This is a genomic window from Hyphomonas sp. ske169 (genome assembly GCF_056850855.1).
The window spans coordinates 1-56,070 of the sequence record NZ_CP096146.1 but is presented as its reverse complement, the minus strand read 5'-3'; the positions used below and the strand labels follow the sequence as shown (position 1 = coordinate 56,070).

The window sequence follows — 56,070 nt, the reverse complement described above, 5'->3', positions numbered from 1 at the left end:
AATGACAGGCCCGATGTGCTGAGTAAGAGCGTGCCGATCGTGCAGGCGACAATATAACCAACCAAATAAACCCAAACGCCCATAATTGTGCGGTCAGACTGCCTTCGGCCTCGGAATGAGAAGTGTTTGATACTGCCGCGATATCCTAATTGCGCAAACTCAAGCGCCGCCCGTTTGCTCAACACAATCAGGCGCGCCAGTTTAAACCCGCCAGCCGCTGACAAGGCCGAACCGCCTATTAGGACAGGAAACAAAACCAATACGATTGGAAGTCTTGCAAACTGTTGCGGGTCGCTCAGCGCGATGCCACTCGTTGCAATTGAGGAGGTCGCCCACCCCAGGCTCTCGAACAGAGGAAGCCCTGCGAACACTGCAAGCACAGTGACCAATAGGAGTGATCCAATCCAAGCCAACACTTCAGCATCAAACGGCAAGGAAAGAAGTCGCCCTCTGCCGGCTCCGTCCACGGCGATCAGGCCAAGCGTGCCAAAGACCAGACCTACCCATAGGATTAGCGAATGAAAGAAACCGGCCTGCGGAGCGGTATTATAAGACAATGGATCGACCATGCCTGTCGTGACCGCACTGACCGCGCCAGCAAGCGCATCCCGTGGTGTGAGACCTAGCGCCAAAAGAAGGGCAGCCAAAATAGCGGTGCTGCTTAAGATCAGCACGCTGCTCACGCGCACCACGCGCATAACGGGGTCGAAAAAGCTTCCCTCCGGCTCACTGAAGAAGCGATTGCGATGAACGCCTGGCCCGCCAAGATTCAGGCCCGAGAAGACCGTTGCCGCAATCGTAATCGTTGCCACGGCGCCGATCAGGTGAAGCATCGCTCGCCAAACAAATATGCTTGTCGGCATCGGGTTCGCGATCGGGTCTAGCCGCGTATGCCCCGTCGTGGCGAGATTGGATACGCTTTCATACAGCGCTGCCAGAAAGTCGGGGCTGCCCAAATAATCTATAAATGGGATCGCAGAGACAATGCCGCCCAACGTCCAGAATAAGACGGCGACGGCGAGACCATCTTTCGCATGCGCCCTGCGGACCGGCTTATCGGTGAGGAGAATAACGGTCGCACCTAAGCCGCCGATCGCGAAGGCAGTGCCCGCAAACACCATCAATTGTTCGCGCTCGCCCGTCGCCAAAGCCACGGCGAAGCAAATAGCAAACAAGCCCGCAAAGCCTAAAGCGATGGCGGAGACGATGCGAACGATTGCGAGATGATTCACTGCTTCATCCTCGCCTAGAAGAAATCGGCGCTAACCCTAAAGAATTGCTCGACTTTTCGCGTCGCGCTGGTCTCATAGAATAAGAACAGACGGTCATCTGTATGGATCATCGTCTCTGCATTCGGAAAGATCACCTCATCATTGCGAATAATCGCCGCTGCAGTCACTCCATCTGGCAAATGGGAATAATCGACCGGTTTGCCGATGAGAGGGGATGAATCCAGCGTCACACCCTCGGCGATCTCTGCAGCACCATCTTCAAGCGATTGTACGGAAACGATTCTCCCGCGCCGCAGCTTGGTCAGGATTTTAGAGACACTTAACGCCCGCGGATCGAGCACGGCATCAATATCAAGATCTTGAGAAATGGCGACCAACTCATAGGCGTTGACCAGGGCGTGCGTCCGCTTGGCGCCGAGCTGCTTAGCGAGTTTCCCAATCAACATATTGGTTTTGTCATCATTGGTGATCGCAATCACGATGTCCGCCTGATCAGCGCCGGCTTCTTCAAGCATGTCGCGCGACAAGCCATCTCCATGGATCACAATGGTCTGTTTTAAAGCTGACACGGCTTTATCGGCTTGCGCTGCGTCCGCCTCGATGATCCGCACGCGAACTCGGCCATCTTTTTCAAGCTCGCTCGCTACATACGTCCCGACATTGCCGCCGCCGACAATCACAACGCGCTTATGCTCTTCAACATCGCGATTGAATAATTTGTTGAGCCGCGGGGTCGAGCGGCGCGTTACCGCAACATAAGCCATATCGCCAGGCTGGAGCTGATCATTGCCGCGCGGCGCAAACACGGAGGCGCTGCGCTTAATCCCGATCACCCGCGCGCCGAGATCTGGAAACAGACCTGAAATCTGATCCAAGGCAGTTTCTAAGAGCGGACTATTGTCTTGAACCTTCATGCCCAAGATCTGCAACTCACCTTCTTCGAATGAGATGCTTGATACCGCACTCGGCGCCCGTATGCGGCGCAGAATGGCATCTCCGACCTCGATCTCTGGCGAAATGATCAAGTCAATCGGAAGCGCGGTCTTGGAGAAAATCTCTGCATTGACCGGATCCAAATAGGCTTGCGCGCGCACACGCGCAATTTTCGTTGGAACCGAAAACAATGTATCGGCGATCTGGCAGATCACCATATTGATCTCATCGAAATGTGTCACTGCGATCAGCATATCGGCAGCATCGACACCAGCTGCGCGCAAGACATCTGGATGCGCGGCATGTCCTACGACACCGCGGACGTCAAAATCGATCTGAACCTGCTCAATCAGAGCATGGTTTTCGTCGATCATAATAATGTCATGATGCTCTTGTGAGAGGTGGCGAGCAATGCCCTGGCCCACCCGTCCGGCACCACAGATGATGACACGCATTTAGCGGGTTTCCGTACGACTCGCCGATGCGTTTACACCAAGCGCCTTTAATTTTCGGTGTAGAGCTGACCGTTCCATGCCGATGAACTCCGCTGTACGGGAAATATTTCCGTCAAACCGAGTGATTTGCAGGGTCAGATAGTCCCGCTCGAACTGTTCACGCGCATCACGAAGCGAGAGCCCAACAAAGTCTGCTGACACGCCCATACCATCGCCGCTTTCACCGACATCACGATCTAGCGGCAGCTCCTCAACCGTCACCACACTATTGCTGCTGTCGCGCGATAGAATCAGAACCCGCTCAACCACATTCCGCAACTGCCGAACATTGCCTGGCCAATTCATCGATTGCAGCACCGCCAGCGCCTCCTTGCTGAACAAACGCGGCGTGAGGCCAGAAGAGTCGGCGATCCGAGAGCTAAAATACTCGACCAAAGCCGGGATATCGTCCCGCCGCTCTGCCAAAGACGGGACGCCAAGCGGCACAACGTTCAACCGGTAATAAAGATCTTTGCGGAAGGCCGACGCCTCAATTGCTTTTTCAAGGTCACGGGTCGAAGAGGACATTACGCGCACATCCACCCGCACATCGGAGCCGCCACCAACACGTTGGAAGCGTTGCTCGGTCAAGACCCGTAGGATTTTACTCTGCGTGCCGAGCGGCATGTCGCCCACTTCATCGAGCAAGAGCGTGCCGCCATGGGCTTGCTCGAACACGCCAATCTTGACCGGCATGCCAGAAGAATCTTCTTCCCCGAAGAGCTCTCGTTCCATTTGCTCTGGTGCAATGTTCGCAGCGTTCACAGCCACAAACGGCCCACCCGCGCGGCGCGAATAATCGTGGATCAGTTTGGCGCATAGTTCTTTGCCGACACCGGCCTCGCCTGAGACCAGAACCCGAGAATTCGTCGGCGCCACTTTCTCAATTTGAGCGCGCAGGGCTTGCGCTGCGCCGCTGGCGCCAATCCATTCTGAGACCGAGAAATTGTGCGTACGAAGCGCCTCATTCTCACGTTTCAATTTAGCCGACTCAATCGCGCGGGAGACGAGATGCAGCAGGCGATCGGCCTTGAACGGCTTCTCTATAAAGTCATAAGCACCCCGGCGGATTGCGGCGACAGCAGTTTCGACATTGCCGTGTCCGCTGATCACAATCACTGGTAGGAGCGGATCAATCGCCTTGAGATATTTCAAGACCGATAGGCCGTCCATATCGCTGCCTTGCAGCCAGACATCCAGGACAACCAGGCTCGGCGTGCGCGATCGAACTTCTTGAATAGCCGATTCAGCCGTGGCGGCGGTCCGCACCCCATGACCATCATCTTCCAATACGCCCGCGATTAGCTCGCGGATATCGGGTTCGTCATCGACGACGAGGATATCAGTACTCATTCGCATACTCCAAAGTCTGCTGCTCCGCTCCCGAAGAGTCAGTGATGCTCAAAGGCAGAACAATTCTCACGATTGCCCCGTCCGCCCCAAATTCTGGTTCTAATAATTGCACGCTACCGCCATGATCCATGATGACCCGGTTCACGATGGCAAGACCCAGGCCAGTTCCGCCTTCGCGCGCGGTCACATAGGGCTCTAAGAGCTGTTCGCGCGCTTCTTCCGGGAAGCCAGGACCATTGTCCTGTATTTCGATCAGGATGAAGCCTTCATCATCTGCTGGACGAACGGCGATCCGAATCTGCCCTTGCGTTTCGTCATTTTCCGGCCGCCGCGACAGCGCTTCAGCAGCGTTTTTGACAATATTGGTGAAGGCTTGCCCCAGCAGACGCTCATCGCCGCGAATGGCGAGCCCTTCTGGCGGCATATCGAGCTGGAATTGATAGTCCGGATTGACCACACGCTGTGCGAACACGACATCTGTAATCAATGCCGCGAGATCGAACCGGCTCGGGGTTGGCTTCGGCATCCTCGCGAAGTCTGAGAATTCTTGCACCATCCGACCAATGTCTGAGACCTGGCGGAGGATCGTATTGATGCAGCGCTCGAATACGCCGTCCTTATCATCGATCTGCTCACCATAGCGGCGCCGTATGCGTTCGGTTGAGAGTTGAATCGGCGTCAACGGGTTGCGGATCTCGTGCGCGATCCGGCGGGCCACATCGCGCCAGGCCAGTTGGCGTTGCGCGGAGATCAAGCGGGTCGCATCATCAAGTGTTACGACGTGTCCGCCAACTGTGTCTGAGGTCACTTTGACCCGGACATGTTTCAACCCGTCGCTGGTCATCAAATTAATAAAAGCGTCATCGCGGGCGCTAAGCGCTTTTTTGGGGTCGACGCAGTCCCAGATTTCGGGGCTGATTTCAGCCAGAATACTGCCCTCAAGCGCGCCCATACCGAGCAAGTTTTCCGCCGAACGGTTGGCAATCGTAATGATCCCAGCTTGATCAGTCCGAATGACCCCGGCGCTCAACTCCACCAGGAGCGTTTCTAAGAATTGGCGCCGTTCTTCCGCCTCTTCCCGCGCAGAGATGAGATCGTCCCGCCGCTCATCCAATTGCTGGGTCATGATGTTGAACGAGTTGGATAAAAGCCTGACCTCATCTTCTGGGTCCGGCAGAGGCACAGATACTCCTCGCCGTCCCTCACTAACTTCAAGGGCAGCGGTGGCGAGGCTGGAAATGGGTCGCGATATTCGGTCGGCAATCTCTTGCGCCAATCGCACTGAGAGCAATAGCGCCAGCGCCACGATCTGCAAATATGAGATCACAAACAGCGTCTCAATCATGTTGCTTTGATCTTGCGCGAGCCGATACTCAGCCCCGGCTGCGCGCGCGCGCTCCAAACGGGCGAATAATTCGGGATTAATCGGCCGCGCCAAATAGAGGTAATTTTCCTCAAAGCTCTGCAGCTTGATCAGCGCGAATGTGTAGCCTTGCTGTTGCCGGAGTACCGCGACCGTCTCACCCTGATCAGCCGCTTGATAGAAGCTCTCTGCCGGTCGGCCATAATGTTGGGGCGCACTCATATTCTCAGCGCGGGCAATCGGCACGCCGTCACGATCGATAATATAGGCCGCCGAGAAATCGCGATACGTCGCGAGAAGACTGAAGATTCGCTCAAAGGTTTCAGGATCGGCTTCAAATTCGGAGACAGCGGAGTCAACGTCATCTGCCACGGCCTGCGCGTCGGTTTCGAACCTGACAGCGAACTCTTCTCCGCTTTCAGCTGAGATCGTGGCAATCTCGTCGACGAGCGTAAGGACGGTCTCGCCCAGCCAAGTATCGATGCCTCTTGTGGTGGTGAACCAAAGAAAGAGCGAGACAATGATCGCTGGGATCATTGCAACCGTTCCAAAGAGCAGCATGAACCGGCGGGTCAGTCGTCCACCGCCCGCGCCTTTATCAGCGTGGGATTTGCGGATCGCGAGATAGCGCGTGATCACCATCCAGGCCAAAACCACGATGATCAAAGAGTTGATGACCAGGAATGTCATCAATGTGTCTGGAATTTCTTCAGTTGGTCCGCTTCGGTCGAGCAGGATCACCGTCGCTGTGGCACAGAGAATAGCCGCGAGCACAAACAGGCCTTGAAACCAAAGCCCTCCATTGCGACGAAGAGTAGCCAGTACGCGGGAAGCCAAATTTGGGACCTCAAATACACACTGTCGCCATTCAGCAACACTGGTGATTTAGAGCAACACTTGCCCCTAAGGTCAATCAGTCTTCTGTCATTCCCAAAACCGTCATTCGGGCACGTAAAGTGTTGCGATTAACCCCGAGGAGAGCTGCGGTCCGTAATTTATTGCCGGATGTGACGCTTAGAGCCAGCTTGATGAGCGGGCGTTCGACTTGCTCAAGCACGGACTGATAGATCTTCTCGCCCTGTTCCTCACCCTTGAGCAAGTCTGCCATCACGTATCGATGTAGCAGGGTTTCAATCTCGCCCTCTAGCGAAGCTTCTGGGCTTAACTCTTTCAAGCTTTCCGCGCGCAGTTCTCGCTCGATGTCCCGCTGAGAGATTGTGGCATCCGGTGACAGTGCGGCGAGGCGGAATATCAAATTCTCCAATTCGCGAACATTGCCCGGCCAGTCATAGGCCATCATCAGATCCATTGCGGGTTGTGCGATTTGCTTTTGCGCTAACCCGCGCGCCTCTGCTCGGATTAAGAAGGCTTTGACGAGTTCCGAAATGTCTTCTTTGCGGCGCCGGAGCGGCGGCATTTCAATCCGCACGACATTCATGCGGTAGTAAAGATCCTCGCGAAAATCGCCGGCTTCGACGAGCGCAGACAAGGGTTGCCGCGTTGAGGCAATAATCCGAGCCCCGCCCTCTTCTCGCATCAGTTTGACCAATTGAGTTTGAGCCTCCTGGCTAAGATCGCCGACCTCATCCAAATAGATCGTCGCTTCGGCATCAAACGCGATACCAGGCTTAGCGTCGGACCCAAAAAGCTCAGAACTCACATCTTGTGCCGGTCGCGTTGCCAAATCGAGCGAATGGAAAGACCCATTACGGGTATGACCGAGATCATGGATCGCGCGCGCCGCCAGCTCTTTCCCAGTCCCAGACTCGCCTTCGACTAAGACGGTCAGGTCTGTATTCATCACTCGCGAAATGATGCGATATACATCCTGCATCACCGCCGAGCGACCAACCAACGGCAAGCCAGTCCCGCTAGCATCACTGTCGGTCTTCTTCGCAGCAAACCCTGCGGCTGGTTTTGCGTCATTCAACGCCCGACCGACTAAATCGGTGAGCTGATCGATATCAAACGGCTTCGGCAAATAATCATAAGCGCCGTGTTGAGCGGCTGAGGCCGCGGTTAGAATCGTATTCTGCCCGCTCATCACAATGATTGGCAGCTCTGGCCGGACGAGTTTGAACGATGGGAGCAATTCAAAGATCGGTGTGTCGGTCAGGTATACGTCGGTGACGACGATATCGCCTTCCCCGTTGCGGACCCAACGATCCAGCGCTTCCGGAGAGCTCGTGGCACGTACGGCATAGCCCGCTGTGACGAGTGTTTGATTGACGATCAGACGGATGCTTGCATCGTCTTCAGCGAGAAGAACGGTTTTTTGACTCATGACTTGCTGGTTCGCGGCAATGGGAGGAAGAGAGAAAAGCGCGTGAGACCGGGCTTGCTGTCGACTTTTATGCGGCCATTATGCGCGGAGATGATTTCGTTGACGACGCTCAATCCGAGTCCCCGCCCTCCGGATTTCGACGACATGAACATATCGAACATGCGAGCTTTCTTTTCAGGCGGCACGCCAGGGCCATTGTCTTCAATCGTCACCCGGATCGCACGACCCAGGCGCTCTGACCCGCCTTTGCCAGCGATCGCAAAACTGGTTTCAAACGCCGTTTCAACTTGAATCTGTAGACTTTGCGTATGCGCCAGCGTGGCTTCGACAGCATTCCGGAGAATGTTTTGGATGGCCTCGTGCAAATGATCTTGGTCGGCCTCGATATCTGGTAGAGAGGGGTCGTAGAACCTGACAATAGAAACTTTTCCGCGATGCGCGGCTTCTTCCGCAGCGATCACTCGGTCGAGCAGCTCGTGAATATTGAGCACTTCTTTCGCGGGAGATGAAAACAACTCAAAGGCTGATAGGCGCGAGACCAAACGCTCAATCCGTCGCGTCTCGCTCAAAATGATATCGATCATCGCCGACTGATCATCCCGAGAATTGCGCGACAGCAATTGAGCGGCCCCTGAAATCCCTGCGAGCGGGTTCTTTACTTCATGACCGAGAATCCGACCGAACGCGGCAACGCCCGCCGGATTATTGTTCACAACCGTCGCGTCATTTGCCTCGGTCATGCCAATAATGATGCTGCCATCCGCGAGCGGGCGCAGGCGCAGGTCCAAGACGCGGGGTTTGCGAAGCGACGGACCACTTAGCGGAATGCCGTGAGCCGAAACATCCCCATTCAAAGCCTGAGCTTTATCGATCAATCCGAAAATCGGTGAATCATGAAACAAGATCTCGCTGAGCGGCTTGCGATACATGGCCCGCTCAGAATGGCCCAAGAAAGATTGCGCTTCCGGGTTGGCGGCATTCACGCGCCGGCGCTCATCTAGCCCCAAGAGCGCGAACGGCGCCAGTCCAACAAGATCCAAAGCTGTCATCATGCTGCCACCTTAAAAATTTGCGCCTCATAGACTTGTCGCAGCGCCGCCTTCAGTGCGTCGGCGTCTTCCATGCGACAGAGATCGGCTCGCAAAGCGCGACGCTCCGCGTCCGCCATCGGTAAATCGACTTTATCGATATGCGCCGAGACGTGTTTCCGGACGATCCTCAGCCCAAGCGCTGCGCCATAAAGCGATTGACTATCATCGATCTGCTCGCACAATCCTTCGACTTGTGCGGTTAGAGATGGCGACTCAAAAGTCTCCCCAGAAAGAGAGGCGGCGATTTCGCCGACCAACCAAGGCCGCCCCATTGCGGACCGACCGATCATGACGCCAAAAGCGCCAGACGCCTCAAGTGCAGTTTGGGCAGCTTCTACGGATTCGATATCGCCATTTGCGATCACTGGCACCGGCACCGCATCTACTGTGGTCTTGATCGCTGCCCAATCTGCCTGTCCTTTATAGAACTGGCAGCGAGTCCGGCCGTGTATGGTGACAAGCTCGACACCGAGATTAACAGCGGCGCGGGCAATCTCAGGCGCATTTAGGAGATCGTGATCCCAGCCAAGACGCGTTTTAAGGGTCACAGGCGTGCCGCGCGCACCCTCGATCGTCGCTTTAATGATCTCAATCGCCAATTCTGGTTCCCGCATCAGCGCGGACCCAGAATTTCCGCCCGTTACTTGGCGAGACGGGCACCCCATATTGATATCGATAACATCGACGCCAGCATCGATCAGAATTTCAGCACCTACCCGCATATCTTCAGGGCGTCGGCCAGCCAACTGCACCACCCAAAGGCCCTTACCTTCATGACGGCAAGTCTTTCGAACCACGTCCGGGCGCGCTGCAGCGAGCGCTTCTCCAGCGACCATTTCAGACACGACAGTCGGCGCACCATAGCGCACGGCTTGGCGCCGGAAGGCAGCATCCGTAGAACCCGACATCGGCGCGAGCCAGACGCGCTCTGCCTGAAAAGAAGGCATTTTCTTCATGCCGGATTTAAAACCACATTTTTGCACTGCACAAAAGTGCGGCACTGAAATACGCCACACCTTCCTGCAAGGCCTGTGGCTTTTTTATCGCAAGCGGTTATTCAGCCTGCATGAGAATTGCTGCGATCATAGTGGCCGCGGGCCAAGGTCAACGTGCAGGCGGCGAGCGCCCCAAACAGCTTCGCCTACTCGGCGGACGACCTGTATTCCAATGGTCATTGAAGGCACTTCAAAACCATGATGCGATCGGTCAATGTGTGCTCGTGGTCCCAGCGGGTGAGGCCGAAGCTTATCGACCTTTTGCGAGCACCAATGTCTCGATCGTGGAAGGCGGCGCCACACGCTCTGCCTCGGTGCGGGCTGGGCTCGACGCTTGTGAGCTCGGCGCGGATGATCTGGTCCTAATCCATGATGCCGCCCGCCCTGGCCTCTCCTCAGACGTTATCTCTTCACTCATCGAAGCATTGGAGACCGCGGACGGCGCCGCCCCTGCGCTTCCGGTCGCAGACGCTTTGAAACGCAAAACTGGCGAAGCGCTCTCGACCGTGGACCGTTCAGAACTTTATCGCGTGCAAACCCCGCAAGCCTTCCGGTTCGAAGCGATAAGGTCAGCACTCAGCGGCGAGCACGACTTGGTCGATGATCTTGCCGCGATTGAAGCGGCCAATGGCAAAGTGACGCTGGTCCCGGGTGATGAAACGCTGGCTAAGATAACCTATCCAGGAGACCATGCCCGTATGGAACGCCTCTTAATGCCCCCTTCCCCTACGCCGCGTTTTGGCACCGGATATGATGTGCACGCTTTAGAGCCAGGAGACGGCGTGACGCTGTGCGGCGTGTTTATTCCGCACACCCGTAGCCTTGTCGGGCATTCGGATGCTGACGTCGCCTGGCATGCCCTCACCGACGCGATCCTCGGCGCGGCGGCGCTCGGCGATATTGGCGATCATTTCCCGCCCAGTGACCCGCAATGGAAAGGCGCTCCGTCTGACGTGTTCTTAAAACATGCCGTCACCATCGTGCACGATGCGGGTTGGGCGCTCACAAGCTGTGATTTGACCCTGATCTGCGAAGCGCCAAAAATCAAACCGCATCGCGAGGCCATGCGCCTGCGCACCGCTGAGGTGACCGGGCTGCCGGTTGAGGCGATCAGCGTCAAAGCCACGACAACCGAGGGTCTGGGTTTCACAGGCCGCCGCGAAGGCATCGCTGCCCAAGCCAGCGCAGTATTGGCTCCCCTCGCGTCATAAGACTAAGGTCATTTTTATGTTCCCAGATCGTATTCGAAACCTCGCGCTTTTGATCATGGATGAAGCTATGGAGCGGCGAGTCAAAATCGTCACCGCTGAAAGCTGCACAGGCGGGCTGATCGCTGGCCTGTTCACCGAGTTTGCGGGCTCTTCTAAAGTGTTAGAACGCGGCTTTGTAACCTATTCCAATCAGTCCAAAGCCGAAATTTTAGGCGTGGCGGGTGACGTGCTCGCTGATTATGGCGCGGTCTCCGAACCCGTTGCACGGCTGATGGCGGAAGGCGCTATGGAACAAAGCCGCGCCAATCTCGCCATTGCAGTGACCGGCATAGCAGGGCCTGGCGGCGGCACGCCAATGAAACCCGTCGGTACGGTGCACATCGCCTGCGCGCGCGAAAACAAAGCGATGATGCACGAGATGCTGGCACTCGGTGATATTGGTCGCTCAGAGATTCGCATGGCGACGGTTGAAGCCGCCCTGAATATGATCCGCGCGCAAATTTAAAATCGCGCTAGGGCCTGCTGCTCTGCTGTGTTACTCTGAAAGAAAATATCGGAGGAAACATGGCCTACGACGCCAACACAGAATTCACGCGCTTTGAGCCGCATTTGCTCTCCCCCGCGATTGGAGCGGAACTAATTGGCGCTGATCTGGCGAATTTCGACGATACGCTCGTCGACGAAGTCCGGGCGGCCTTGCTCAAATATCAAGTCGTCTTCTTCCGCGACCAACATGAGCTGACCCGCGAGAAGCATATCGAGTTTGCCAGCCAATTTGGCGGTCTTGAAATCCACCCGGCAACTCCGAAGGATCAACCTGATCCCGAAGTCCTCCGCATCGCCCATGGTCCAAACTCGAAGGGCCAAGAGAATAATTGGCATTCAGATGTGACCTGGCGCGCCGAGCCGTCTCTGGGCTCCATCCTCCGCGCGATTGAATTACCCGAGATTGGTGGCGATACACTCTTCTCAAACATGGTCATGGCCTACAATGATCTCGACGAAGATCTGAAAACTCGGCTGTGCGAGATGACAGCCGTCCACGACATAGCACGGGTGTTCTCGAGACGCCTCAACAAAGAGGCGACCAAGCTACACGAAAAGTTCCCGCCGCAAGAACACCCCGTGATCCGAACCCATCCTGAGACCGGCGAGCGCAGCCTTTACGTGAATATCGCCTTCACCGACCATATTGTCGGCATGGACCGCGCGGAGAGTGACGAGCTTCTCAACTATCTCTATCGCCGTGCCTGGTTGCCAGAATATCAGTGCCGCTTTCGCTGGGCCCCAGGCTCCCTTGCCTTCTGGGACAATCGCGCCTGTCAGCATTACGCTGCCAGCGACTACTTCCCAAATATCCGCATCATGGAACGGGTCACCATCGCAGGGGACAAGCCTTTCTTTGCGGCGTGACCTGGCAGCCTGATCTGAGGGCATAGCTTTTCAAACCTATTCGCCTATATAGGCGGCAAACTCATCTGCTGCGGGCCTTGAACCCGTTTGGAGACATTTATGTTAGACCTATCAGCGCTCGCCGCACGCGAGCCCGGTCCTGCGCCTGGTGCGCTCAATTCCCTTGGCTTTCCGAAGCCGCCTTCAGAAACGCGCGTGGTTGCGGCGATGTCGGGCGGCGTCGACTCCTCTGTCGTGGCCGCTCTGCTCGCGGCGCGCGGTTATGATGTCATCGGGATCACGCTGCAGCTTTATGACCATGGCGCCGCGATTGAGAAGAAAGGCGCCTGTTGCGCCGGGCAAGACATTCACGACGCGCGCAATGTCTCCGATCAGATCGGCATTCCGCATTATGTGCTCGATTATGAAAGCCGGTTCAAAGAGCAGGTGATGGAAGATTTCGCCGACACCTATTTGTCGGGCGCAACGCCGATTCCGTGCATTCGCTGCAATCAAACCGTGAAATTCTCTGACTTGCTGCGAACCGCGAAAGACCTCGGCGCGGATTGCCTGGCGACGGGTCATTATATCCGCCGAACAGATGGCGCACATGGGCCAGAGCTGCACCGCGCCGCGGATGCAAGCCGCGACCAATCTTACTTTCTGTTTGCTACCACAGCGGAACAGCTCGACTATGTGCGCTTCCCGCTAGGCGACCTTCCAAAGACGGAAGTGCGCGCGCTGGCCGATCATTTCGCGCTGCCGGTGGCGGCGAAGCCCGACAGCCAAGACATCTGTTTTGTGCCCGAGGGCTCCTACGCAAAAGTCGTTGAAAAACTGCGCCCTGGCTCAGGACGCGGCGGCGAGATTGTGCACCTTGATGGCCGCGTCCTGGGCGAGCATCAAGGCGTCATTCATTACACGATCGGCCAACGCCGCGGCCTCGGCGTCGCGACGGGTGAGCCACTTTTTGTGGTCAAGATCAATGCCCCCGCACGCCAAGTCATTGTCGGACCCCGTGAAGCCTTGCTGACAGCAGGGCTCACGATGGAAGAGCTGAATTGGCTCGGCGATGGCACGCTTGAAGATGCATGCATCCGCGGCGAACCCGTTTTGGTCCGCGTGCGTTCAACTCGCGAACCCGCACCCGGACGTCTCGGCTTTGATAATGGCCAACCCGCCGTCTGGTTTGATCGTCCGGAAGAAGGCGTCGCGCGCGGACAGGCGAGCGTGCTTTATGACGCTTCTGGTTCAACCCGAATTCTAGGCGGCGGCTTTATCGCAACCACGATTGCGGCAGACGAGCGCCTACGCACTTAAGACGCAGACTTCACAAATCGGCGATCGGCTTCGACGCGAAAGGCGTCAATTATGCGATCGACCGCAATCCGCGAGTTTGCGCGTGCGAGGAGCCTCAAGACGGGGTTTTTAAACTCGTAGTCGATGAAACAGTGCACTCGTGTCTTACCATCTTCGCGCGGGTCGAACTGCCATCGATTGCGCAAATGCCGGAATGGGCCCCGCTCGAGTTTTACGTCAATTTTGCGGGCGACGGGATCGCCTTTGACATGGCTTGAGAATTTCTCGTCAAACCCGCTAAAATGAACAGAAGCCGTTCCCAGACATGTGTACGAATGGTCGCGATCGCCGTGTTCGTGGGTAACAGTGACACTCGTGATCCATTTTATGAACTCTGGATATCTCCGGATATCGAGCACCAATCCGTATAAGTCATCAGCATCATGCGCGATGAGAACTTGTTCGGAAACTCTAGGCATCGCCGCTAAGCTGGGCCTCTCGCGCCGCCCGCAGCCGCGCAAAGTCCTCGCCTGCATGATGGCTCGACCGGGTTAGCGGCGAGGAAGACACCATCAGGAATCCCTTCGAGCGCGCAATCTCTTCATAAGCGGCAAACTCATCTGGACTGACATAGCGATCTACCGCGGCATGTTTGCGGGTTGGCTGCAAATACTGACCAATGGTCAGGAAATCGATGCCCGCCGAGCGCATATCATCCATCACTTGCATGACTTCTTCTTTGCTCTCTCCCAGCCCGACCATCAGACCCGACTTGGTAAACTGGTTGGGATCGCGGTCTTTGACCTTTTCGAGCAGACGCAACGAATGAAAATAGCGAGCGCCTGGACGGATTGAGAGATAAAGCCGAGGTACAGTTTCTAGATTGTGGTTGAAGACATCCGGCTTGGCGTCGATGACTTTCGCTTCCCAGCCATCTTTGCGTAGAAAATCTGGCGTCAAAATCTCAATCGTCGTCTCCGGAGAGGCCTCACGGATCGCATGGATTGTACGCACGAAATGCATCGCGCCACCATCTTCCAGATCATCCCGATCAACCGATGTGATGACCACATGCTGCAGCCCCATCTCTGCGACGGCTTGGGCGACCCGCTCAGGCTCATCTTCTTCTAATGGCGCAGGCTTACCGGTGATGACATTGCAGAACGAACAGGCGCGGGTGCACGTGTCGCCCATAATCATCATGGTCGCGTGTTTCTTGTCCCAACACTCGCCAATATTTGGGCAGCCCGCTTCTTCACAGACCGTCACGAGGCCTTTCGATTTCACGATCTCGCGCGTTTCAGCATAGCCTTTAGAGGTCGGCGCTTTCACACGGATCCAATCCGGCTTGCGCAAAAGCGGTGTGTCCGGGCGGTTCCGTTTTTCTGGATGCCGAAATTGCGGCTTGTTATCGATGAGCGTTGCCATGGCGTATAAATGGAGCGGATCGCCAAAAACTGCAAGCTGCAGAGCGGCATAGCTCCCCTGCTCGCGGATGGGAATGTGAGCAAAAAGCCTTGCGCTGTTCAACGACTGTGACACTTTGTTGCAAACCGTTAAGCGTTAAGGCCAGAGCAAACCAATGACCGCATCAACAATTCCTGCTCCGCTCGAGTGGAAAGCCAACCGTGCTAAAACTGATATTTTCTCTGCGATCATAAGGGCCGCGAAACAGTTTGGCGGCAAGACTATTGCGATTGTCGATGGCGATGGCACCGAGGTTGACTATAAGACGATCCTCCGCGGCTCATTTGCGCTCGGATCAGCCCTCGGCAAGAAATTCAAAAAAGACGAAACTGTCGGCGTCATGCTGCCTACTGGCGCGGGTGCTGTGATCGCCTTTTGCGCGGTACTCGCCTCAGGTCGATTGCCGGCTATGCTGAATTTCACCGCTGGGTCTGCGAACATCAAATCCGCAATGAAGGCGGCAAAGATCACGAAAATCGTCACGGCTCATAAGTTTGTGGAACTTGGCGGGCTTGAAGCTCTGATTAAAGAGCTGAGCGACGTTGCGGAGTTCATCTATCTCGAAGATGTCCGCGAAGAGCTTGGCTTGATGGACAAAGTTGCTGGCGGCCTCGGTCCCGTCATGCCAAGCCTATTCCATCGTAAGAAAAGCCATACCAAACCCGGCGTGGTCCTTTTCACGTCAGGCACAGAAGGCGAGCCCAAGGGCGTTGTGCTGTCCCACCACAATATTGTCGCCAATGTCGAACAGGTGCGTGCGCATATCGGGCTCGATCCGAAAACCGATAGCGTGTTTAATCCGTTGCCGACATTTCACTGTTTTGGCCTAACCGTCGGCGCCATCTTGCCACTGATAGCTGGCGTACGCGCCGTGTTCCACCCTAGCCCGCTACAGCCGCGTGAAATTGCCGGGCGGATTCACGAGACCGGTGCCACCATCCTGCTGGCGACAGACACTTTCATCGGCCAGTACGCCCGCGTCGCCAAAGACGGCGCGATGGATTCCGTACGGCTCGCCGTCTGCGGGGCAGAACGCGTTCGCGATGAGACCCGCGCCTTTGTCCGCAAGAAGTTCAATATCGAAATCCTGGAAGGCTATGGTGCGACAGAGGCCTCTCCGGTCGTCGCGGCCAATCAGATGGAGTTTAACAAGCCTGGCACGGTGGGCCGGTTGATGTCCGACATGGAACATGAATTAGTCCCGGTCGAAGGCATTGAAGAAGGCGGGAAACTCCGCATTCGTGGTCCAAATATCATGCTCGGCTATATGCGCTCATCGGCCCCCGGCGTCATCGAGCCGCTTCCGGATGGTTGGCACGATACGGGCGACATTTGCGTGGTCGATGAGGATGACTGCATTCGCATCATGGGCCGGGTCAAACGGTTCGCCAAAATTGGCGGGGAGATGGTCTCCCTCGCGGTGGTCGAAAATTGCGCCAGCGCGATTTGGCCAGACGAAATGCATGCCGCCGCTGCGATCCCTGATCCGCGCAAAGGCGAACAAGTCGTGCTGCTCACGACCGCGAAAGACGCTGACCGCAGCGCCCTGCTCGCCTGGTGTCAGTCGCATGGTGTGTCGGAACTTTCAGTGCCGCGCAAAGTCTTCCACATCGAAGAAGTGCCTGTGCTGGGAACCGGGAAAACTGACTATGGTGCCGTCGGCAAAATGGTCCGCTCTCTGACGGAAACGGCTTAAAGCGGCGCCTCATAGGCCCAGCCGTCAAAACCCGGAATCACACGGTCGGGCAGCTCTGCCTTCAAAGTTTTATAGTCAAAATCAATGTGCAAATTGGTTAACACAGTCTGCCGTGGACGGAGCAAATCAACCCACTCCAAGGTTTGCTCTAGATGGGCGTGAGACGGGTGCGGCGTGTAGCGTAAGGCGTCGATCACAAGCAGGTCGAGCCCTTCTAGCGCTTCAAGACTCTGATCCGGAAAACCGTTCAAATCGTTGCAATAAGCGATATTGCCAATGCGGAAGCCCAAAGAGCGAATATAGCCGTGCTCCTGGTCAATAGGCAGGACCTCGATCTTCCCGCCAGGACCAGTTAGTTCAAACGGTTTTTGGGCTGTCAGCAGTGGCTGAACATCATAGATGGGCGGATAGCCATTCTCACCATGAAAAACGTATTTGAATTTCGGCAGTAAGGTCCGCGATGTCGGTTCATCCATAAAGGCTTTAACCTGCGCACGATTGCGAATGGCGAGCGCGCGCACATCATCGATGCCATGAGTTTGATCGGCATGATCATGGGTAAAGACGACGGCATCGAGGCGCGTCACTTGCGCCGCTAAAAGCTGCTCGCGCATATCCGGTGAGGTATCGATGAGAACAGTCGTGGCGTCATCTGGCGCGGCTGCATCCCACACTTCAACTAAAGCCGAACAGCGTGTCCGCCGGTTTTTTGGCTCGGACGGATCGCAAGCGCCCCAATCGCCGCCGACACGCGGCACACCGCCGGATGAACCCGTGCCTAGGAGCGTGAGCTTGATTCGCCGCTGGCTCATGACACCTGCGCAAAGAGCCGAAGCGCGTTGGCTTCACACAAGGCTCCCACCTCGTCACGGCTTAGCCCATGCAACTCAGCGAGCGCATCGGCGACATAAGGCAAATAGGCGGGCTCATTCCGCCGGCCTCGATAAGGCATTGGCGTCAGATAGGGGCAGTCGGTTTCTAGGATGACCCGATCAAGCGGCACGTCTTTGATCACCGCTCGAACCTCTTTCGCACTTTTGAACGAAAGGATCCCTGAGACCGAAACATAGGCGCCCAAAGCCAGACCGCGCTGACACAGATCCGGCCCTCCCGTATAGCAATGCAATAGGATCGGAAACGCCCCTCGTGCCGTTTCGTCTTCAAGAATGTTTGCCGTTAAATCATCTGCTTCGCGCGTATGAACGATTAGCGGCAGACCCGTCTCACGTGCCGCCGCAATATGCGTCCGGAAGCTCGCTTCTTGCTGATCTTGGGGGCTGTATCCATAATGTAGATCCATGCCGGTCTCGCCAATCGCAACGACGTTCTCGTCTGCCGCTAAATCGATCAAGTCTTCAGGCTGAGTTTCGATAAAATCCTTGGCGTGGTGCGGATGCGTGCCGACACTGCACCAAATATCGTCATTATCGCGCGCAATCTCGCTGACCCGCGGAAAGCTGTCTAAGCGCTCACAAATCGCAAGCATCCGTGTCACACCGGCCTCGCGCGCGCGGGCAAGTACCTCGCCTAAATCATCCTCATAAGCCTCAGCGTGCAAGTTTACATGGGTATCAAACATGGGCTCAGGCGCTTACAGCCTTCACACCATCTTGCAAGACGGAAAACAGCTTTGTCGCGGTTTGTAGCGGTGTCAGATTGAGCTCATCTGCTGTCGACCGCACCTGATGCATCTTGAGCCAGGTTTCGCTCAGCTCGGCATCAGTATCGGCTTTCTCCGCCACCCAGAAGAGTAAGGTGTCTGTGAACGCGTTGAGGGAGCCCTCATCCACGAGCACAGACGTCAACGCGGACGACACCACGCCGCCTGTAGGCTTCCGCACATTCCTGAGCAGCGCCCGTGCGGCCTGCACCGCCTTGGCTCCAGCGGTTTGAGAAAGCTCCAATCCATAGCCCGGCCGCCCTGGCGCGAGATCACAGGCGAGATCTGCGTTGCAATCATGCTGGCTCAGCACCGTTTTGGTCTCGTCTTCGGTCAGAGGATAAAGTCGTAAGACCTGGCAGCGCGATCGGATGGTCGGCAGGATCGGCTGGCGCGCATGTGAGATCAGGATGAGCAAGGCATTATTTGGCGGCTCCTCAAGCGTTTTCAAGAGCGCATTCATGCCGGAGACGTTCATCTCGTCCAGCGCATCGATCACGCCCACGCGCCATCCCGCCATGGCTGGGCGCAGCGTGAAAAACTGATTAAGCTCGCGGATCTGTTCGACCGTAATATCTTGTCTGAGTTTGCCCTTATCGTTCAGCCCCCGCGTAACCCATTTCAGATCAGGATGACCGCCGGAGAGCACAAGCTGCATGGTCTTGTCGTCCGGCGTCGAATCCGGCGCGCTTGCACCCAGCATTAGGCCGGCAATCCGTCGCGCGAAAATTGATTTGCCAATCCCAGAGGGCCCTTGAAAGATCCAGCCATGATGCAATCGGCCCGAAGCCCGCGCCGCTAGGAATCGATCCTCTTGCGCGCGATGCCCTTCTAGCGGAAATGCCGCAGTCATATCGCGCCCAACCGGGTCTCGATCTGCGTCAGAGCAGACGCCAAGACCAGCTCAGGAGTCTGGAGTGCATCAATCAAAACACAACGGTCTGGATCTTGTTCAGCAATCTCAAGAAAAGCCGCGCGAATTTTAGCGTGAAACGCCAAATCCTTTTGCTCGAACACGTCCTGAGTGCCGCGCACACGGCGTCGCTCCGCAAGATCTTCTGGCGCAGCATCTAAGATCAAAGTCAGATCCGGCTTCGTCTCGCCGACCACGGCCTGCTCAATCATCAACAGCGTTTCAGGGCGCTCACCATCAATGCTCTGATAGGCGCGCGTCGAATCCGCGAACCGGTCACATAAGACCCAGTCGCCGCGGGCCAGCGCCGGACGGATCCGCTTATTCAAATGGTCATCGCGCGAGGTGTTCATCAGCAAAGCGTGCGAAAGCGGCGACCAGGCCTCCCCGGCGGGCGGGTTCAAGGCTAAAGCGCGGACCGCTTCGGCTAATGTCGTGCCCCCAGGCTCGCGGGTGACGACAACGGTGTGGTCCCGCTCGCGTAACGCGTCTGCGAGACCCGCAATCAGAGTGGATTTACCGGTTCCCTCGCCGCCTTCCAGCGTGATGAAGCGCCCGCCCTCGGTCAAATGTCTATGCTCCGCCTTCCAGCATCCGGCTAAGGCCCTCAATTGAGCGCCCGAGGAACCCGAGCCGCGCAACATCTTCAGTCGCGACCAAAGGCAGTTCGATCGGGTCCTTGCCTTCAATCGTCACAACCAGAGTCGCAATTTCGTCTCCCGCCGTCACAGGGGCTTGGATCAAGCGATCATAGACGATTTCAGACGTCCCTTTTGCGAAGGCGCGTCGGTGGGCGGTGACGCTCATTGGCTCGGCAAGCTTCACGCCCACAGAGCGAGACTCCCCCATCCAGACATCGAGCTCGGCCAAACGCTTATCGCCTGCCTCTATCGTGCGCGTCTCAAACGCGCTAAACGCCATCCGCATTAGTCGCTCTGCTTCCTGCGCGCGCGCTTGTTTGCTCGGCAGGCCATTGATTACGATTGTGCGCCGCGCCCCATCGCGAACAGCCGATGCGGTGAGGCCATATCCAGACTCATCCAAATGGCCGGTCTTGAGCCCATCCGCGCCTTCCATCGTGCCCAGCAATGGGTTTCGGTTCGCTTGGGTGTATTCGCCCCATGTGTATTCTGGCTGGCTGTACCAGTCATAGTATTCTGGATAATCGTCGATGATCAGCTTTGCGAGCCGCGCAAGATCAGCGGCCGAAACCACATGCCCTTCGCCTTCCAAGCCCGTCGTATTGACGAAATTTGCGGTGGTCAGTCCAAGCTCTTGCGCACGTTCTGTCATTTGCCGCGCAAACGCCTGTTCAGAGCCAGCAATCCCTTCGGCGAGCACGATACAGGCATCATTGCCTGACATCACAATCATACCCTGTAACAGTTCGCGCACGGTCGGGCGCTCTTTTGGACGGAGGCCCATGGTCGAGGTCCCCGATGGAAAACCGCCGCGCCGCCAGGCATCATCGCTGACAGTCATCTGTGTATCGAGCGTGATCTCGCCATCATTTATCAGATCGAACACAAAGTAAGCCGTCATCATCTTGGTCATTGAGGCGGGCACCATCGGCACATCCCCATCTTTGGACCACAGGATTTCGCCCGACTCATGATCGAGGATCACGGCATATTCAGCATCTGTTTCAAGGATCTGCGCCTGCGCGAGGCCCGGCCAAACGGCCAATAAAATGATCAGAGCTGCCCTGCGCAAAACCTTCATATCCAGAATCCTTTCGACCAAGAAATTAGCCCTTTTTCCTGCCAAGGAAAAAGGGCCAGTTCGTGACGAAGGTCAATCTTTGTTGCAGGGCGCCTCTAACGCCGTGTGAGGAACCCTTCCGCGATCCCAGCACGTGCCAATGCGGCACGCTGTACCTCTGCCGCGTCCATGCTGGCAAATGGTCCGATCAAAACACGGAAATAGTCGCCGCCATTGACCCGCGCTTCTTCGATTTTCACGTCCATCGTGCGATCGAAGGCAAAGGTAAGCTGCTGTGCATTGGCAATATCAGCGAATGCTCCGGCTTGGATATAAAAACCCCCGGTCGGCGCAACACTTGGCGCGGATTGGTGCACAGCAGGCGTCGCTGGAAGGTAAGTTGGGCTCTCGAGTGAGGCGGTCGGATAAGTAGGCTCCACCGGCGGCATCACATCATCTTCAATCGCATTCGATGCGTAGGAATTCGTCTGCACCGGCGCTGGCCCAAGATAATTGAGCTTAACCCGCGCAGAGTTGCCTTTACTGAGGCCGAGCACCGAGCCCGCCCGCGGCGACAATTCCATGATCCGTTTGCCGTCAAATGGGCCGCGATCATTCACGCGCACCACGATCTCGCGACCATTATCCTCGTTCACAACTTGCACGAGGCTTGGTAGCGGCAAGCTTGGATGCGCCGCTGTCATTGCAGTCTCATCAAAGATCTCACCATTGGCGGTTGGCTTACCATTGAAACCATCTGAATAGACACTGGCGAGGCCGGTCTCTTGAGTGATCGCGGCATCGCGGTTCGCGCGAACCCGACTCAATGTGAGAGGCTTACCCGTGCTCACCGCAGATTGGGTTTGCAGAGACGCGATCCGGATCGGTTTAACGGGCGCTTTTGCAATATCAGCTGCTGCGCCTGCAGCGGAGACGCCGCCGGCGAGCAGTGACACAGGACTTGGCGACGGCACCGCAGACGAAACCGTTGAAGCCGCGGACACGGCCGACTCAACCGGAGAGAACGTGATTGGCGAATCAAATGCTGGCTTTGGAGCGCTCAATGCTGGGGCGTTTGAAGGCACCTCGAAGGCAGGGGCTTGGGCTTGCGCTGGTTGCATCGCAGGGCCCTGGGCCGAAAAGAAATTATCCGGTTGATCCGGATAGCGGAACTCAATCCGCTGTTGACTGTTTACAGATACACGGCTCGGCGCTGCCTGTGTGGGTAAAGCTTGCGACTGAACAGAAGAGGCGTCGCCAGGTTGCGCATATCGAATCGGCGCGCCGCGATCGGCATTCGCGTTTCCAGCTGTCACAATGGTCAAGATACTGGCCCCTAAAAGGGCGTAACAAACAGAATTGGAGACTGACGTCTTCATCTCTTACCTCTTTCTGCGGTCCCTGCTCCATTCTTGGAGCGCGGGCAGAGCATTCAGCTCTTTCTCGATGATGCCACGTTTACCATAGCAAGCTGCATGTACGGTGAATGGGAACAAAAACTTAGGCGCATCCTCGGAAAGACCTGATTAACCATAAACCGACCAAAAGCAGGCAATTTCATGACAGGGCTTGCAATCTTTCGCGGACTGTAGAAAAGGAAGCGTCCTGCTGCGGAGGAGTGGCAGAGTGGTTGAATGCGGCGGTCTTGAAAACCGTTGAGCGTGCGAGCGTTCCGGGGGTTCGAATCCCTCCTCCTCCGCCATCTGGCTTCTGAACATTGGTGTATAAAAAAGGCGCCTAAGCCTGAGCGGCGATGCCGCGCAATCTATGGGATTGACGGCTGCTGTTTGGGCGATGATTAAGGGTCATCTTGTCGACGGAGGACGAAGCGGGGTCTCCGGAAAACTCCAAGAAAGCCTAACCTCATTATTATTCAACTGCGCTCAGAATGAGGGACTCACAATATTGGGGTTGCGAGTGGCCCATTCCTAATGACCGCTTCAGGCGTCAAAGCGATCCCTTGGGTCATGCTCCTGATCAATCATCAGTGACCGTCAGATCCAATGCGAGCAGCATCAATAGCGATGCTGCCTGTACGATGGAAAAGACAAGCGTGGTGGCGTATAGAGGAAATGATTGGGCCTTGAAAATGGGTAGCAAGACCAGAAACAGAGGAACTTCCACCGCCATTTCCATGCCAAAGATCAGCATGATTTCCCACAGGTTGCGGCGTCTGAGCGCGTTAAGGAAAGGCGCGCGCTGAGGCCAAATTGTCGCCCAGTTAATCGCAAGAATCACTACGGCTGAAACCGGCCACACGGTGTTGGGTGACACGCCATAAGCAAACAATAAAACCGGTAGCAGCGCCGCCACAATTACAAGAAGTCCTGCCATGACGGTGGCAGTTAAAGCTTGTTGTTGTGCGGTAGTGACGTGTTTGGGTTTGGTGAAAGCGATAAGCGTACCAAAGCCAACAAAAACGCCCGCAATCTGAGCCACGGTATAGAATAGCGTGATATGATTTATCATAGCAGCAACCCTTATCACGACAAGGCGACTATGTCCGCTTATTGGCAGTGGATTCACCCGGTCATTGCAACACAGGCATTTAATCGCTCAGCTGGGGTGTCATAGTCCAGCGTTTTTCTTGGACGCTCATTCATCTGTCTTGCGACAGCGTTGAGTTTAGCCTGCGAGTGGACCGACAGGTCCGTGCCTTTCGGGAAATATTGGCGCAGCAGCCGGTTGGTGTTCTCGTTCGATCCGCGCTGCCAGGGACTTTTCGGATCACAGAAATAGACCTGGATGTCAGTCGCCAGCGTGAAGCGCTTATGATCCGAGAGTTCCTTGCCGCGGTCCCAGGTCAGCGACTTGTAGAGTTCTTTTGGCAGCTTCTTTGATTGTTTGATCAGCGCTGCGATGACCGTCTCGGTGTCGCGACTATCAACCTTGGCCAGCATCAGATAGCGCGTGGCGTTCGACCAGCGTGACGATGTGACTGCCCTTTGAGCCAGCGATGAGATCCCCTTCCCAGTGACCTGGCACGGCGCGATCTTCCACAGCGGCCGGACGCTCACGGATTGAGATCATGTCCTTGATCTGCCCGAGGCCCGACTGGCGCAGGCTGGAGGCACGCGGCCGTCGCATCGAGCGGGGAGACCGTAAATATGCAATCAGCTCTTTCTTCAACGCGCCGCGGGCCTGCACAAACAGGCTTCGATAGATGGTCTCATGTGACACGCGTTTCGCCTCGTCTTCCGGATGCTGCTTTTTCAGCCAGCCTGCGATCTGCTGCGGTGACCATTGCTGGCGAAGCTTGGCAGAGACTGTCCGGCAAAGCACTTTGTTGCAAGCCAGTTTGTTGAGCTTGGGGCGCTGCGCGCGTGTCCAGGCGGCTGTATCTGCTTTGGTCGCGCGATAGGCCCTGCGGCCGCCATTGCGCATCACCTCCCGGCTGATCGTTGATGGCGCTCGCCCCAGATGTTTGGCAATGCACCGATACGATTGATCCGCCCCAAGACCGCGGGAGATTTCTTCCCGCTCTGAAAGACTCAAGGCCAGGGGTCCCCGCTTGCGTGGCTCTGGTCGAAATCCGCCGGTGCGAGAAATCAGCGGATGGATCGAAGAGGAGTCCCGCTCAAAGCCGCGCCCGATCGAGGACATCGACTCCCCGCGTTGCCAGCGATCCCAAATTTCTGCCTTTTGAGCCTCAGTAAAATATATTCGACGACGTCGTTTCATCGCTCCACTCCAGTTTTGAAATCAAACTAAAGTGTTGCAACGACCTGTTGAGCGCGCCGGCCCAAACAAGACATTGCGAGCGCCTGGAGAAGAACGACTTTTGCCTCCCTACCCCATCTCAGGCGCGTCAAACCGCTCCTGCAGCGTAAACACCTCTTTCGAAGGCCCTTCCGCACGCAGTTGTTGAAGTTTCTCCCAGCCCATGCGGATCGTGATACGTTCAGTCTTCGGTGCCCACCACATGGCGAGGGTGGCGCCAACCGAACGGTCGCCCCAATTTCGTAACTCTTTCATCCCGTCGCGGTGCCGGTCATAACGATAGGCGAATTGATGCAGCGCGGCGACGTCTTTCCACCCCGCCATTGTGATCACGTCGGGGTTCACAAAGCCTTGGTCAGCGGTCGCAAACGCGTCTTCGAAGGTGAAGAACTCGCCGTCCTGCGATCGGATCGCGTGATTGTGCCACGACAAACCCTCATACGCATCGGCCTTCGCAAATATTTCTGGCAGCTGACTAAAGAAAAACTGCGCGTTGGCGTCTTCCGACGATATCAAACCGAGCGGACGAAAAACGTTGATATGAATAAGTGAATATTGAGCCAAAACATCCCCACCCGCCAAAATTCAGATCGGGCAAGGCTTTATTGTGACTCTTTGGTTTGAACATCCCTAAAATTTAAAAAGTTCAAGTCTTTTTGTGCTCACTTCAAACCGACCAAAAATCAGAGATGGAAATTTCACCGCACTTCGCCTCGATCAAGAACAAAAGCGACTCGCAGGCAGGCTGCGAGCCGCTGCCAGGTTTAGCTGGCTTCTTTTTTGGGATCCTGTTCGAGCCCGTATTCACGGACTTTGCGGTACAGGGTCGAACGGCCAATGCCGAGCCGGCGGCTAACTTCGCTCATATGTCCAGCATAGTGTTCGATCGCAAAAGCGATCAGATCGCGCTCAACATCTGCAAGGCTGCGGACTTCACCCTCTTCCATCACGCTCACCGGCACGGAGCCTGGTACGCCAATCGGAGCAGGTGCGACATCGTTAGCTGGGGCTGCTTTGGCAGGGACTTCTGGCAAACTAGCAATTTCTGGCATCACGCCGCTGATTTGCGGGAAATCGTGCGGCTGTAAGTATTCGCCTTCACACAACACGACGGCACGGAAAACTGAGTTCTCGAGCTGACGCACATTGCCTGGCCAGTCAAAAGCGCAGAGCATTTTCAGTGTTTCTTCCGAGGCACCGAGAATCCGCGTGCCTTCTGAGGCATTGAACCGGGCGATGAAGTGATCAACCAAGGCCGGCACGTCTTCTGTCCGCTCACGCAGGGCTGGCATCTCAACTGGGAAGACATTCAAGCGATAGAACAAATCTTCGCGGAAACCGCCTTCTTTTACGCGTTGAGCCAGATCACGATTGGTCGCGGAAATGATCCGTACATCCACTTTGACTGGACGGCGCGCGCCGACAGGGTCCACTTCCCCTTCCTGCAGCGCGCGGAGTAGTTTGACCTGCATATCGAGCGGCAATTCACCCACTTCATCTAGGAAGAGCGTGCCGCCATCAGCCTCAACAAACTTACCAGCAGAGCGCGCGACAGCGCCGGTAAACGCCCCCTTCTCATGCCCAAACAGGATGCTTTCGACGAGATTTTCTGGGATCGCGCCACAATTGACAGAGATAAACGGTTTGCCAGAGCGATCAGACGCACCCTGAATACAGCGAGCGATCACTTCTTTACCGACACCACTTTCCCCCAGGATCAGCACAGGAATATCCGACGCCGCAGCGCGTTGGCCGAGACGAAGCACTTGCTGCATGATCGGCGCACTGGCGATCATATCCTCAAAACCCATCCCACCTTCGGCTTTTCGGGTGAGACGCTTCACTTCACCGGTCAGTGACGACAGTTTCAACGCGTTGCGGATAGAGACAACCACACGCTCGGGATTGGCAGGCTTAACAACAAAGTCGACAGCGCCCGTCCGCATGGCCGCGACAATCGTATCGATCCCGCTGGTTGCGGTAAGCATAATGACAGGGAGATCCGGCCGACGCTCGGTCAGCATTTCAAGTGTCTCCATGCCTGAAAGACCAGGCATTGTGAGATCCAGCAGAACGACATCTGCGCCAGCATTCGCATCGGTCGCAATCGACACACCGGTTTCGCCATCAGGTGCTGTGCGGCAGGCAAACCCAGCCTTCTCAACGGCTGCAGAAAGCAAGCGGCGTTGGGTTGGGTCGTCATCAATTACCAATACGGTCTTGGCCATAATCTATCCCTCAATTAGGCACGCGCAGCAAACGCATGGTTCATTTCGCTACGCCCCGATATGGCACATAGAGATGAGGTTATGGTTCAGATGATCGTTTGAATTTTATCGAGTTTTATTCGATTTCTGGTGCGTCTTTGAAGACCAGCTCTCGCCACCCAGAACGGTCGAATGGTGCCCATTCCCCTTCGGGTTGGGCCAAACGATCGGCAACAGCCACCATGACAAGGGGGTTCACACCCAGACCCACATGGCTTGCTGGCACGACGATATTTTCTGTGTCCGCGCCTTTTTCTGGCGCCTGGACAGACCCGCGCCATGACACAACACCGTCCGTCTTGGTCAAAATAGAAGTCGTTGGTACCGGTGGCGCAGATTCCAGGTCTCGATAGCGCCCTTCGGCTTCAGGCTGGGTCTGTTTGCCATTAATCGCTTCAAACAAACGGCTAGGCGCGGAATGACGTCGATTGTTACTGATCGGACTGCCCAGAGAAACAACAATACGGATGATGTCCGGGTGCATTTTAGCCAGTTCGCGGGCAAAGACACCGCCAAGACTCCAACCGACAATCGACAGCTTCTGACCGTTCTCTTCATAAATCCGCTCAACCAGCTCGGACATTTCCTGCTCGCGCTTTTCGTTGAACTTGACGTTTCGACCAAGGCCCCAGCCATAAGACTTGTAGCCAAGGTCATTAAACAGCTTACGCATCGGACGGGTCGAATGATCGCTGGCCATAAAGCCCGGGAGAACCAAAACGGGATGACCATCCCCTTTGGGCAGATTTTTCATTTGTTTCCGAAACAGGCCAAAAGCCCCAAGCTCAAAAATTGCTCGGCCTTCTGTCAGAGTCCAAAACGGATGTGGCGGTCTCGCCATGGTCGCAGCAGCCAAATTTACCTCCCGTTTGCCGTGTTTGCACGGCTGTTTTCACAACCATGCTCTGTAACGGTATACGTGACAAGGCTAGAAATGGATGCCTAATTCTTAGCTGGCTTTTGCTTTGGCCTTGTTAGTACTGGCTTTCTTAGCCGTTGAAGCTCGAGGTTTGCGTTTCGTTGTCGCCCGACTCTTGCTTGCCACAGCCGCCTTCTTGCGCGCTGGTTTTGCTTTTGGTTGCGCTTGCGGTGGCGTCAAATCTAGCCCAGCGAGCGCTGCGAGTTCTTCGAAACTCTCTTGCAAACATTGACTGTAGAATTCGGGGTCCGGCATCACATCGCGGTCCGCAGTAAACGTAATGGTCGCTTCGTTCACATAGCTTTGCACGACGTGCCCAAGAGCCATTCCGTCCAACAGACAAAGCAAACCCTGCATGCTGACCAGTTTTGCGCCCGCAGAATAGATTGGCACTGGCGGCCCAGGAACGTTTGTCACCACTGTATTGATGACGGGTCGGGCCATAAAATTCGCGACGCCGAGGCGAGAATAAAGCTGTGCGCCAAGCGCCATGAACAGCGCTGGAGACACTTTACTGGCTTCCGTCATCTGACGGGCGCCAAGTGCATTGGTCATCTCTTTCGAGCGGCTCGTTTGATCAAATACATAAGCCATCCGCTCGGCGGCGTCAGAGATGTGGGTTCCAAGCGGCGCGATCATCGCGGAGACTTGATTGCCCATCGTATTCTTTTCGCCCTCAGATCGGACGGAAATCGGTGCCATGGCCGTCATCGTTGTCTTGGGCAAATCATTGTGATGGCGTAGATATTTATTCAAACCGCCGCCGATAATGGTCAGCATCACATCATTGACTTTGGCACCTTCGACGATGCTGCGCAGCGCCTTGATATGTGACAATTCAAATATGCGCCCCTCAACAACCCGGTGCGGAGAGATCTTTGTATTGAAGCGAGTCTTCGGCGCTTCAATCGCAGCTTTCAAACCAAACTCGCCTTTGATCATACCTTTTGCGGCGCGGTAGATTCCAGGCACGGCTTGCGCTGAAACACCCATTTGGCGGATTGGGTTTAGCCATGCCCGCACATAGCCTTTTGCGAACATACCCGCTCGATTTGGGAACTTATCCGGCTTCCAAGTATCAGGCTTGTTCGGCGGGGCAACGCTTGGCGTTGGCGTATGCAAGGCCTGCATCATATCGATCCCGGACATGCCATCGATTGCGGCATGGTGAACTTTTGTCACGACTGCATAGGATCCTTTTGGAACACCCGGAACATTGTCCAAGCCTTCCACAACGGTGAATTCCCAAGGTGGCCGGTTCAAATCCAGAGGGCGGGCAAAGATCCGCGCCGCCTGGATGCAGAGCTGGCGCCAATCACCAGGCTTAGGAAGCGCGACGTGACGGACATGATATTCGAGGTCAAAATCCGCATCTTCCACCCAATAAGGATAGTCGACATTGAACGGCACTTTTACCAGCTTCTGACGCATCGTCTTGGAGAGCTGCATGCGATCCTCATAGAACCGCAAAATGTCTTTATACCGTACGAACCCGCCCGGTGCTGTTGAAGGATCATAGATCAGGATCGATCCAATATGCATTGGTGAGCTTGGTGTTTCCAATGCTACAAACGAGGCATCCATACCCTGCAGCTGTTCCATCATTTCCTCCCAGACCGCGCGCTTTCGAGACAATCCTGCCTCGTATCGTAAACCGGTTCAGAAAAGTATGACGCGTTGTATTCAATTTGACCAGTCTGACTCGCCTGTTTGGAGAAGAATACGATCACGCTCTTGGTTCGGTTGTTACGACGGACGCCGACACAACCAGACTGTTTCACTAAAACCACAAAGACAGCATTACGATTAATACAGTGGAACAAGCTGCTTGATTTTGTATTTCTCAAGAGAAAGATACACCCACCATAAAATAAGATGTGAGCAACACATCGGTGGGGGAGAGAATAATGCGAGACAACCCGTCCAAGGGCCGTGTCTTATTTTTCGTTTGCAGCGTGGTCTTCTTAGACGCCGTCGGCTTCGGTCTGATCATGCCGATTATGCCGGCCCTTTTGGAAGACATCGCAGATCTGTCTATCAGCGATGGGGCGACCGTTGCAGGGCTGCTGCTGACGACCTTTGCGATTATGCAATTTGTGTTCGCGCCGATACTGGGTGGGCTCAGTGATCGCTTTGGGCGTCGACCCATCTTACTTCTCGCATTGTTTGGGTTCGCGATTGATAGCTTCATCATGGCCTGGGCTCCCACGCTGACCTGGTTGTTTATTGCAAGACTGATCTCGGGCGTGTTCGGCGCCACTTATGCGGCTGGGTATGCTTGCATCGTCGATGTGTCCGAACCTGAAGAGCGGGCAAAGCTTTTTGGTTATGCTGGCGCCGCATTGGGCCTTGGCTTCATCTTTGGACCCGCATTTGGCGGGCTTCTCGGTGAATATTGGGTCCGGCTTCCATTCATTGTTGCCGGTGGATTGATCTTTCTGGTCTTTCTGGTCGGGTATTTAACCTTCCCAGAAACACTCAAGCCAGAGAACCGGCGGGCCTTCTCATTTGCCCGCGCCAATCCTCTGGGCAGCTTGATTTCGATCGGTCGTTATCCAGCGGTCTTGATCGTGCTCGCCGCGTTGTTCCTCATTCAGCTCGGCAACCACTCCTATTCCAGCATCTGGTCTTTTTACGTGACAGCCGTCGCCGGTTGGACGCCGTTCCTCATCGGAATATCCATAAGCGTATACGGGTTCGGCGTTGCGGGCGTCCAAGGCGGCCTGACCGGACCCGTGGTTGCAAAGTTTGGAGAAGTGCGCGCGGTCACATTCGCGATGATCGTTGGCTTGGTCTCATTCCTAATCCTGGCTTTTGCTCAAGACGGCGCGCAGATATATATGGCGATCGCTATTGGCGTGTTCGCCGGCTTTCTAAGCCCGGCCCTGCAATCATTGATGACAGAGCGGATTCCAGCCGACTCGCAAGGCGAACTGCAAGGCGCGATCACCAGCCTCTATAGCCTGGCGTCCATCATCAGCCCTGCAGTGATGGCGATTATTTTTACCGCCAATACAGATGACACCGGGCCTTACTTGCCCGGTGCCCCATTTTTATTAGCCGCTGCGCTCGGCCTGCTGGCAGTGATTATATTTGCGTATGGAGCAAAAAGGCTCGGTAACCGAATGCCTGCTGACGGAGCAGTAGTGCCCTCAATCATCAATCCTTCAGATTAAATCCGCTCGATCACCACCGCAGGCGCCATGCCTCCAGCAGCGCACATTGTGATCAAGCCGTATTTGCCGCCAGAGCGTTCGAGCTCATCGAGCGCCGTGCCGATCAAGATCGATCCCGTGGCGCCAATCGGATGGCCGAGCGCCATGGCGCCGCCATTAATGTTCACCTTCTCACGGTCGAGATCGAGATGACGGATAAAGCGCTCAGCGACGACAGAGAAGGCTTCATTGATTTCCCAGACATCAATGTCGTCCTTTGACAGACCGGCCTTGTCCAAGACCTTTTCCGCCGCTTTGACGGGCGCATTGAGCATCAATGTTGGGCAGTCGCCCATATTCGCCGTCGCAACGATACGAGCGCGGGGTTTCCAACCATTCTTATCGACCGCACCTTGCGAAGCGATCAGCAGCGCGGCCGCCCCATCAACGACGCCGGACGAGTTCCCCGCATGGTGGACGTGATTGATTTTGCCTTCGAGCTCCGGATATTTCTTGGTCACCATCGTGCCATATGTGTTGCCCTGATCATCGACGGGAATATCCATGAACATGTTGAAGACGGTTTTTAGACCGCCCAGGCTTTCCATTGTCGTGCCGGGGCGCGGAAACTCTTCTTTATCGAGCGCCAAAGAGCCATCGGGATTGTGCACAGGAACAACTGACTTATCGAAACGTCCCTCGGCGATCGCACGCGCGGCGCGCTCCTGGCTAACGACCGCAAGCTGATCCACAGCCTCACGATCAATGCCTTCCAACGTTGCAATCGCATCCGCGCAAACGCCTTGCTGAGATTGCGGGTGTTTCTCACGCAAACTCATATTACCCGCGTCCAGCATTGGCGGGACTTTCGGATCTGCCGTGGCGGACGTGTAGCTCATCATTTCTGTGCCGCCAGCAATCACGACATCTTCCATGCCTGACATGACTTGCGCTGCAGCAAGGTTCACAGTGGTGATGCCTGAGCCGCAAAAGCGGTCTAGGGTCACGCCAGAGGCTTTGACATCATAGCCTGCGTCCAACGCTGCCATGCGGCCAAGGTCCGCGCCTTGGGCGCCGCGCTGAGAGCTCGTGCCCCAAATAATGTCATCGACTTCCGCCGTATTGATGTCGTTACGGTCTCGCAGAGCTCCGAGCACCGTCGCGGCGAGGTGTTGCGGGTGAAGGTGGGCAAGCGCGCCCTTCCCTTGTTTACCAATTCCGCGGGGCGTGCGACACGCATCAACAATATAGGCTTCGGCCATTTGAACTCTCCAATCTGTGATCCAATGGTATTGATATGCTTTACGTGCACGTCAACGACAAGCCGTGACGTTGCGTGATCGAGCCATCAACACTCTGCCCCATCGGTTGCGCCGCATCGCCGAATAGGACATCTTGTTAACCATGATCCTTGGGGGATGCATGAAAGGGAATAACCATGCGAACACTGTCAGCGAGCCTTTTCGCACTTTGCATTGGCGCGGCACCAATTGGTCTCGCCCAAGCTCAAGGCCTGGTTACGTCAGAACCCGGCACTGGTCTTATCCCGCTCACCGATGAAGAATATGAAGCGCTAGAGGAGCGGGATCCCCTACTCCGAGGCGCCCTGCCGGAATTCATCGATTTGAGCAGTTTTTTGCCGCCCGCGGGCCACCAGGGCGCGCAAGGCTCATGCGTTGGTTGGGCCGTTGGGTATGCCCTTAAAACCTATCACGAAGCCAAAGAAAGCCAGACGGTCCGGCCAGACGAATTCTACCATTTCAGCCCGGCCTTCATTTATAATTCGATCAAGCAAGGCGACGATTGCACAGCGGGGAGCCGGATCACCGATGCGCTTGATTTTGTTCAAAGCACCGGCGCGGTCTCCATGCGAGATTTCCCTTACATCGAGGCCAGTTGCGACTCTCCTCCAGAAGACATCAACGCCCGCGGCGAAGACTTTAAGATCAAAGACTATAACCGTTTGCAACGCGGCGATCTGTTCGGAATCCAAGAAGCGCTTTCAAATGAGAAACCGGTGGTGGCGGGCATGTATGTCTATCCAAGCTTCTATACTTGGGAAGGCAATGGCGTGTACAAGCACGACCCCGATAATGAGCGCGCCAAGGACTATCACGCGGTTACGATCGTTGGGTATGATGATGCCAATGAGGCGATCAAGATCATCAATTCCTGGGGCCCAGACTGGGGCGATGATGGCTATGTCTGGATGCATTATGACACGGCCGAAGAAATCATCCGCGAAGCCTATGTCACCACCGATCGGATGTTCGGCGAAACTGATACAGGCGAGCCAGGCATCGTTCTGGCTGAAGCGCCGACCAGTGGTTCAGAGACGGCGGCAGCTGCCGGTGCGCCTGACACCCAGCTTGAAGTTGAGGATGCAGGACCGGCGCCAGTCGAACCTCTGAATGAGAAAATGCTCGCGGCTGCGGTGACGGGCCATGTTGGCAGAAGTTCAGAAGGCCAGACCCCAAGCGGCTATGACTATTATCCGGCGTCGGTTTGGCTCAATCTAGAAGAGCCTCAACTCGAGCAGATCGAAAGCGCTGAATACTATTTCTACCATCCAACCTTCTTCAATCCGAAGCTGCCTGTGGATGACACAAATGTCTTCCTGGCCACCTGGAAGGGTTATGGCTGTATTGAGGAAGCCGAAGTCAAAGTGACTCTAAAGTCTGGCGAGCAGCTAAGCGCGCCGTTTAATCTCTGCACGATCTGGGATCGGTTTCATCCCGGTGCTTTCCGCAAAGACGGAACGCGGCGCGGGTCGACACCGCTCGATGGGAAAGCCAGCTTTCTAAAGAATGGGGATGAGAACCAGAAGAAAGTCCCACTCCGGAAGAAAGAGGGGTAAGAGCGAAGACAGCCTTTAGGCTTTGTCGTGCTTGCCACCGCGCAGGATGAACACACGGTCGCAATATTTGCATTCCGCCATGTCATCATCGCCCATTTCGTACCAAACGATCGGATGCCCGAGGGCGCCGCCACCGCCATTGCAAGAGACTTTGCGCTCATCGACTAAAATGGTTTCAGGCGTTTCAAAGGATGGTGTTTGTGTCATGGGCTGGCTCACATCTTCCGCAAGGTGAAATTGCCAATCTGGCTAGAGTAGCGGTAGCTAGGCTGGAGCGCGATCCGCGTCAATGCGGCAAGCGAGTTTGACCTAAGGAGCCCAATCGCATGCCGATTACGCTATATCACTGCGCCGACGCACGTTCTCTTCGCCCGCTTTGGTGTTTGGAAGAAATGGGGCTCGATTATGAGCTGGTAAACTTGCCATTCCCCCCGCGCGTGTTTGCCAAGGAATATAAAGAGATCAATCCCTTAGGCACGATCCCATTCTTAGTGGATGGTGATACTCGAATGACCGAAAGCTCCGGAATTTGCCATTATCTCACCCAGCGCTATGGCCCGACAGATCTCGCTCTGAACGTTGAGCACCCAGATTATGGGAGCTTCTTAAATTGGCTATATTTCAGCGATGCCACGCTGACCTTTCCGCAAACACTCGTGCTTAGATACACCGTACTCGAACCTGAGGAGCGGCGGATCCCACAAGCGGCCGAAGATTATGCGGCCTGGTTTTCCGGCCGTCTTCGCCACGTTGAAACGGCCCTGAACGATCGCGAATTTCTCGTCGCGGACCGGTTCACAATTGCCGATATCGCCATTGGCTATGGGCTCTTCCTCGCATCTACGCTTAAACCCCTTCAAGATCGCCTCGGTCCCAATGCATCCGCCTATCTAGACCGATTGAAGAAACGAGACGCCTTTCAGCGCAGCCAAGAAAAACAAAAGACTTGAGCGAATCCCCCTGCCCTTCCTATATCGGTAACCTTCATCGGATGGAGCCGTTATGAGCACACCAGACTATGCCATTGAAGCCATTGGGCTCGAGAAAACCTATCGGGCGTCTGGAAAGCTGCCAGAAATGCGGGCGCTCAAAGGAATCGACCTGAAGATTGAGCGCGGATCTATTTTCGGCCTGCTCGGCCCGAATGGCGCTGGGAAATCGACCTTTATCAACATCCTCGCAGGCCTAGTCACAAAAACCGGCGGTATGGCGAAGATCTGGGGTCTGGATATTGATCAGCATCCACGCTCTTCGCGGGCAGCGATTGGTGTCGTGAACCAAGAGATCACGATGGATCCATTCTTCACGCCGATCCAAGCGCTGGAGCTACAAGCTGGATATTATGGCGTGCCAAAATCTGAGCGCCGAAGCTTAGAAATCCTCACCGCCGTCGGCTTGGACGATAAGAAAGACGCGTATGTCCGGCAATTATCTGGCGGTATGAAACGGCGCCTGATGGTGGCGAAGGCGCTTGTTCACAATCCGCCTGTTTTGATCCTGGATGAACCGACTGCTGGGGTCGATGTCGAGCTGCGGCGATCGCTCTGGGCCTATGTGCGAGAGCTCCACGCTAATGGCACAACCATCATTCTGACCACTCACTATCTCGAGGAAGCTGAAGAGCTTTGCGATGAGATCGCGATTATCAGTCATGGCGAGGTTCTGGCCCAAGAACCGACGCCGCAACTCCTAGCGCGACTGGATCAGCGTCTCCTCAAAATCACCCCAAAAGAAGCGCTCACAGCCCTGCCGGCGGGATTAAGGGACCTGAACGCTCAAATCACCGAAGATGGCGGATTGGATATCACCTTCCGAAACACTGAAACCGGCATAGGCCGGCTCCTCGAACAAGTCCGAGAAGCCGGAATTAGCGTTGCGGATCTGTCGACAGAACAACCCAACTTGGAAGATGTGTTCGTCGCCATGACCAGTGAAGACGCTTAGGCGCTTTTGACCATGCGCAGCTCGATACGTTTGAGCTCGCGCAAGACGTTTAAGTGGTTCATGCGCATCCAGAACCAAATCTTGATCATGCCGACCGACAGGCTGCACCAACCGACCAGAGCGCCCCACAGGATGACGTGTTTCAGGTTCTCAGCCTCAAACATGTGGAACACAGCCCATATGCCGAGCCCGAAAAAGAATAGGCTGAAGAAAAAAGCGAAAGCGGTCCAATAACGAAGCGGTCCGGTAAAAGTCATCCCCATCTGTTGGAACAGGCCAGCATCCTGCTCGAGCTCCTTCAAAAAGGCCTCGTCTTCGGCATTCAAACTCGTCATCAGACGATCTTCAAAACTACTCATTGGTTCTCTCCTTTCAGTCGAGACTTTAAGTGTTGGCGCGCATGGAAAATGCGCGATTTGGCGGTTCCGACCGGTACGCCCGTCACAGCCGCAATTTCATTCAGGCTTAGCCCCTCGCCAAAGAATAGAATGGCGGCGAGGCGGTGATCATCGCTGAGACTGGCCAGCGCTTGATCGATTTCGACTTGCAGCTCGCCGCGCGCAGGTTCAATTGGCTCAGGCGCGACCTCCATCGGCGCAGACCTTGTTCGAGCGGTTTGTGCGGCTCTGATCCGATCGCTGCATTTGCGGCGCAAGATGCCAAAGGCCCAGCCGGGAAACATTGCTGAATCTGATAGGCGCGGCCATCCGCGGCAAATCCCGGCCCAAGCCTCTTGTACCGCTTCCTCCGCTTCGGTGCGGTCACGGAGCAGTCGAAGCGCTGTCCGCATCAATCGCGGATACCAGCGCGCCGCCAATCGGTTAGCCGCCCGGGCATCGCCGGAACGCGCAAGCGTGACGAGCAATTCGTCATAGACGCGTTCTGTTTCCTGCCCTGCCATCAGCGGCCTCCTTTTGGCTTGCATAGTGATAGTCGCTGGCTCTGCCAAAAAGGTTCACTTCACGCTGAGACATGGCTTCACGTCGTCGTCCTGTTCGATACGTAGAAAACCGTAAGAGACGTGAGGAGACACGCCATGGACTATAAAGACGTGGTCATGGGCCGCCGCAGCATCCGCGGCTTCCAAAAAAAGCCAGTATCGAAAGAGCTGATCACTGAAGTGCTCGAAATGGCAATGCGGGCCCCCACCTCACTCAACACACAGCCATGGAATTTCTATGTGGTGACCGGTGAGCCACTCGACAAAATCCGCAAAGGCAATGTCGAACGTAACCTGGCGGGCGTGCCGGACACGCGCGAGTTTCGGCGCGGTCCTGGTTATGAAGGCGCGCACCGAGAGCGCCAAATCGAAATTGCCATCCAACTCTTCCAAGCCATGGGCATTGAGCGTCATGACAAAGAGAAACGCCAAGACTGGGTCTTGCGCGGGTTTCGCCAATTTGATGCGCCAGTGTCGATTGTGGTGACCTATGACAAGTCGATCCATGGTTCTGATATCGCACCCTTTGATTGCGGCGGTGTCGTCAACTCTCTGGTCAATGCCGCTTGGTCGAAAGGTCTTGGCTGCGTGATCAATTCGCAAGGCATCATGCAGTCTCCCGTGGTGCGCGAGCATGCTGGTATTCCAGAAGATCAAGTGATCATGATTTGCGTCGCCATGGGTTGGCCGGATGAGAGCTTCCCCGCCAATGCTGTCGTCTCGAAACGCAAGCCTGTTGAAGACGGCGCAGTGTTTGTCGGCTTCGACTAAGCGCTTTTAGGCTCAACACGCCTGCGCGAGCTCTTCGATCCAAGGCAAGTGCTCGCGCCCGACGAAGATCTGATCCGCGATGACATAGGCGGGCGCCCCGACAATGCCGGACTCTTCAGCTTGCTCTTGCGCGGTTTCGAGAAGCGCTCGAACGTCTTCGAGATCAATCGTCAACGACGTCCCACTCTGATCGAGGATGGATTGGAGCACTGACGGATCGTCTAGGTTCGCGTGAGCTTCCCAATAAGCTTCAAACGCCTCTTCTATGTATGGAAGCGGGTCTCCCTCAATCGCACTCAAAGCGCCAAGCGCCAGATCAGTGACGCCAGGCGTTTCAGGAAACTTGAGGTCTATCCCCTGATGCGCAGCATATTTGATGGCGAGTTGGCGTTGTGACTCCGCGCGGACGCGGCGATGGCTTTCGCCAACGGTTTCTTCTTTGCCAAGCTTCGGGACATCTCGCTCGACGACGCGAAACGGTTTCCAATTCACTTCAAGCGATCGTCGCTGCGCCAAAGCCAAAGTTGGCGCCATGGCGAGATACGCGCCAGGCGATTTGAAATCCAAATAGACGGTCAGCATGCGGCAATCTCATAAGCAATATCTGGCGCCGGACCGCTCTTTCCGGTCAATGCCCAGCGCAAATAGGGAATATGCTCGCGCCCGAAAAAGATCTCATCGCCCAGCACATAAGTCGGAACGCCATAGATCCCGTTTGAGTGAAATTTCGGTTGACGTTGATCATGCTGATCGCGTCCATCGCCGATGGCAAAGTCCGCAAAACCTTCTGCGTCCACACCTGCTTGCCGTAAGCAGCCTTCGACCACCGCGATATCTTCAATATCTAGCTCGCGGCGCCAGAATGGCGGATAGACCGCTTCAAAATAATCACCAAGGCGATCTCGAGCGGCCTGCATCACCCAGAGGATACCGATATTGGGCAATGTCGAATCCCAAATCTTCTCAGTCCCTTTCAAAATCAGGCCTTGGCGCTGGGCATAGCGGCGGGCGTCCCGATACGAATAGCGGATGGCGTTCCAGGTGCGTTGGCTCCGCCCTTTCGAGGCGACGACTTTACCCTTCTTCTTTTCCGCCGACCCGAGATAGCTGGGAATGTCCAAAGTGAGCGGGCGCCAATCAAATTGGAGCCCGAGTTCGGCCTCGAGTGCTAAAGTCGGCCGGATCGCGACAAAGGCGTATGGGCTTTTAATATCGACATAGACGATCAAAGGGGCATCGCTTTGAAGAACCTGCATGATCAATGCTCCTGATATAGGCTCAAATTCATCATCAATCTCAGGTCATGCAAGCCCTCTCGCCGCGCCACCTGTAATTTCACTACCCGAGCAGAGACAATCCCATTAGCATGGCCGGATCGGAGGATTTGGATGTTAGACACCATTCGCGACTTTGGCCAAAACGGCGCTGCATTGCTGATCGGCCTTTCTGTAGGGGCTGCGTGGATCGCGGCGATTGTTTCACCCAACACCTCTTACGATCACCTGACCGCTACACAGGCCGAGAAACATGTGCGTGAATTGCTCAAATCGGCCTCTGACCCGATCGCCGTCATCCTGCTCGTGGCCGCCGGGCTCGCCATCCTTGGCGGCGCCACAGTTTCCGGAATCCTAGCGTTGATTGCTGCTGCAGGGTTTTTCTCTAACCGTTGGACCTTGGGGTCGATCAAATCCAGCGATGGAAAAGAAGAAGCGCCGGGAAAGACCCAGCGCATCCTCGCGGTAAGTTTGACCCTTCTGTTTGGTTTGGCGGCCGCAGCTGCGGCCATCCTCGCCGTCCTCGGGCTTTAAGAATCGGCCGCAGCTGCCTCAGCCTCGCTGTCTACTGGCAACCATGGAGCCGTCAGCTCCTCAAGCACTTCCAAATCTGACCGCTGGTTTGATAGCTTTCTCAGCGCTTTCAAAAAGTCGCCACCTGCTGTCACGCCATCGGAACTAAATTTGACCGAAAGCTCTGCCGCTTTGGCATAATGCCCTTGAGCCGATTGGAAATCCGACGTTGCTTCGGCACAAGCGCCCAAATTGTGGATCACCGCAGGCGCTTCTGGATATTCTTCGGCCATCCCCGTCCACATCGCACAGGAGGTAAAAGGATCTTTAGACGAGATGTCCAAAGCCTGCTGAAAGCGTGGATCGGCGCGGGCTACTGGGTCTAGCGCCTCGGTAATAAATGTCGCGCGAACGGTCGCGTTTCGCGGCGCAATATCTCTGCGGATCGGCGCGAGCGTTTCGAACAGAGCGTCTCGAACCAGATCAGCGGGCGCGTCTAAGCCAGCAAAGCCGATTGAGTGATAGCCGGACAGACCGTGCCGACGGCGCTTTTTCTTGATCTTCTTGTTGAAGGCGCCGTCATAAACGCCAGTTTCAAAGCAGTTTTCTCGGCTTGATGAACCGCCATATGAACCCGAGAACACGACCTCACCTGTGTCGGCATCGATTAAGCGTGGGTGGGCACTGACATTCACGCGCTCTTCGACGCAAAGCTCTTCAACATCGACGCGCGTCTCGCAATCAAAAAGGCCATCCCATTCGATACACTTGCTCGTCGTGCGGTGATATTCATGCCAATCATAATCATCGATATCGACATGTCCGGTATAGGTGCCCGCTGGGGTCCCTCCGGGAACGCCATATTCAAAGTCTGCAAGCGTAAACCAGGCCGCGCCATCAAACACGGTATTTGCGATCATGGTTTCGAACTGGCGCGCATACCAGCCGCCGCCAGGACCCCGAAAGCGATCGACCTGCACCGTACGTGTTTCAGCAGCTGCAAGGCTCTCTGGCATGAGGCGCGCCTCATAATTAATTCCAGGCGTCGTACATGCGGCAGCACCGATTAAGGCGCATGTTGTGGCAAACAGGGTCTTTTTCATCGCTTTCTTCCCGGCAGCTTGCGATTCACTAGGCGCTCGCTCGCCTGAATAGGTTCTGAATACATTAGGAAAAATAAAGGGCAGAATCTTGCCGCGGGGTCAAACTTGCGAGTGGAATGCTCTGCCCGCACATACGGCATCTGATTGAAAAGGGATCTTTCCATGTCCAGCTCTTCACCTTTGTTCGAACCTTACAAGCTTCGCGGCCTCACTCTCCCCAACCGCGTCGTAATGGCCCCAATGACTCGCTCATTCTCGCCGGGCGGCGTTCCAGGAGAAGATGTGGCAGAATATTATGGACGTCGCGGCGATGCCGATGTGGGCCTGATTATCACCGAAGGCACGACGGTTGATCGCGGTGGCGCATCCAGTGATCCGCGGGTTCCGAACTTTCACAAGTCTGATGCCCTCGCCGGCTGGTCGAATGTGGTTGACGCTGTGCACAAAACGCCGGGCAAGATTGCTCCGCAGCTTTGGCATGTCGGCATGATGCGTAAGCCTGGCACGGGCCCAGATCCAGACGCGATCTCTGACAGCCCGTCTGGTCGCACCCATAAAGGCAAGCAAGTACAGCCTGAGCCAAGCGAAAGCGATGTTGCTGACATGGTCATGGCGTATGCAAACGCCGCCGGAGAAGCCAAACGTCTCGGCTTTGACGCGATCGAAATTCATGGCGCGCATGGTTATCTGATCGATGAGTTCTTCTGGAATGTGATGAACACGCGCGAAGACAAGTATGGCGGCGACCTCGCCCAACGCGCCACCTTTGCGGGAGATATTATCAAAGAATGCCGCAAACAGGTTGGCGACGATATGCCGATCATCCTGCGCTTTTCGCAATGGAAACAGCAAGAGTACACCGCGCGCCTCGCGGAAACGCCGCAGGAGCTTGAAGCATTCCTAAATGTCTTTGCTGATGCTGGGGTGGATGCGCTCCACGCCAGCCAGCGTCGCTGGTGGGAAGCGGAATTCCCAGAAGTCGATGGCGATGACGGTCTCAATCTCGCTGGCTGGTGTAAGAAGATAACCGGCCTAACCTCAATCACGGTCGGCTCGGTTGGCCTGTCCTCAGACTTTATCGGCGCTTTTGCCGGTGAAGATTCTAAAACACGCCCAATTTCTGATGTGATTGAGCGTCTCGACAAGGGCGAGTTCGATCTAGTCGCTGTTGGCCGAGCCCTGCTGCAAGACCCATTCTGGGCCCAAAAAATCAAAGACGGGCGCACCGATGAGCTTGCAGATTATGACGCGAAAGCACTCGCAACGCTTTACTAGGCGCACGCCAATGTAAACCAATCCGGATTGAGGCGCGTAGACAGGACAACGATAAGAAAGTCCTGCTCTATGCGCCTCTCAGATTTATTCGCTCCAACACTCGCTGTTGCCACCAGCGCTGCTGTTGCAACAGGCTGCGTTGCTGGCCCTCAACTCGAAGAATTTGCGCAAGCACCCCGACAGCTCGTCCTGGAAGACTATTTTCTGGGCGAGACGACTGCTTATGGCGTGTTTGAAGACCGGTTTGGCAAAGTTCGGCGCAGTTTCAAAGTCGATATCACCGGCACGGTGGAGAATGGCGTTCTAACCCTTGATGAGCGCTTTCTCTACGATGATGGCGAACGGGATACGCGCGTTTGGACCATCGATATCCTCGGAGATGGCGCGTATCGCGGAATTGCGGGCGACGTCCCAGACTATGCGCAAGGCAAAGTTGTCGGCAATGCTTTCAATTGGAAGTACAAAGTCGATTTGAAAGTTGGCGACAGTGTCTGGAATGTTGGTTTCGACGACTGGATGTACCTGCTCGAAGACAATGTCTTGATCAATCGTGCTTATGTCACACGGTTCGGGATACGTATTGGTGAAGTGACGATCGCGTTCCAGAAGGAGCGCTCAATTTAGAAAGTTGACGCCTGCGTCATTTTTTGCAATAAGAGCGCATGATTACGGTGCTCAAAACGATCTTCTATCTCGGTCCTTTGCTCTTTGGGCTCGCGTTTCTCGCGCCCCTGACCTCGCAAATCATTCAAGCCATGGCCTGGACGCCGCCTTTCGGCCTGACGCCACTTGTGACCGGACTGTTGGTTGGCGGCACTTTAGGGCTCGTTGCACAATTTAGAGGGAGATGGGTATGAGTTCCGCGCAAGACTTGTCGCAACTTTCGGAAGGAGAGCTGTTGCGGATGGAGCGCGATATTGCCGCTCGGCATATCGACAAATTCCCCTATTTAGCTGTGATTTGGGCGTTCACCAATTTCTTCGTCTGGCTCAGCCTATGGCCGCTGGTGATGTTTGGGGTCATCCCGCTTTGGCTCGGCTTCATCATTGCGACCGTAAATATTGCGCTTTCATATCTCCCCAGCCACGAAGCCCAACACGATATTATTGCCAAGCCTGGCAGCAAACTGAGATGGCTTAATCAATTGGTTGGCCACATCTCGATCATTCCGCTCGTCTTGCCCTATCGGGTCGCGAAATACACGCATATGGAACACCATAAGCACGCCAATGACCCTGAAAAAGATCCAGATTATGCCAGCCATGCCAACGGCCCGCTGGATGCGATTTGGAGAAGCATTTACTACCGCCAGCCGCGCGCGGAGGGCGGTTTAAACGCCTATGGCGCCATCCTCGAACGGATCGGACGTCAAGACGTTGTTCTAGACGGCGTGATTTACCAGCTGATCCATTTCGGCATTCTGTTCGCCTTGGCATGGTCAGGATATGCGATCGAAGCAGCGCTATTGTGGTGGCTGCCCCGGCATATCGGCCTGACCTATATCCAATTCTATTTGAGCTGGGCCCCGCATCACCCTGGCGACACAACTGGGCGCTATCGCGATACACGCAGCTTCCGGTCTGTTCTCGGAAATATCGGATCTTTAGGGATGCAGTATCATATCATCCACCATCTGCATCCACGCATTCCGCTTTACCGGACGCCACGCGCCTATTGGGAATTGAAACCGATCCTAGAAGCCCGCGGATGTAATGTTCACGAGCTTTGAATATTCCGCTTAAGTCACCAAGCGCCAATATTTTCCATACTTGCCCAAGGTTCTTCCGGCGCGAGTGGCTGGCCTTTTTGTAGGAGCTCGACAGAGATCCCGTCCGGTGAACGGACGAATGCCATACGACCATCTCGCGGCGGACGGTTAATCTCCACACCAAGCGCCTGGAACCGCTTACAAGCTTCATAGATATTGCCGACTTTATAGGCCAGGTGCCCGAAATTTCGGCCACCCTGATAGTCTTCTGGATCCCAATTATAAGTTAGCTCGACCATTGGAATGTCCATTTGCGTCGGCCGCACACCTTCCGGCACACCGCCGCAGCGTTCAATATCATCAGGGGACGCCAGGAAGACCAATGTGAACCGGCCTTCTTCGCTGTCAAAGCGCAGCAACTCTTTTAGTCCAAGCCCATCGCCATAGAATTTTAGCGCCGCATCAATATCGGTCACCCGCACCATGGCGTGTAGAAATTCAACACTCATTTATATTGCTCCTCAAGCCGGCGGATTTCTGATCTCAGCGATGGCGGACGGTTCCGATAATAGAAATAGGTAACCGCGGCGAGGAGAACGACATTGACTGCCATAATGATTAGAATGGTCATGAAGTCGCCGAGAATATTGCCCAGGTTCTGCTGGCGGACAGTGAACTGAATGTTGTCTTCACCCCAATTATTCATCCGCTGCGTCATGCCGTAAAAAGCCGACACGATCATCGGAAGAATGAGTAAGGCAAACAACGCTACACCGCATTGATAGATGCCGAGACGCGGGCGCTCAGCGTTCGCAAAACTGCGCACAAATTCATGTCGCGGAATTCGATCGCTGATCAAACCCTTCTCGACATTCGAATCATAGACCTGCTCGCCGAGCGCGGGGGCGTTTATCCAACGCCAGACCAAAACCGCCGCCCAGATCGCGATTGGCGCAAACATCAAATAATAGATCGGTGTAAAATTATCGACAAACATCCGTCCACCTCCCTGCGGTGAACTTGCCGACCTCTAGATCGCCGTGTGCACCTTTTCATACGTTAGCATGGCGCGTTTTCGCGCCGTACCCCAATGGTAATTATGTAACCTACCGTCAGATGCAAGCGCGCGATGGCATGGAATCAGCCATGCGATTGTATTTGCGCCAATTGCTGTACCCGCCGCGCGAGCCGCTTTCTCGTTTCCGGCGGTGCGTGCCACCTCACCATAAGTCCATGTTTCTCCTGCGGGAATTTCCAACAGTGCGCGCCAAACTTGGCGTCTAAAGGGGGTTCCATAGAGCGCTAAAGGTATCTCCCCTCCATCGCCAAAGACTTTTGCGGCCCAACGCGAGGCCTCTGTATCATCGCGCTGGATGTCTGCATTCTTGTATCGTGCAGCCATATCCGCGAACACTTGGTCTTCCTTATAGCCCGGATGCTCAAATCCAGTTTTTTCCACGGCCGCGTCGTCGACGAAGCCGAGACCACATAGGCCTCGCGGAGAAATCAAAAACACGCCCGTTCCAAACGGCGTCGACGCTTTGCCGATCGAAAGTCGCGCCCCCTGCCCTGACGCTTTCGCCTCACCCGGAGACAGCGCCTCGTGGGCAATGAACAGATCGTGGAGCCGAGACGGCGATGACATCCCGGTCTCAAAGGTTGTGTCTAAAACACTGGCGCCTTGGCGGAGCAGGTCGCCCGCCTCAGCATGCGCCAAACTCGCTTGATACTGTTTCGGGCTGATCCCGGCCCATCTCGTAAATTCACGCTGAAAATGGCTGGGAGAAAGCCCCACAGCGGAAGCGCAAGTTCTTAAATCCGGCCAGTCTCGCCAGGTTTCACCAAGGTGTTCTAGCGCGTCCGCCATACGGTCATAGGCCGCGCATCGTTCGTTCAAAGGCATCAATACAGTCGTCATATGCTGACAATGCCAAGCCCTTTTGCCGGGCGCCACCCGTTTCTTGCGCCAAAATGGGGAGCTAGATGAGAATCGTTCTTGACAATCATTCGCAGATGATGCAAATCATTCTCATGATCATTTGCATCTGCCGCCGTATCAACGAGACTGGAGTTCGCGAAGCCGTGGAAGCTGGCGCGCGCTCACCAGAGGCGGTGCAAGCTCATCATGGGTGTCAGTTTAATTGCGGCAAGTGCCGTTGCGCAATTGGTGAAGTGATCTCAGACACGCTCGAATCACACGGCTCAGAGCTCACGCTCGTTGCAGCTGAATAAGCGTCAACGCTTACGCCCCTTCTTCATCGTAACCGACCAGCCGAAGCGGCCTTGCTTTACGTCCTTCGAGTTCCGCCCAGCGTACAAGCGCATCTTCACGACCATGTGTGATCCACAATTCTTCTGGATCTACGTCTCGAACCGTTTGCGTCAACTCGTCCCAATCCGCATGATCAGATAGAATCAGGGGGAGCTCGACCCCGCGTTGTTTTGCGCGCTGACGAACGCTCATCCAGCCTGATGCGAAACAGGTCACCGGGTCAGGAAATCGGCGACCCCATTTATCATTGAAGGTCGCAGGCGGTCCTAAAACGATCTCTCCCGCGAATTGCGCGCTCTCCCCGCGCTGACCATTCTCGAGCGTCGCGGGTCGCAATTCGCCGAGTTTGACCCCGCTTTGCTCATATAAAGTGCAGAGCTTCTCTAGGGCGCCATGAATATAGAGCGGGCGATCGTATCCCGCCTCCCTCAATAGAGCGATCACGCGCTGGGCTTTGCCTAAGGAATAGACCCCGACCAGGTGGGTTCGCTCGCGAAACAGTTCGACGCTGTGCAGAAGCTTCGCCATCTCGGCCCGGTCATCGGGATGGCGAAATACCGGCAATCCAAACGTCGCCTCGGTGATGAAGACATGCGTGTTCGACACCACTTCAAACCGTTTACAGGTTGGGTCCTGCCGGCGCTTATAATCGCCGGTGCAGACCATCCTCAATCCGCGCCATTCCACGACAACTTGAGCCGAACCCAAAATATGTCCTGCGGGCGCCAGCCAGACCGTGACGCCATTGATCTCAACCGTTTCGCCAAACTCGAGCGGCTGACGGCTTGCGGTAAACGCTTCACCATAACGGGCCGCCATAATTTTGAGCGTGTCAGGCGTCGCCAATACAGCGCCATGACCGGCGCGAGCGTGGTCAGCGTGACCATGCGTGATGACCGCCCGATCAACCGCGCCACGCACCGGATCGATATAGAAATCACCGGGCGGACAATAGAGCCCCTTTGGCGTTTCGTGCAGCAATAAATCTGGTCGGATCATGGCCTTGTTATATCTCGTTCGCGACGTTCGAACACTGCCCCATTTCCGCCGCTTGCAGCCGATAAGCAAACGCGCATAAGTTGGTTTGATACCGTTCACCGAGGAGTTTGAAATGCGTGGTCTTGCTGCCCTAGCCGCTGGAATAACACTAGCTTTGAGTTCGGTCGCCTTAGCACAAGACTATGCCCCAAGTGATACCACGAAACGCGCGCTAGCAGCAGGATACAAAGCCCTGTTCACGTGTAGCGGTTATTTCAACGCCGGTCAGAGCCTCTCAGAGATTGCTGCAAATGAACTCTCTGGCATCTATGTCGATTATCGACCGGTAATGGACGAAATCGGTGACGCTGAGATCATCGCCGAAGAAAAGACCGTGATCGTTGAGTTTGATGGATATTTGAATCCTCGCGCTGCAGTCTGGCGGCCAGGCATCGGGTGCTCTTTGCTGCCAATCGGGACCCCACCGACGGCAACTGATTGGCTCCCAAGCTTGCTCAATATGCCAAGCATGGATGCGCCGGATAACACCACCGCACTTGGCGACAATGTTACCCTGACTGAGAACACGTTCGCCCTCGATTTACTTGGCGTACCTGTCAGTTTCGCCTTCGATGGAAGCACCTATGGCGAAGGCACGCGGACCAGCGCCGTGATCGTGCTTCACAAAGGACAGGTGGTAGCGGAACAGTATGCCCGCGGCATAGATCGCACCACGCCGCAGCGCACCTGGTCTGTCGCGAAATCGCTTACATCCACCATCATCGGCGCAGCTGTATATCAGGGGCTTCTTGGCCTCGACAATGAAGCGGTGATTTCGGACTTCAACAAAGGGGGAGACCCCCGCCGATTCATCACCCTTCGCAATGTCCTCAATATGACCAGCGGCCTGGAATCGAATTCCCCAGGCTCTCGAACCGATCGACTTTATTTCGGCGGGGCAAGCATCTCTGACACGCTCGCTGCGCGTTCTATGGAAGCCATTCCTGGCTCTCGGTTCAAATACTCCAACGTGGATACACTGATTGCGATGCGCTCTTTGCGTGAAGCGCTGAATAACGATGCCGCGTATCGTGCATTTCCCTATGCGAGCGTGCTCCACAAAATCGGCGCCCGCCACACAACGCTCGAAACCGACTGGAACGGTGATTACATGTCATCATCGCAAGTCTGGATGACCGCTCGGGACATGGCCCGTCTTGGTCAACTTTATCTCCAAGACGGGATCTGGGGCGGCGAACGCATCTTACCGGAATGGTGGATGGATTTCGTTTCCAACCCCTCATCAGCGCAACCTGACGGCGATTTCGGCTATGCGGGATCGTTCTGGCTGATTGGCGGCGTCGATGGTGCCCCGATTGATACGATTGCAGGCCTTGGGAACCGCGGACAACATATGGTCATTGTACCGTCTAGAGATCTGGTCATCGTCCGCCGCGGCTTTGATGTCGCGCGTGAGCCGCGCTTTGAAATCGCGAAACTCACAGGCGATATCGTGGCGTCATTCGATGCGGCCGAACGCGCCCGCTTGGCGGCTGAAGCGGCCGCCGAAGCCGAAGAGGATGACTAGCCGACGGGATCCAAGAGTTTGGTGATTTGTCGAGTGACGGTTTCTTCAAAGCTCTGCATCATCGCTGAACCTGCGATATCGAAATCGAACCGCTCAACATAAGTACGGCCGTCCGGTGCGCGGGTACAAGACGCGGCCATCTCGAACCGATTGATTTTAGCTACCATGGCCGGCTTATACGGTTTTGGGAGCCTCATATTGAAAGCCAGAACGGCACCATCGGTTTTGTCGAGAGTCACCTGACCATTCAGCTTCTTCATCATTTTTTGCTCAGTCTTATCGGCATCCGCGTCTGGGACCGGTGTAAAAGCATATGTGACTGTGCCTTGGTCTTGAGACACGGTTTCGGCATCCAGGGGCACCATCTCGGCAAAATCGGTGCACCAGATGTCGCCATCAGCCTCAGCATCGATTTCCTCCAATCCTTCGCGGAACTCGTCCGACAATTCGCTCTCTTCAGGCGTGTACAAGTCAACGCGCTGTCCTTCGGGTTGGCTCGGGTCAATTTTGCCGGTCGCGACGACGCCCTCACCTGAATAAGTCATTTCATAGGCATAGACTGGCCCCTCTTTCGAGACGCTGCGCATCATTTCCAAGACCGGGTCTGCAGAAGCGGAAAGCGCTGACGAAACGGCGAAAGCGGACAGGATAATTGTTCGGGACATGGAGGCTCCTAATACTCAAACCTCTTTAAGACCAAGTCCTGGCTGAATGTCAGATGAAAAATCTGCAAAAGACCAGAAGAGTGCGCTAGATGAGAGGAGATGCCTGACACAATCGCTCCTCCGTTCGTTCTGCCAGACGTGTTCGGCCGCTGGTTTAGTAAGCGCGGTTGGGCGCCCCGCGCACATCAACTCGAATTGACGGAAACCGCCCTACGCGGAGAGAGCGGGCTTCTAATCGCCCCCACAGGTGGCGGCAAAACGCTGGCAGGCTTTCTCGCCAGCCTGATTGAGCTCTCCGACAAATCTAAGCGAAACAGTGATCGCCCGGCCCTGCACACGCTGTATATCTCTCCGCTTAAGGCTCTGGCCGTTGATGTCGCCCGGAACTTGATGACCCCCGTCGAAGAAATGGGCCTCGACATCAAGATCGAGACGCGGACCGGCGATACCCCTGCCCATAAACGGCAAAGGCAGAGACGAACGCCGCCGGATATTCTCCTCACGACGCCAGAACAACTCGCGCTGTTCATTGCCTCTGATCATGCGGCGGAGTTTTTCGCAGACCTAAAATGCGTGATCATTGACGAGATCCACGCCATTGCGCCGAGCAAACGCGGCGATCTATTAAACCTCGGCCTCGCGACTCTTGCACAATGGGCGCCCGCGTGCCGGTTTATTGGTCTTTCAGCGACGGTGCACGACCCAGCGGTTTTGCAATCCTGGCTCGGTGTCCGGCAGGACCAACCAAAACTGATTGAATCTGAAGGCGGTGTTCACGCCGATGTCGACATTCTGATCTCTGACGAGCGCATTCCTTGGTCTGGCCATTCCGGAAGATTTGCAGTCGGCGAAGTGTATGAGCAAATCAAAGCGGCCCGCATGTCGCTGGTCTTCGTCAATACGCGCTCTCAAGCTGAACTCATGTTCCAGGAATTATGGTCGGCGAATGAGGATGGCTTGCCGATCGCGCTTCATCATGGCTCACTTGCCAAAGAACAGCGGAGAAAAGTCGAAGCCGCAATGGCTGCAGGCCAGTTAAAAGCCGTGGTCTGCACCTCCACGTTGGACCTCGGCATTGATTGGGGCGAGGTTGATCTAGTTATCCAGATGGGCGCGCCTAAAGGGGCGGCGCGCCTCGTCCAACGCATTGGCCGAGCCAATCATCGGATGGATGAAGCAAGCCAAGCGATGCTGGTTCCGACCAATCGCTTTGAAATTCTCGAATGCCGCGCCGCTGAAGCGGCGGTCGAAGCGGGGGAAATCGACGGCGAACCCATCCGCCAGGGCGCGCTGGATGTTTTAGCGCAGCACATTTTGGGACGCGCCTGCGGTGAAGGGTTTGATTTGACCGCTCTGTTTGACGAGGTCCGCGCCGCCGCCCCTTATCGAGACTTAGATTGGGAGACCTATGAGCGGGTCGTCGATCTGGTCGCAACCGGCGGCTATGCCCTCAAGACTTATGACCGATTTAAACGGATCACGCGCACACGCTCAGGGGTTTGGTTCGCCCGCACACAGCGCGACAAGCAGCAGCATCGGATGAATGTAGGCGCCATCGTTGAGGCCCAGCACCTAAACGTCCGCCTCGCCAGCCGCATTGGCAAAGATAAAGCCGGACAGACGACTGGCCGTACCGCCCTTCGCGCCGGGCGAAAACTTGGCGAGATCGAAGAATATTTCATCTCAACGTTGACCCCTGGCGACACCTTTCTCTTTGCAGGCGAGATTCTTCGCTTTTTAGGCGTACGGGAAACAGATTGCCTGACGATACGGGCACCAGTCGACACAAATCCCGCCATTCCGAGCTATAATGGCGGAAAATTTCCCCTGACACAGTTTTTGGCCGGGCGGGTTCGGAAAATGATCCATGATCGCGATGGCTGGCCTGCCCTCCCCGATCAAGTTCGAGAATGGTTTGAAGTCCAAGACGAGCGTTCGACTATTCCGGACGAGAATGAGCTGCTGGTGGAAACTTTCCCACGCGGAGAACGGTTTTTCCTAACTTGCTATCCGTTTGAAGGCCGATTGGCACATCAGACACTGGGAATGCTGTTGACCCGCCGGCTCGATCGCATGGGCGCGAAACCTTTGGGGTTCGTGGCCTCCGAATATGCGATGGCCGTTTGGGCGATGGAACCAATGGGTGAGCTTGATATGGATGCCCTCTTCGCGCCGGACCTGCTCGGCGATGATCTCGAAGAATGGCTCGAAGAGGCTGTCTTGATGAAACGCCATTTTGCCCATTGCGCGCAGATATCGGGCCTGATCGCACGGCGCATGCCGGGGGCAGAGAAGACCGGCAAACAAGTCACGTTTTCAACCGATCTCATCTATGACGTCCTAAGGAGCCACGAACCAGATCATATCTTGCTCCAAGCCGCGCGCCACGACGCGGCGACTGGGTTCTTAGACATTAGACGCCTGTCCGACATGCTCACGCGCGTCCGAGGTAAAATCGTCCTCAACGACCTGCCCAAGATCAGCCCGTTTGCAGTGCCGGTTATGCTTGAAGTCGGCAAAGAGCCTGTTCACAGTGCGGGCGTCGAAGAAGCCATCCTGCGTGAAGCTGAGGCGGATCTGATTGCGGACGCGATGTCGATATAGACGGATAGGCCTTAAGCGCTTGCCTTCAACATCCGGCGACGTTGAACAGAACTCGGAATGCCCAGGCTTTCGCGATACTTCGCCACGGTCCGACGCGCGATCTCGATGCCGAACTCGGTGAGAATTTCGACAATCTTGTCATCTGACAGGACCTTCTCGCCTTCTTCATCGATCAATTGCTTGATCCGATAACGCACGGCTTCGGCAGAGTGAGCTTCGCCACCACCCGTCGATGGGATCGCCGCCGAGAAGAAGTATTTGAGTTCAAACAGGCCACGCGGAGTAGCCATATATTTGTTGCTCGTCACACGGCTAACCGTCGACTCGTGCATCTCGATCGCGTCCGCGACTTGCTTCAAATTGAGCGGGCGAAGATGCGCGACGCCATGCGCGAAGAAAGCGTCTTGCTGGCGAACGATTTCGCTTGCGACTTTCAAGATGGTGCGAGCGCGCTGATCGAGCGATTTGATCAGCCAAGTCGCATTCGCGGCACACTCAGAGATAAATTCTTTCTCTTGATCCCGCATCGGCAGCGCACTGACTTCGGCATAATAGGCTTTGTCCATCAGCACTCGTGGCAGCGTTTCGCTGTTCAGTTCGACAGCAAACATGCCGTTTGGCATTTCCCGAACGAACACATCTGGCGCCACAGCAATGGTCGCTTCCGTCGCAAAGCCAGATGCTGGGCGTGGGCTCAGCGAGCGCAGCTCTACCAGCATGTCCATAACATCTTCTTTGTCGACGCCGCACGCTTCGCCTAAGCCCTTAATATCATGCTTTGCCGCAAGATGGAGATTGTCCAAGAATGCCTGCATGGCAGGGTCTAAGCGGTTCTGCTCTTTCAGTTGCAGCGCCAAACACTCAGGTAAATCGCGCGCCATGATCCCCGTCGGGTCAAAACCGTGACAAACCTCTAGGACAGCTTCCACATTGGCGGGATCGGCGCCAAGCGCCTGCGCCACTTCGTCGAGATCGACTTTGCAAAAACCAGCATCATCGGTCTCGTCAATCAGACGCGCCGCGATGAGACTATCGGCTTGGCTGAGGCCCGCCATCGCGAGTTGGTCATGCAAATGCTCATGCAAAGACTTATCGCTTGAGAGAGACCCTTCGAAATCGAAATCATCGCTCATGCCGCGTCCAGATCCGACGCTTGACCAATCGGTGCTCGCAGACGGGCCTGATTGGCTATTCGCGGTCCGCGCTTCGTCTGAGCCGGTTCCCGCTTCATACATATCCGCGTCGGAGGCATCGACGGCGTCCCGGGCGTTGCCCATGCCTTCCGATCCATCCAGCGCAAGTTCATCGCGGCCTTTAGACTTGTCGGCTTCGCCTTCGAATTCGTTCTGAGTTGAAGTGTCACCGCGCTCTAGCAGCGGATTTTTTTCAATCTCTTCAGCAACAAATTCGGCTAATTCGATGTTTGAAAGCTGCAACAATTTGATCGCTTGCTGCAGTTGCGGCGTCATCACCAGGGATTGCCCCTGGCGCATGTCTAAACGTTGATACGCACTCATGGCTCTGTCCCCTACGCCGCAAATCTCTGGCCGAGATAGACTCGGCGAACATCGTCATTGTTCAGGACGTCTTCCGGCGCCCCTTCGAACAAAACGCTGCCTTCATAGATGATCGACGCTCGATCAACGATTTGCAGGGTCTCCCGCACTTGGTGATCTGTAATCAAGACACCAAGACCGCGGTTTTTGAGATAACCAATCAGGTCAGAAATATCAGAGATCGCCAAAGGGTCGATCCCGGTAAAAGGCTCATCCAGCAGCATGAAGGCTGGTCGAGACGCCAAAGCGCGTGCGATTTCCACACGGCGGCGTTCCCCACCCGACAGGCTGGTCGATGGCTGTGACCGCAGATGAGTGATGTGCAGCTCATCCAGCAGAGAATCGACTTGGTTTTGACGTTCCGACTTGTCTTTCTCGACAAGCTCGACCACCGCCATAATGTTCTCTTCGACGCTCATGCCGCGGAAAATGCTGGCTTCTTGCGGAAGATATCCAAGTCCGAGGCGCGCACGCTGATACATTGGCAGTGCGGTGACATCTGCGCCGTCGATGCGGATAGACCCGTCATCGGCGCCGATCAGCCCCATAATCATGTAGAAACAGGTAGTTTTCCCCGCGCCATTCGGTCCTAACAACCCAACAACTTCGCCCCGCTGCAAACTCAGCGAAACATCATGGACAACTTGACGCTTGCCAAAGGTCTTGGCGAGTCCAGTTGCGACGAGGCCTTGGCCAGTCTGATCCATATGTTTCAGCTCCCTAGTGATTAGCTCTAGGTCTAATCTCCTATAATAACAGCCTTAAATTCCACTTATGTCGATAGATTGAATTTTATCGACCGTCCCCTTCGCCAGGGACGATAACCATATTGACCTGACTGTCGCCGCCATCAAGGGTTGTCTTTCCGGCTTCGAGTTCCATGACCAGCCGTTCGCCTTTTGCAACATCTTCACCGCGCACCAAAACGATGTCGCCGGTCAGCGTAATTGTGTCTGTCGAGGCTACATAAACGCCGAGGTCGCCGTTCGCCTTAAGGTCTGGCGTCACATAGAAAACATTCCCGCGCGCGGTCATAGAGCGGATGTCACCGAAATTGGACCCAAGCCCCGCTGTCGTCGTGTCGCCAGTCGCTCCATATTCAATGGTGACAATATCTGCCCGCAGTCGCGCATTGCCTTGGGTGATATCGACATTGTCGATCAGGATAACTTTGCGCTCTTTATCAAGCACTTCAGATCGATCAGCGTTGACGCGGATCGGCCCGCCTTCGCCTGATACTTGCGCCATCGCAGTTCCACTGGTCAGAAGCGTCAGGGCGCCTATCGCGGTCATTAGTTTCTTCACGGCCATTCTCTACTCTTCTACTGCACCCGCGTCGTCGTCGCCATCTCCGTCGGGGTAAATCGTTAAATCAACATTCCCGCGAAAGATGACCCGGTCGCCATCATCTTCAATTTCATACGAGTCTGCGCGCACATAGCCAAGAGGGCCACTGCCGCTCAGCGGTTCTAAGCCCTGCACCCGGCCATCCAGAACGAACACACGTGCCGCCGTGGTCTCAAACTCATACCCTTCCCGATCGCGGACTTTCACCGCTTGAAAGAGGTCGAGATATTCTGCGTTTTGATAATACACACCCACCGGCGCACTGACCTCAGTGCCTTTATCATCAACCAAACGTGGCCGCGTGAGATTAATCACATTCGGATCGGCGCGGCGGCGATGCGCTTCGGCTGCCGTAATCACATAGGCTTCGCCGGCTATATTGCGTCCGGTAAAGCGCGCATTGACCATCGTGACCACTTCATCACCGGCCAGCTGATCGACCTGTTCGCCCGGCCCGGTCAGCGTAGTCGCCGCAATCGGGCCGATAATCACACCGGCCGAGATCGCTGCACCCGCAACGAACATCATCCGCAAAGTCCCAACAAATTTCGACCGCCGCCGCGCTTGCGCCAGGGTCATCTGGCGCTGCGGGGCCCATTGAGCCAACATTTCAGTGTGGGCGGTATTCATATAACTCTACTATGCGACAAAATTCAGCGAGAACAGCGCTTTGACATGACAGTTCCGTCACACTCTCGCAAGCATCGATTAGCTGTGGGCGAAGATATCGGTCTCGTCCCAACCCTGAAGATCAAGATCAGCGCGGACCGGCAAGAAGTCAAAACAGGCTTGCGCGAGCTCAACCCGCCCTTCCCGCTCAAGCATTGCGAGTAATCCCGTCCTGATCTCATGCAAATGCAAAACATCGCTGGCAGCGTATTGCAATTGTTGGTCACTGAGCTCTTCCGCCCCCCAATCAGAAGATTGCTGGGACTTATCCATGTTCGCGCCAATCAACTCGCGCGTGACATCTTTCAGGCCATGGCGATCAGTATAAGTCCGCGACAGTTTCGAAGCGATTTTCGTACACCAAACCGGCGCGCACACAACGCCCAGCCATTTCTTCATCATGGCCACATCAAAGCGCGCAAAGTGAAAGATCTTGAGCACTGCCTGATCTGACATTAGCGCTTTGAGGTTCGGGCAATCATAAGTCCGCTCGAGCTGCACGACATGGGCTGAGCCATCACCGGCAGAGATTTGGACAACGCAAAGCGCATCTCGCACGGGATTAAGCCCCATCGCCTCTGTATCGACGGCGATGATCGATCCCAGATCCAAGCCTGCAGGCAAATCGCCTTTATGTAGGGTAATATTGTTCATGCTGGCGGAATAGGCCCGCTCTCGCCCGCTTGCAAGCCTATCTGCGAAAAGCCGCCACCATAGCCACATCCAAGCTTGCCATCCTGCAACGATATTATTAGGGGTTTGGGCCTCGCGGAGAGGTGGCCGAGTGGCTGAAGGCGCTCCCCTGCTAAGGGAGTATACGTGATAAGCGTATCGAGGGTTCGAATCCCTTCCTCTCCGCCA

At 55.5% G+C, this 56,070-nt stretch carries 55 protein-coding genes, 2 tRNA genes and 1 pseudogene (1 of these 58 only partly in view); 20 read left to right on the top strand and 38 right to left on the bottom strand.

The features are described from left to right. The 7 genes from MY069_RS00290 to MY069_RS00260 all read right to left on the bottom strand — a co-directional run. Window positions 1–1,232: the 5' portion of a potassium transporter TrkG gene (locus tag MY069_RS00290; RefSeq protein ID WP_482795083.1), read on the bottom strand. 178 nt of this gene lie to the left of the window's left edge; only the first 1,232 of its 1,410 coding nucleotides appear in the window; its start codon is at window positions 1,230–1,232; its stop codon lies beyond the left edge, outside the window. A 14-nt stretch (window positions 1,233–1,246) separates the two neighbouring features. Then, window positions 1,247–2,620 carry a Trk system potassium transporter TrkA gene (trkA, locus tag MY069_RS00285; protein WP_482795082.1) on the bottom strand — a complete coding sequence of 458 codons (1,374 nt, stop codon included), beginning with the start codon at window positions 2,618–2,620 and terminating at the stop codon, window positions 1,247–1,249. Then, window positions 2,621–4,012 carry a nitrogen assimilation response regulator NtrX gene (ntrX, locus tag MY069_RS00280; protein WP_482795081.1) on the bottom strand — a complete coding sequence of 464 codons (1,392 nt, stop codon included), beginning with the start codon at window positions 4,010–4,012 and terminating at the stop codon, window positions 2,621–2,623. Beyond that, window positions 4,002–6,212: a sensor histidine kinase NtrY-like gene (locus tag MY069_RS00275; RefSeq protein ID WP_482795080.1), complete on the bottom strand. Its 2,211-nt coding sequence runs from the start codon at window positions 6,210–6,212 to the stop codon at window positions 4,002–4,004. The genes ntrX and MY069_RS00275 overlap by 11 nt, the downstream gene beginning before the upstream one ends. A gap of 76 nt (window positions 6,213–6,288) precedes the next feature. Next, window positions 6,289–7,659, bottom strand: a complete 1,371-nt coding sequence (locus MY069_RS00270) for a sigma 54-interacting transcriptional regulator (RefSeq protein WP_482795079.1) — start codon at window positions 7,657–7,659, stop codon at window positions 6,289–6,291. Continuing rightward, the gene (locus MY069_RS00265) at window positions 7,656–8,711 is read right to left on the bottom strand and encodes a two-component system sensor histidine kinase NtrB (RefSeq protein WP_482795078.1); all 1,056 of its coding nucleotides are present in this window, start codon (window positions 8,709–8,711) and stop codon (window positions 7,656–7,658) included. Before MY069_RS00265 ends, MY069_RS00270 begins: the two co-directional genes overlap by 4 nt. Beyond that, entirely contained in the window at window positions 8,708–9,697 is a 990-nt protein-coding gene (locus MY069_RS00260) for a tRNA dihydrouridine synthase (RefSeq protein WP_482795077.1), read from the bottom strand. Before MY069_RS00260 ends, MY069_RS00265 begins: the two co-directional genes overlap by 4 nt. Before the next feature lie 119 nt (window positions 9,698–9,816). Between MY069_RS00260 and MY069_RS00255 the strand changes: the two genes are divergently transcribed. From MY069_RS00255 to mnmA, 4 genes are all read left to right on the top strand, one after another. Next, window positions 9,817–10,956: a bifunctional 2-C-methyl-D-erythritol 4-phosphate cytidylyltransferase/2-C-methyl-D-erythritol 2,4-cyclodiphosphate synthase gene (locus MY069_RS00255; RefSeq protein WP_482795076.1), complete on the top strand. Its 1,140-nt coding sequence runs from the start codon at window positions 9,817–9,819 to the stop codon at window positions 10,954–10,956. 16 nt (window positions 10,957–10,972) lie between these two features. Next, complete coding sequence (locus MY069_RS00250) at window positions 10,973–11,461, top strand: CinA family protein (RefSeq protein ID WP_482795075.1); 489 nt, start codon at window positions 10,973–10,975, stop codon at window positions 11,459–11,461. 59 nt (window positions 11,462–11,520) lie between these two features. Next, window positions 11,521–12,369, top strand: a complete 849-nt coding sequence (locus MY069_RS00245; RefSeq protein ID WP_482795074.1) for a TauD/TfdA dioxygenase family protein — start codon at window positions 11,521–11,523, stop codon at window positions 12,367–12,369. A gap of 99 nt (window positions 12,370–12,468) precedes the next feature. Further along, complete coding sequence (gene mnmA / locus MY069_RS00240; protein ID WP_482795073.1) at window positions 12,469–13,668, top strand: tRNA 2-thiouridine(34) synthase MnmA; 1,200 nt, start codon at window positions 12,469–12,471, stop codon at window positions 13,666–13,668. Here the strand turns inward: mnmA and MY069_RS00235 are convergent. Both MY069_RS00235 and lipA read right to left on the bottom strand, forming a co-directional pair. After that, window positions 13,665–14,126 carry a type II toxin-antitoxin system RatA family toxin gene (locus MY069_RS00235; RefSeq protein WP_482795072.1) on the bottom strand — a complete coding sequence of 154 codons (462 nt, stop codon included), beginning with the start codon at window positions 14,124–14,126 and terminating at the stop codon, window positions 13,665–13,667. The genes mnmA and MY069_RS00235 overlap by 4 nt on opposite strands. Beyond that, window positions 14,119–15,075 carry a lipoyl synthase gene (lipA, locus tag MY069_RS00230; RefSeq protein WP_482795071.1) on the bottom strand — a complete coding sequence of 319 codons (957 nt, stop codon included), beginning with the start codon at window positions 15,073–15,075 and terminating at the stop codon, window positions 14,119–14,121. Before lipA ends, MY069_RS00235 begins: the two co-directional genes overlap by 8 nt. Window positions 15,076–15,229: 154 nt before the next feature. On the opposite strand from lipA, the gene MY069_RS00225 reads away from it, so the two are divergent. After that, window positions 15,230–16,810 carry an AMP-binding protein gene (locus tag MY069_RS00225; RefSeq protein ID WP_482795070.1) on the top strand — a complete coding sequence of 527 codons (1,581 nt, stop codon included), beginning with the start codon at window positions 15,230–15,232 and terminating at the stop codon, window positions 16,808–16,810. Here MY069_RS00225 and MY069_RS00220 read toward each other — a convergent pair. The 6 genes from MY069_RS00220 to MY069_RS00195 all read right to left on the bottom strand — a co-directional run bounded on the left by MY069_RS00220 (window position 16,807) and on the right by MY069_RS00195 (window position 22,463). Then, a complete protein-coding gene (locus MY069_RS00220; RefSeq protein ID WP_482795069.1) occupies window positions 16,807–17,622 on the bottom strand; it encodes an MBL fold metallo-hydrolase in 816 nt (271 codons plus the stop codon). The genes MY069_RS00225 and MY069_RS00220 overlap by 4 nt on opposite strands. After that, entirely contained in the window at window positions 17,619–18,389 is a 771-nt protein-coding gene (locus tag MY069_RS00215; protein ID WP_482795068.1) for a TatD family hydrolase, read from the bottom strand. The genes MY069_RS00220 and MY069_RS00215 overlap by 4 nt, the downstream gene beginning before the upstream one ends. Window positions 18,390–18,393: 4 nt before the next feature. After that, window positions 18,394–19,323, bottom strand: coding sequence for an AAA family ATPase (locus tag MY069_RS00210; protein ID WP_482795067.1), 930 nt, complete (start codon window positions 19,321–19,323; stop codon window positions 18,394–18,396). Then, complete coding sequence (gene tmk, locus MY069_RS00205) at window positions 19,320–19,952, bottom strand: dTMP kinase (protein ID WP_482795066.1); 633 nt, start codon at window positions 19,950–19,952, stop codon at window positions 19,320–19,322. The genes MY069_RS00210 and tmk overlap by 4 nt, the downstream gene beginning before the upstream one ends. 4 nt (window positions 19,953–19,956) lie before the next feature. Continuing rightward, window positions 19,957–21,105 carry a D-alanyl-D-alanine carboxypeptidase family protein gene (locus tag MY069_RS00200; protein WP_482795065.1) on the bottom strand — a complete coding sequence of 383 codons (1,149 nt, stop codon included), beginning with the start codon at window positions 21,103–21,105 and terminating at the stop codon, window positions 19,957–19,959. A 95-nt stretch (window positions 21,106–21,200) separates the two neighbouring features. Then, a complete protein-coding gene (locus tag MY069_RS00195; protein WP_482795064.1) occupies window positions 21,201–22,463 on the bottom strand; it encodes a septal ring lytic transglycosylase RlpA family protein in 1,263 nt (420 codons plus the stop codon). A gap of 233 nt (window positions 22,464–22,696) precedes the next feature. Here MY069_RS00195 and MY069_RS00190 point away from each other — a divergent pair. After that, a tRNA-Ser gene (locus MY069_RS00190) sits at window positions 22,697–22,786 on the top strand. A 275-nt stretch (window positions 22,787–23,061) separates the two neighbouring features. On the opposite strand, the gene MY069_RS00185 is transcribed toward MY069_RS00190, so the two are convergent. The 6 genes and pseudogenes from MY069_RS00185 to MY069_RS00160 all read right to left on the bottom strand — a co-directional run bounded on the left by MY069_RS00185 (window position 23,062) and on the right by MY069_RS00160 (window position 29,592). After that, window positions 23,062–23,553, bottom strand: coding sequence for a hypothetical protein (locus tag MY069_RS00185; RefSeq protein ID WP_482795063.1), 492 nt, complete (start codon window positions 23,551–23,553; stop codon window positions 23,062–23,064). A 53-nt stretch (window positions 23,554–23,606) separates the two neighbouring features. Continuing rightward, window positions 23,607–24,765: pseudogene (locus tag MY069_RS00180) on the bottom strand (IS30 family transposase). 108 nt (window positions 24,766–24,873) lie between these two features. Further along, window positions 24,874–25,320, bottom strand: a complete 447-nt coding sequence (locus MY069_RS00175) for a DUF3291 domain-containing protein (protein ID WP_482796730.1) — start codon at window positions 25,318–25,320, stop codon at window positions 24,874–24,876. Between the two features lie 248 nt (window positions 25,321–25,568). After that, complete coding sequence (locus tag MY069_RS00170; RefSeq protein WP_482795062.1) at window positions 25,569–27,032, bottom strand: sigma-54-dependent transcriptional regulator; 1,464 nt, start codon at window positions 27,030–27,032, stop codon at window positions 25,569–25,571. A gap of 115 nt (window positions 27,033–27,147) precedes the next feature. Next, on the bottom strand, window positions 27,148–27,927 hold the full coding sequence (locus MY069_RS00165) for an esterase/lipase family protein (RefSeq protein WP_482795061.1): 780 nt from the start codon (window positions 27,925–27,927) through the stop codon (window positions 27,148–27,150). A gap of 93 nt (window positions 27,928–28,020) precedes the next feature. Beyond that, the gene (locus MY069_RS00160; RefSeq protein WP_482795060.1) at window positions 28,021–29,592 is read right to left on the bottom strand and encodes a WS/DGAT/MGAT family O-acyltransferase; all 1,572 of its coding nucleotides are present in this window, start codon (window positions 29,590–29,592) and stop codon (window positions 28,021–28,023) included. A 305-nt stretch (window positions 29,593–29,897) separates the two neighbouring features. On the opposite strand from MY069_RS00160, the gene MY069_RS00155 reads away from it, so the two are divergent. Further along, window positions 29,898–31,166, top strand: coding sequence for a TCR/Tet family MFS transporter (locus tag MY069_RS00155; protein WP_482795059.1), 1,269 nt, complete (start codon window positions 29,898–29,900; stop codon window positions 31,164–31,166). Here the strand turns inward: MY069_RS00155 and MY069_RS00150 are convergent. Further along, on the bottom strand, window positions 31,163–32,407 hold the full coding sequence (locus tag MY069_RS00150; protein WP_482795058.1) for an acetyl-CoA C-acetyltransferase: 1,245 nt from the start codon (window positions 32,405–32,407) through the stop codon (window positions 31,163–31,165). The genes MY069_RS00155 and MY069_RS00150 overlap by 4 nt on opposite strands. Window positions 32,408–32,583: 176 nt before the next feature. On the opposite strand from MY069_RS00150, the gene MY069_RS00145 reads away from it, so the two are divergent. Further along, window positions 32,584–34,002, top strand: a complete 1,419-nt coding sequence (locus MY069_RS00145) for a C1 family peptidase (RefSeq protein ID WP_482795057.1) — start codon at window positions 32,584–32,586, stop codon at window positions 34,000–34,002. A gap of 15 nt (window positions 34,003–34,017) precedes the next feature. Here the strand turns inward: MY069_RS00145 and MY069_RS00140 are convergent, their stop codons facing one another. Further along, window positions 34,018–34,209: a zinc-finger domain-containing protein gene (locus tag MY069_RS00140; RefSeq protein WP_482795056.1), complete on the bottom strand. Its 192-nt coding sequence runs from the start codon at window positions 34,207–34,209 to the stop codon at window positions 34,018–34,020. A gap of 119 nt (window positions 34,210–34,328) precedes the next feature. Between MY069_RS00140 and MY069_RS00135 the strand changes: the two genes are divergently transcribed. Further along, window positions 34,329–34,952 (top strand): glutathione S-transferase family protein, encoded by a 624-nt coding sequence (locus tag MY069_RS00135; protein WP_482795055.1) that lies wholly within the window; start codon window positions 34,329–34,331, stop codon window positions 34,950–34,952. A 52-nt stretch (window positions 34,953–35,004) separates the two neighbouring features. Continuing rightward, on the top strand, window positions 35,005–35,946 hold the full coding sequence (locus MY069_RS00130; RefSeq protein WP_482795054.1) for an ABC transporter ATP-binding protein: 942 nt from the start codon (window positions 35,005–35,007) through the stop codon (window positions 35,944–35,946). On the opposite strand, the gene MY069_RS00125 is transcribed toward MY069_RS00130, so the two are convergent. Next, entirely contained in the window at window positions 35,943–36,305 is a 363-nt protein-coding gene (locus MY069_RS00125; RefSeq protein WP_482795053.1) for a DUF6768 family protein, read from the bottom strand. The genes MY069_RS00130 and MY069_RS00125 overlap by 4 nt on opposite strands. Then, window positions 36,302–36,847 (bottom strand): RNA polymerase sigma factor, encoded by a 546-nt coding sequence (locus MY069_RS00120; RefSeq protein WP_482795052.1) that lies wholly within the window; start codon window positions 36,845–36,847, stop codon window positions 36,302–36,304. Before MY069_RS00120 ends, MY069_RS00125 begins: the two co-directional genes overlap by 4 nt. A gap of 135 nt (window positions 36,848–36,982) precedes the next feature. On the opposite strand from MY069_RS00120, the gene MY069_RS00115 reads away from it, so the two are divergent. Beyond that, on the top strand, window positions 36,983–37,657 hold the full coding sequence (locus MY069_RS00115; protein ID WP_482795051.1) for a nitroreductase: 675 nt from the start codon (window positions 36,983–36,985) through the stop codon (window positions 37,655–37,657). A gap of 12 nt (window positions 37,658–37,669) precedes the next feature. Here the strand turns inward: MY069_RS00115 and MY069_RS00110 are convergent, their stop codons facing one another. Continuing rightward, window positions 37,670–38,239, bottom strand: coding sequence for a DsbA family protein (locus MY069_RS00110; RefSeq protein WP_482795050.1), 570 nt, complete (start codon window positions 38,237–38,239; stop codon window positions 37,670–37,672). Continuing rightward, window positions 38,233–38,913 carry a DsbA family protein gene (locus tag MY069_RS00105; RefSeq protein WP_482795049.1) on the bottom strand — a complete coding sequence of 227 codons (681 nt, stop codon included), beginning with the start codon at window positions 38,911–38,913 and terminating at the stop codon, window positions 38,233–38,235. Before MY069_RS00105 ends, MY069_RS00110 begins: the two co-directional genes overlap by 7 nt. A 132-nt stretch (window positions 38,914–39,045) precedes the next feature. On the opposite strand from MY069_RS00105, the gene MY069_RS00100 reads away from it, so the two are divergent. Further along, window positions 39,046–39,465 (top strand): hypothetical protein, encoded by a 420-nt coding sequence (locus MY069_RS00100; RefSeq protein ID WP_482795048.1) that lies wholly within the window; start codon window positions 39,046–39,048, stop codon window positions 39,463–39,465. Here MY069_RS00100 and MY069_RS00095 read toward each other — a convergent pair. Next, window positions 39,462–40,547, bottom strand: a complete 1,086-nt coding sequence (locus tag MY069_RS00095) for a hypothetical protein (protein ID WP_482795047.1) — start codon at window positions 40,545–40,547, stop codon at window positions 39,462–39,464. The genes MY069_RS00100 and MY069_RS00095 overlap by 4 nt on opposite strands. Before the next feature lie 162 nt (window positions 40,548–40,709). Here MY069_RS00095 and MY069_RS00090 point away from each other — a divergent pair, with 162 nt between their 5' ends. The 4 genes from MY069_RS00090 (at window position 40,710) to MY069_RS00075 (ending at window position 43,551) form a co-directional block, all read left to right on the top strand. Continuing rightward, window positions 40,710–41,822, top strand: a complete 1,113-nt coding sequence (locus tag MY069_RS00090; RefSeq protein ID WP_482795046.1) for an NADH:flavin oxidoreductase — start codon at window positions 40,710–40,712, stop codon at window positions 41,820–41,822. A 69-nt stretch (window positions 41,823–41,891) separates the two neighbouring features. Next, window positions 41,892–42,446 (top strand): DUF3833 domain-containing protein, encoded by a 555-nt coding sequence (locus MY069_RS00085; protein WP_482795045.1) that lies wholly within the window; start codon window positions 41,892–41,894, stop codon window positions 42,444–42,446. Between the two features lie 38 nt (window positions 42,447–42,484). Beyond that, window positions 42,485–42,679, top strand: a complete 195-nt coding sequence (locus MY069_RS00080) for a hypothetical protein (RefSeq protein ID WP_482795044.1) — start codon at window positions 42,485–42,487, stop codon at window positions 42,677–42,679. Next, window positions 42,676–43,551 carry a fatty acid desaturase gene (locus MY069_RS00075; RefSeq protein WP_482795043.1) on the top strand — a complete coding sequence of 292 codons (876 nt, stop codon included), beginning with the start codon at window positions 42,676–42,678 and terminating at the stop codon, window positions 43,549–43,551. Before MY069_RS00080 ends, MY069_RS00075 begins: the two co-directional genes overlap by 4 nt. A 14-nt stretch (window positions 43,552–43,565) precedes the next feature. Here MY069_RS00075 and MY069_RS00070 read toward each other — a convergent pair whose 3' ends face one another. From MY069_RS00070 to MY069_RS00060, 3 genes are read right to left on the bottom strand one after another with little or no spacing between them, the layout of a single operon-like run. Continuing rightward, window positions 43,566–44,039, bottom strand: a complete 474-nt coding sequence (locus tag MY069_RS00070; protein WP_482795042.1) for a lactoylglutathione lyase — start codon at window positions 44,037–44,039, stop codon at window positions 43,566–43,568. Then, window positions 44,036–44,527 carry a hypothetical protein gene (locus MY069_RS00065; protein WP_482795041.1) on the bottom strand — a complete coding sequence of 164 codons (492 nt, stop codon included), beginning with the start codon at window positions 44,525–44,527 and terminating at the stop codon, window positions 44,036–44,038. The genes MY069_RS00070 and MY069_RS00065 overlap by 4 nt, the downstream gene beginning before the upstream one ends. A gap of 33 nt (window positions 44,528–44,560) precedes the next feature. Next, window positions 44,561–45,448, bottom strand: a complete 888-nt coding sequence (locus MY069_RS00060; protein WP_482795040.1) for a methylated-DNA--[protein]-cysteine S-methyltransferase — start codon at window positions 45,446–45,448, stop codon at window positions 44,561–44,563. A 65-nt stretch (window positions 45,449–45,513) separates the two neighbouring features. On the opposite strand from MY069_RS00060, the gene MY069_RS00055 reads away from it, so the two are divergent. After that, the gene (locus tag MY069_RS00055) at window positions 45,514–45,762 is read left to right on the top strand and encodes a (2Fe-2S)-binding protein (RefSeq protein WP_482795039.1); all 249 of its coding nucleotides are present in this window, start codon (window positions 45,514–45,516) and stop codon (window positions 45,760–45,762) included. 10 nt (window positions 45,763–45,772) lie between these two features. Here MY069_RS00055 and MY069_RS00050 read toward each other — a convergent pair whose 3' ends face one another. After that, window positions 45,773–46,801 (bottom strand): ligase-associated DNA damage response exonuclease, encoded by a 1,029-nt coding sequence (locus tag MY069_RS00050; RefSeq protein ID WP_482795038.1) that lies wholly within the window; start codon window positions 46,799–46,801, stop codon window positions 45,773–45,775. 112 nt (window positions 46,802–46,913) lie between these two features. Between MY069_RS00050 and MY069_RS00045 the strand changes: the two genes are divergently transcribed. Next, entirely contained in the window at window positions 46,914–48,368 is a 1,455-nt protein-coding gene (locus MY069_RS00045; protein WP_482795037.1) for a serine hydrolase domain-containing protein, read from the top strand. Here MY069_RS00045 and MY069_RS00040 read toward each other — a convergent pair. Next, on the bottom strand, window positions 48,365–49,033 hold the full coding sequence (locus MY069_RS00040; RefSeq protein WP_482795036.1) for a hypothetical protein: 669 nt from the start codon (window positions 49,031–49,033) through the stop codon (window positions 48,365–48,367). The two genes, MY069_RS00045 and MY069_RS00040, sit on opposite strands and share 4 nt — an antisense overlap. 99 nt (window positions 49,034–49,132) lie before the next feature. Between MY069_RS00040 and MY069_RS00035 the strand changes: the two genes are divergently transcribed. Beyond that, window positions 49,133–51,637, top strand: coding sequence for a ligase-associated DNA damage response DEXH box helicase (locus MY069_RS00035; protein WP_482795035.1), 2,505 nt, complete (start codon window positions 49,133–49,135; stop codon window positions 51,635–51,637). A gap of 11 nt (window positions 51,638–51,648) precedes the next feature. On the opposite strand, the gene rpoN is transcribed toward MY069_RS00035, so the two are convergent. The 5 genes from rpoN to MY069_RS00010 all read right to left on the bottom strand — a co-directional run bounded on the left by rpoN (window position 51,649) and on the right by MY069_RS00010 (window position 55,863). Further along, a complete protein-coding gene (rpoN, locus tag MY069_RS00030; protein WP_482795034.1) occupies window positions 51,649–53,154 on the bottom strand; it encodes an RNA polymerase factor sigma-54 in 1,506 nt (501 codons plus the stop codon). A gap of 11 nt (window positions 53,155–53,165) precedes the next feature. Beyond that, window positions 53,166–53,900, bottom strand: a complete 735-nt coding sequence (gene lptB / locus MY069_RS00025; RefSeq protein WP_482795033.1) for an LPS export ABC transporter ATP-binding protein — start codon at window positions 53,898–53,900, stop codon at window positions 53,166–53,168. An 85-nt stretch (window positions 53,901–53,985) separates the two neighbouring features. Continuing rightward, on the bottom strand, window positions 53,986–54,504 hold the full coding sequence (locus MY069_RS00020) for an LptA/OstA family protein (protein WP_482795032.1): 519 nt from the start codon (window positions 54,502–54,504) through the stop codon (window positions 53,986–53,988). Between the two features lie 3 nt (window positions 54,505–54,507). Continuing rightward, window positions 54,508–55,170, bottom strand: coding sequence for an LPS export ABC transporter periplasmic protein LptC (locus MY069_RS00015; RefSeq protein WP_482795031.1), 663 nt, complete (start codon window positions 55,168–55,170; stop codon window positions 54,508–54,510). A 78-nt stretch (window positions 55,171–55,248) separates the two neighbouring features. After that, the gene (locus tag MY069_RS00010) at window positions 55,249–55,863 is read right to left on the bottom strand and encodes a ribonuclease D (RefSeq protein ID WP_482796729.1); all 615 of its coding nucleotides are present in this window, start codon (window positions 55,861–55,863) and stop codon (window positions 55,249–55,251) included. 116 nt (window positions 55,864–55,979) lie between these two features. On the opposite strand from MY069_RS00010, the gene MY069_RS00005 reads away from it, so the two are divergent. Further along, window positions 55,980–56,070: transfer RNA gene (locus tag MY069_RS00005), tRNA-Ser, on the top strand.

Excerpts from the sequence above, each read along its gene's own strand:
- MY069_RS00150 (WP_482795058.1), bottom strand. The coding sequence starts at position 32,407 with ATGGCCGAAGCCTATATTGTTGATGCGTGTCGCACGCCCCGCGGAATT.
- MY069_RS00060 (WP_482795040.1), bottom strand. The coding sequence starts at position 45,448 with ATGACGACTGTATTGATGCCTTTGAACGAACGATGCGCGGCCTATGAC.
- MY069_RS00260 (WP_482795077.1), bottom strand. The coding sequence starts at position 9,697 with ATGCCTTCTTTTCAGGCAGAGCGCGTCTGGCTCGCGCCGATGTCGGGT.
- MY069_RS00095 (WP_482795047.1), bottom strand. The coding sequence starts at position 40,547 with ATGAAAAAGACCCTGTTTGCCACAACATGCGCCTTAATCGGTGCTGCC.
- MY069_RS00245 (WP_482795074.1), top strand. The coding sequence starts at position 11,521 with ATGGCCTACGACGCCAACACAGAATTCACGCGCTTTGAGCCGCATTTG.
- MY069_RS00080 (WP_482795044.1), top strand. The coding sequence starts at position 42,485 with ATGATTACGGTGCTCAAAACGATCTTCTATCTCGGTCCTTTGCTCTTT.
- MY069_RS00045 (WP_482795037.1), top strand. The coding sequence starts at position 46,914 with ATGCGTGGTCTTGCTGCCCTAGCCGCTGGAATAACACTAGCTTTGAGT.
- MY069_RS00105 (WP_482795049.1), bottom strand. The coding sequence starts at position 38,913 with ATGCAGGTTCTTCAAAGCGATGCCCCTTTGATCGTCTATGTCGATATT.
- MY069_RS00220 (WP_482795069.1), bottom strand. The coding sequence starts at position 17,622 with ATGAGCCAGCGGCGAATCAAGCTCACGCTCCTAGGCACGGGTTCATCC.
- MY069_RS00235 (WP_482795072.1), bottom strand. The coding sequence starts at position 14,126 with ATGCCTAGAGTTTCCGAACAAGTTCTCATCGCGCATGATGCTGATGAC.
- MY069_RS00215 (WP_482795068.1), bottom strand. The coding sequence starts at position 18,389 with ATGTTTGATACCCATGTAAACTTGCACGCTGAGGCTTATGAGGATGAT.
- MY069_RS00035 (WP_482795035.1), top strand. The coding sequence starts at position 49,133 with ATGCCTGACACAATCGCTCCTCCGTTCGTTCTGCCAGACGTGTTCGGC.
- ntrX (WP_482795081.1), bottom strand. The coding sequence starts at position 4,012 with ATGAGTACTGATATCCTCGTCGTCGATGACGAACCCGATATCCGCGAG.
- MY069_RS00085 (WP_482795045.1), top strand. The coding sequence starts at position 41,892 with ATGCGCCTCTCAGATTTATTCGCTCCAACACTCGCTGTTGCCACCAGC.
- MY069_RS00225 (WP_482795070.1), top strand. The coding sequence starts at position 15,230 with ATGACCGCATCAACAATTCCTGCTCCGCTCGAGTGGAAAGCCAACCGT.
- lipA (WP_482795071.1), bottom strand. The coding sequence starts at position 15,075 with ATGGCAACGCTCATCGATAACAAGCCGCAATTTCGGCATCCAGAAAAA.
- MY069_RS00050 (WP_482795038.1), bottom strand. The coding sequence starts at position 46,801 with ATGATCCGACCAGATTTATTGCTGCACGAAACGCCAAAGGGGCTCTAT.
- MY069_RS00070 (WP_482795042.1), bottom strand. The coding sequence starts at position 44,039 with ATGAGTGTTGAATTTCTACACGCCATGGTGCGGGTGACCGATATTGAT.
- MY069_RS00065 (WP_482795041.1), bottom strand. The coding sequence starts at position 44,527 with ATGTTTGTCGATAATTTTACACCGATCTATTATTTGATGTTTGCGCCA.
- MY069_RS00015 (WP_482795031.1), bottom strand. The coding sequence starts at position 55,170 with ATGAATACCGCCCACACTGAAATGTTGGCTCAATGGGCCCCGCAGCGC.
- mnmA (WP_482795073.1), top strand. The coding sequence starts at position 12,469 with ATGTTAGACCTATCAGCGCTCGCCGCACGCGAGCCCGGTCCTGCGCCT.
- MY069_RS00010 (WP_482796729.1), bottom strand. The coding sequence starts at position 55,863 with ATGAACAATATTACCCTACATAAAGGCGATTTGCCTGCAGGCTTGGAT.
- MY069_RS00090 (WP_482795046.1), top strand. The coding sequence starts at position 40,710 with ATGTCCAGCTCTTCACCTTTGTTCGAACCTTACAAGCTTCGCGGCCTC.
- MY069_RS00125 (WP_482795053.1), bottom strand. The coding sequence starts at position 36,305 with ATGAGTAGTTTTGAAGATCGTCTGATGACGAGTTTGAATGCCGAAGAC.
- trkA (WP_482795082.1), bottom strand. The coding sequence starts at position 2,620 with ATGCGTGTCATCATCTGTGGTGCCGGACGGGTGGGCCAGGGCATTGCT.
- MY069_RS00120 (WP_482795052.1), bottom strand. The coding sequence starts at position 36,847 with ATGGCAGGGCAGGAAACAGAACGCGTCTATGACGAATTGCTCGTCACG.
- MY069_RS00040 (WP_482795036.1), bottom strand. The coding sequence starts at position 49,033 with ATGTCCCGAACAATTATCCTGTCCGCTTTCGCCGTTTCGTCAGCGCTT.
- MY069_RS00195 (WP_482795064.1), bottom strand. The coding sequence starts at position 22,463 with ATGAAGACGTCAGTCTCCAATTCTGTTTGTTACGCCCTTTTAGGGGCC.
- MY069_RS00145 (WP_482795057.1), top strand. The coding sequence starts at position 32,584 with ATGCGAACACTGTCAGCGAGCCTTTTCGCACTTTGCATTGGCGCGGCA.
- MY069_RS00110 (WP_482795050.1), bottom strand. The coding sequence starts at position 38,239 with ATGCTGACCGTCTATTTGGATTTCAAATCGCCTGGCGCGTATCTCGCC.
- MY069_RS00135 (WP_482795055.1), top strand. The coding sequence starts at position 34,329 with ATGCCGATTACGCTATATCACTGCGCCGACGCACGTTCTCTTCGCCCG.
- MY069_RS00185 (WP_482795063.1), bottom strand. The coding sequence starts at position 23,553 with ATGATAAATCATATCACGCTATTCTATACCGTGGCTCAGATTGCGGGC.
- MY069_RS00270 (WP_482795079.1), bottom strand. The coding sequence starts at position 7,659 with ATGAGTCAAAAAACCGTTCTTCTCGCTGAAGACGATGCAAGCATCCGT.
- MY069_RS00200 (WP_482795065.1), bottom strand. The coding sequence starts at position 21,105 with ATGAAGGTTTTGCGCAGGGCAGCTCTGATCATTTTATTGGCCGTTTGG.
- lptB (WP_482795033.1), bottom strand. The coding sequence starts at position 53,900 with ATGGATCAGACTGGCCAAGGCCTCGTCGCAACTGGACTCGCCAAGACC.
- MY069_RS00210 (WP_482795067.1), bottom strand. The coding sequence starts at position 19,323 with ATGACTGCGGCATTTCCGCTAGAAGGGCATCGCGCGCAAGAGGATCGA.
- MY069_RS00075 (WP_482795043.1), top strand. The coding sequence starts at position 42,676 with ATGAGTTCCGCGCAAGACTTGTCGCAACTTTCGGAAGGAGAGCTGTTG.
- MY069_RS00130 (WP_482795054.1), top strand. The coding sequence starts at position 35,005 with ATGAGCACACCAGACTATGCCATTGAAGCCATTGGGCTCGAGAAAACC.
- MY069_RS00265 (WP_482795078.1), bottom strand. The coding sequence starts at position 8,711 with ATGATGACAGCTTTGGATCTTGTTGGACTGGCGCCGTTCGCGCTCTTG.
- MY069_RS00020 (WP_482795032.1), bottom strand. The coding sequence starts at position 54,504 with ATGGCCGTGAAGAAACTAATGACCGCGATAGGCGCCCTGACGCTTCTG.
- MY069_RS00155 (WP_482795059.1), top strand. The coding sequence starts at position 29,898 with ATGCGAGACAACCCGTCCAAGGGCCGTGTCTTATTTTTCGTTTGCAGC.
- MY069_RS00170 (WP_482795062.1), bottom strand. The coding sequence starts at position 27,032 with ATGGCCAAGACCGTATTGGTAATTGATGACGACCCAACCCAACGCCGC.
- MY069_RS00115 (WP_482795051.1), top strand. The coding sequence starts at position 36,983 with ATGGACTATAAAGACGTGGTCATGGGCCGCCGCAGCATCCGCGGCTTC.
- MY069_RS00255 (WP_482795076.1), top strand. The coding sequence starts at position 9,817 with ATGAGAATTGCTGCGATCATAGTGGCCGCGGGCCAAGGTCAACGTGCA.
- rpoN (WP_482795034.1), bottom strand. The coding sequence starts at position 53,154 with ATGAGTGCGTATCAACGTTTAGACATGCGCCAGGGGCAATCCCTGGTG.
- MY069_RS00100 (WP_482795048.1), top strand. The coding sequence starts at position 39,046 with ATGTTAGACACCATTCGCGACTTTGGCCAAAACGGCGCTGCATTGCTG.
- MY069_RS00250 (WP_482795075.1), top strand. The coding sequence starts at position 10,973 with ATGTTCCCAGATCGTATTCGAAACCTCGCGCTTTTGATCATGGATGAA.
- MY069_RS00160 (WP_482795060.1), bottom strand. The coding sequence starts at position 29,592 with ATGGAACAGCTGCAGGGTATGGATGCCTCGTTTGTAGCATTGGAAACA.
- MY069_RS00140 (WP_482795056.1), bottom strand. The coding sequence starts at position 34,209 with ATGACACAAACACCATCCTTTGAAACGCCTGAAACCATTTTAGTCGAT.
- MY069_RS00055 (WP_482795039.1), top strand. The coding sequence starts at position 45,514 with ATGAGAATCGTTCTTGACAATCATTCGCAGATGATGCAAATCATTCTC.